The organism is Thalassospira sp. Z349TD_5 (assembly GCF_056173045.1).
This window is the reverse complement of the sequence record NZ_CM149654.1, coordinates 1,172,917-1,228,892: the sequence shown is the minus strand read 5'-3', so window position 1 is coordinate 1,228,892 and position 55,976 is coordinate 1,172,917. Positions and strand designations below refer to the sequence as shown.

Here is a 55,976-nt window from a genome sequence, read left to right as displayed (position 1 = left end):
CTCCATTTCCCAACGATGTTTTTCATCTCATGAACAGGACGATAAAACCTCAACTTATGTTAGGGTCAAAAGGAATTTATTTAACATTCTACAATTTGAACAATCTGCGACGATAAAGCCCGATTACCACGCATATTATTGCACAGCCCTGTAATTTGCGCCGTATCAAAGCAACTTTCCACCTTTTACACGCAAGATACAAAGCTTTCGCACGACAGACGGCCTCGCACTGTGATAATTGTTTTCCTAAATAGTGTCGGACCAAACGGTCACGCCCTGTGGAGCCAACACCACGCGGGTCTGACCACGGAAACGTCGCTTACATCCATCACTTGCGGATTTTCAATCGTCCGCCATCGTATCGGGGAAGTTGCCATGCGTACTGTTTATGTTGACGGCCAGTTTGTGCCAGAAACCGAAGCCAAGATTTCGATCTTTGACCGATCCTTCCTGTTTGCCGATGGCGTGTATGAAGTAACCTCGGTGCTTGACGGCAAGTTGATTGATTTCAAGGGCCATATGACGCGTCTGCAACGCTCGCTTTCGGAACTGAAATTCGAATTCAAGCCTGACATGGATCAGCTTCTTGAAGCCCACCGCGAGCTGGTCAAGCTCAACAACATCACCGAAGGCCTGATTTACCTTCAGGTGTCGCGCGGATCGGCTGGCGATCGTGATTTCGCCATTGACCCGAAAACCCCGGCAACCATCGTGATGTTCACCCAAAGCAAATCGCTGATCAAATCGGCCCTGGCCGAACGCGGTCAGAAAATCGTCACCTTTCCCGACATCCGCTGGCGCCGGTCCGACATCAAAACCGTGCAGCTTTTGTATGCGTCGCTTCTTAAAACCGAAGCCGCAAGCAAGGGGGCCGATGATGCCTGGATGCTGCTTGATGGTTTCATCACCGAAGGATCGTCGAACAACGCCTATATCGTGACGCAGGATAACACCATCGTCACCCGCGAACTTTCAACCGATATCCTGCACGGCATCACCCGCGCATCGGTCCTTAAATGTGCCGAGGAACTGCAGCTTAAAGTCGAAGAACGCCACTTCACCCTGGAAGAAGCCCAGAACGCCAAAGAAGCCTTCTCGACCTCGGCCTCGGCCTTTGTCTGCCCGGTTGCCGAAATCGACGGCAAGAAAATCGGCGACGGTGTCCCCGGCCCGATTGCCAAACGCCTGCGCGAAATTTACATCGACGCCAACCGTGCGACCGCAATCTGATCGCCGCACGCATCATCAATCAAAATGCAAAACGCCGCCCGGCATCATATCGGGCGGCGTTTTACGTAATCAGGGTCTCGGATCAGGCGGCATTGCGTTGATCAATCGCCGTCTTCCGCCCGCCAAGATCAATGATATGATCGGCAATCCGTTCGGCCAGCACATGATCATGGGTCACCAGCATCAGGGCCAGATGATGTTCCCGGACCTGTGTAAGCAGCAAATCAATCACCCGTTTCTGGCTGACCGGATCAAGCCGTGATGTTGCCTCATCGGCAAACAGGACCGCAGGGTTCAGCAAAAGTGCCCGCCCACAGGCAAAGCGTTGCAACTCCCCACCGGAAATCGCATCGGGACGCCGTGCAAGCAATCCACGGTCAAGGCCAAGATCGGTCATCATCTGATCAATCCGTACTTGGGGAATGGCATGAAGCCGCCCCAGATCATCAAAGGCCTGCCCCAATGTCTGATGGGCGATAAAGGCCGATGGCGGGTCCTGATAGATTTTCTGATATCGGGTCTTTACCAGCCCTTCTGGCTTTTCAACCGATCCATGGTCGGCCTCAACCAGTCCCAACAGGATATTGCCAAGCGTGCTTTTGCCACTGCCACTTGGGCCAAGGGCAACCGTGATTTCCCCCGAACGTAACGTCAAATCAAGCCCGGAAAACAGCGCCTTCTCGCCATAGGATTTGCCAAGTCCGCGCGCAACAATCTGTGGCGTCCCCGGCTGCGTTGGCCGTTCATTGGGTGCCATCGCCCAGTTGCGCGGCAAGGACGCCACGAGCGACCGGGTATAGGCATCAACAGGTGCGGTAAGCACCTCATCAACCGGCCCATATTCAATCAATCGACCGGCCCGCATCACCCCGATGGTGCCCGCGGTCTGGGCCGCCAGTTCAAGATCATGGGAGATCACCATCACCGCCCGGCCAAGCCCGACTTCACGGTTAAGCAACTGTGCAACCACATTGCAAAGTGCGCGATCAAGCCCCTTGGTTGGCTCATCAGCCAAAAGCACACTACTGTGTCCGGCATGGGCCATGGCAACGGACACGCGCTGGGCCATCCCGCCGGAAAGCTCAAACGGATAGGCATTCAAGGCCGTATCCAATCCGACTGACGTCAAATCCGACAGGGCCTGACTTTTCGCCGTTTGCCAGCTTTCGCCATGCAACGCCGGATAGATTTCGGCAACCTGGGCTAGCACCGACATGGTCGGGTCAAGGGCGCGTGACGGTTCTTGTGGCAACAGCGAAATCGTCCGCCCCCACAAATCGCGCCGTTCGCGGGCCGACAGCACCAAAAGGTTCTGCCCATCCAGCAAGATCGCCCCGTCGCACTGCAAACTCTCGGGCAAACTGCCAAATACCGCATGCATGACAAGGCTTTTGCCCGACCCTGTTTCACCAATCAGACACAATGGCTTGTGCGTCCCGAACCGAACGGAGACATCATCAACAAGTATCGTGCCCTCCGTCGTTCTGATCGTCAGATTCTCGATCCTGATGTCACGGCTCATCAGCTTTTCCTTCCGGCAAGCAACTGTAAGGATAAAACCAGCAGAAAGATCACCACGGCTGGCATCAGCACCTGAAACGGTGCTTCGCTGTAATAGGGCATCAGTTCGACAATCATGGCACCAAGCTCCGGGGTTGGCGGACGCAGGCCGACATGAATGGCACTAAGGGTACTGACCGCAATAATCGCCGTGCCCATGGCAAAGGAAAACAGGGTCATCATCGGCCCCGCCAGCGCAGGGAAAATGATCCGCCGCAGGATGTAAAACGACCCAAAGCCTAAAAGACGTGCGGCTTCACAGCACGGAAGCTCAAGTACCCGTGCGGTTTCAATCCGGGCAACCCGGAAAAACTCCACCCAAAGATACAACGCAAGTCCAAGATAAAGCGGCCCGAATTTTCCCGGTGCAAACGCCATCAGCAACAACACCAAAAGCAAACCGGGCAGTGCCAGCACAATATCGGAAAGCGCAACCAGACCGCGCTCCATCCAGCCGCCCCGGCTTGCCGCAACAATGCCAAGTGCGATCCCCGGAATTGCCGCCGTCAGGGCCGTGACCAACGCCATGACAAATGACAATTGCGCCCCGTGCACCAGCCGGGCCAGCATGGAACGCCCGAAATGATCCGTCCCCAGCCAGTGGCTGACATCCCCCGGTGCCACCAGTACCGCGCCGTAATCCTGATAAAGTGGATCGGCCGATACAATCAGGGGCCCGACAAAACCAAACAACAGCAAAACCACCAGAATAACCGCACCGGCAATGCGGACCGGTTGCCAGAATACCTGCTGGTTTTGGCCATCAAGTTCGACAGGAAGCTGTGCCAAAGATGCGGTTTTCATGCGCGCCTCCTGCTCATACGTGCGCCAAGCCGCGGGTCCAGACGCAGGCACATCAGATCGACAATGCTGTTTAGCAGCACGAACAAACCGCCCATCGCCAATGCCGTTCCCTGAACCATCGGCACATCACGGGCCACGATGGCATGCACCAGCGCGTGACCGATGCCCGGAAAGGCAAAGATTGATTCAACCACAACCACCCCCTCAACCAGATAAACCATCTGCAAACCGAGATAGGTCACAACCGGCAACGACGCATTGCGCAAACCATGGCGCATCACCACACTGCGATCCGAAAGCCCCTTATACCGCCCGTGGGCGAAATACGGGGCGGATGCGACTTCTGTCATCGCATCACGCATGACACGCGACGACATCGCCGCCAGTCCAAGGGCAAGGGTCAGGGAGGGCAACACCATGTTTTGCCAACTGCCAAACCCGGCCGTCGGGAACCAGCGCAGCGTCACGCCAAACACCACCATGAATAAAATCGCCAGAACAAATGGCGGGACTGCGCGCAAGGCAATCGCCATCAGCAACGTCACCCGGTCAAAGACCGAACCGGGAAACAGTCCCGCAACGGCCCCAATCGCCGGACCGATCAGAAGCGACAACACAAAGGCCGCCACCGCCAGCCAAAGCGTATAGCCAAGCTGAAGCGCGATCTCGTGAAGAACCGGCGCGCCAGAAACAAGCGAATGTCCCAGATCAAACCGCAGCAAATCGCCCATCCATGCGCCAAACCGCCAGATCACCGGTTGATCAAGGCCAAGTTCGGCCCGGACCATCTCCGACAGTGCGTTATCCATCATGTCCGGGCCATACCGGCCTGCGGCAATGCGCAAGGCCGGGTCCCCCGGAAGAAAATACATCAGCGCAAAACTGATCGTTCCGACAATCAGGACAACCGCAACAAGCTGCATCAGCCGTGTTGCAATCAATTGTTTCATTTCGCCCACCGCAGATCAGAAAGGTAGTAGCTCTGCTCGAACGGATCGACAAACAGGTTTTCAAGCTTGGCATTGGCCGAAACGGCAAGTTCGCTCCAGACCACCGGAATGGTTGGCAACTCATACTGCAAAATCGATGTCAGCTTTTCCTGCATTTGCGCACGCGCCTTCGGATCAGCGGTCCGCCCCATATCGGCCAAAAGGTCCGCAGCCTCGGCATTGTCCCAATTCATCGCCCCCCAGTCGGCACCACCGGGACCATAATCAGACATCACCGTTGCCAACGGGTCTGGCACCATCGAAAAACTGCGCGTGACCAAGGCAATCTCAAGACTGCCATCGGCATGACCCGCCGGGATTTCGGTATAGCTGCCCACAGAAATTTCAAGATTGATGCCCACCGCACGCAACTGCGATTGCAGGGCGGTTGCGATCAAGGGCAAGTCAGGCCAGCTGGCATAGGTCCGAAGGGTAACCGAGAACCGTTTGCCATCTTTTTCAAGAATACCGTCGTCCCCTTCGACCCATCCGGCATCGGCCAGAAGGTCACGCGCCTTTTGCGGATCAAAGGCTAATCCTGAAACGCTTTCATTGTTCCACCCGGTGATGGTCGGCGGGAAAATCTGGGTCGCGGCAAGATCGGGATTGCGCATCACAACTGTTGCAATCGCCTTGCGATTAATCGCCAAACTAAGCGCCTGACGTTCGCGGACCTCATCAAAGAACGGCTTGGCGGAATCAACTTTCAACAGACGCGTTCTGGGAACGGTTGCAACACTGACATTAACCTCCGGGCTGTTCGACAGCTGATTGACCGCAACGGGCAACAACGACAACACAAGGTCCGCATCCCCGCTTTGTGCCATCATCGCACGCGTCTCCCCGCGCCCGACTGCAAGGTAACTGACCTTTTCAATCGCCGCCTTGCCGTTCCACCAGTGATCAAACGCCGTCATTTCAATACGTAATGGCGGGGTAACATCATCAACACGATACGCCCCCGTGCCAATGATTGACGTCACCTCGCCCTGCGCATCAAATGCGTCTGGCGCAAGAATGATCGTGCTGTAATGCGCCAAAAAGGCCGGCAACATTGAAAACGGCGCTGACAGGGTAATGACAACTTCGTCACCATCAGCCGTAATATTGGTAATCGGCGCATTGCCCAGAACCCCCGGACGTTCAAACGCACGGTTCAGGTCATCTGCCACGATCGCGGCTGTCATCGCCTCGCCATCATGGAACTGAACCCCGTCGCGCACCGCGATATGCCACACCAGCCCGTCTTCTGAAACATGGCTGTCGCGTGCCAGCATCGGCACCAACTGCCCGTCGCGATTGATCGTAAACAAGGTTTCGGCGGCCTGCATACGGCTGAAAATATAACCCGACTTGGCCGGATCAAGGCCGGAAATCTCAAGCGGGCTGGCAATATCAAGAACGTCATCGTTCCCCGCCGCCATGGCCGGCAGGCTAAAGCCCCCGCAAAGGATAAGCGCGGTAAAACCGACAGATGCGCACAGACGGCGCAACACCGTGTGGTTCATTGTAAACTCCACAAACCATAAATGTAATGTTATAACGTTACACTACAAATATGATCCGGGTCCGAAAGTCAATCGGTTTTGCGACGGGTTCTTAATATTGGCGGCATTAAGGCCGGACAGCCCGGATGGCACATCCCTGTCCCAAGAAAAACAGCCATGTCTGTGGCTTCTTTTCTGGCCTAACCCCGCAGTTTCACCTAAAGCTACATGTAAAAGGCGTCAGCACAATCAAACGCCAAACGCGAAACGCAGGGCACGGAAATGACCACCGATCATCAAAGACAGCATAACCTGACGGGCATCCTTCTGATGTGTGCCGGGGTCGCCGCCCTTTGCATCAATGATGGCTTGGCCAAAAGCCTGATGGATCACTATTCCCCGATCCAGATCATTTTCCTGCGCAATGTTATTGCCCTGCCCTTTGCCGTGATGCTGGCGCTTAAAATGGGCGGGCGGCGTGCCCTTCGATCCCATCGCATCGGCGTACATTTCCTGCGCGGCTTGATCTGGATTACCGCAACGGTTCTGTTCTTTACCAGCATCCACCTCATGGGATTGGCCGAGGCCACCGCCATTGCCTTTGTCGCCCCGCTGTTCATCACCGCAATTGCCGCCCTGTTTATCGCCCCGGTTGGCTGGCGACGCTGGATCGCGGTTGTGATTGGCTTTGTCGGGGTATTGGTGATTGTCCGCCCCGGTGCGGCAAGTTTCGAACTGGTCTCGCTCCTGCCCGTTGCGACGGCCTTTACCTATGCGCTTTTGATGCTCAGTGCCCGCTTTGTCGATACCCGCGAAAGCATGTGGACGCTGCTTTTGTACCTCAGTGCCACCAGCGCCATTCTGACCGGATCCATCGTCACCTTCTTCTGGACGCCAATACGCGCCGAAGACCTCTGGCTGTTTGCCGCCATCGCGTTTTTTGGCACCGGCGGCATGACCATGATTACACAGGCCTTCCGCGTTGCCGAGGCACCCACCGTTGCCCCGTTTGACTACACCGCCCTCGTCTGGGCCACCGGCCTTGGCTGGTTTTTCTGGGGTGAAACACCCGACGCCCTGACCTTTGTCGGGGCCGCCATCATCACCGCAAGCGGCATCTTCATCATCTTCCGCGAAAGCAAGGTTGAGGCGCAAAGCTAACGCCCGCCAAACTATGTACGCGGCATTTCCCAGCGCACGTGCCCGTACATCGAGACACCCGCCTTCGCGGGTGTGACGCAAAGCTGGATGCTTCCGGGCACCGTCATCCCCGCGAAGGTGTTGTGTCCCGTGAGATTAAGAAGTGCTTCCAAAGGAGCCTTGTAACCGAGGGATCTCAATCGTGTTCTGTTATAGTTGTCGATGAAGGTTCTTATGAAGCCGTTGCGTTCGACGTGAGTTGAGAAGCGATTGCGTCCGGCATTTTTTCCGTTTGCGGGGGCATTTGCGAGGGCTTCGCCGAGGCGACGGTTGAAACGCTCGACCTTGCCATTGGTCTGTGGTCGATAGGGACGGGTCAGCTTGTGCTTGATCCCGTGGGCGGCGCAAACTTTGTCGAAAGCGTGCTTTCCGGTTCCTTTGCTGCGCGTTGTCCAGCGGGCATCGCCAAACCGGTCGGTGAATTCCGAACCGTTATCGGTCAGCACGGTGTGAACAGGATAGCCAAAGGCTTCAAGGAACCGCTCGAGGCAGGCCGCAATGGTTTCGGCGCTTCGGTCCTGAACGATCTCAACATGGGCAAAGCTTGTCACCCGTTCGATGGCAACAAAGACATAGGCTGGTCGCCCTGAGATCCGGGTCAGATGCTTGAGATCGACATGGACATAGCCAAACGTCACTGGCTCGAAAGTCTGCGACACCTGTTTAGGGGGGGCAGGCCTGCCAGAGACGTCATGGCGTTTGAGGCAGCGATGTAAAGACGAGCGCGAGATATCGGCCCGCACACAGCGGTGCATGACTTCCAGAATATCGTCAATGGACAAGCCAAGCCGGGAGCGTAGTTCAACGGCGATTTCTTCCTCGCAAGCGTCAAAGCGCGTCTGGATCCGTTTTGGGCGATGCGAGTGGTCCTCAACATCGGCCCGGCCTTTCCATCGTCGGATGGTGGTCGCGCTTACGCCGAGTTCCACGGCCAGTTCGGCAACGGAAGCACGGCTGGCTTGAATATAGGCGCGCGTGCGTGGCGTTGTGGTGGCATTGGCATGCAGCTTCAGATCCATGATACAGCCCTCTTCTTGAGATAGGCCATGCCTCTTTCTACACTATCACTATACAACCAATCATCCGAAATAAAACACGAAGGCGGGGATCTCACCCCACACGCTCCACCCCAAAACAAAAAAACCGCCTTCCATCAGAAAGCGGGCAAACAGACATCACTTGAAAATCAGCCTCAGTAATTCGCCTTGAACGTTGGTTCTTCGCCCCGCTCCGCAGCAGCCGCTTCAATATTTCTGAGCAGCGCACGTTTGCTTTCGGTGCGGTATTGCCCTGAATTACGCACAACATAATCCTGCCCGGAATAGCCAAGTTCGGCCTTTTTCCGTTCAATGGACTCTCCAAGCTCTTTAAGCGTTGTTCTGCGCATTGATATATTCTTCCAGAAAGGCCAGCCCGAAGTCACCAGCCGTTTCATCATTGATCCTTTGATCAAGATAAGACTTATCGACGTTTTCTGCAAGTTTCAGCAATTCTGCAGCTTGCATCAGCATGTCGTGGCGCATGCTTGGTGGAGCATTATACTGCCCCATACGATCAGCAATCAGATCTTCAATCGACAGAAAGCTGACATTTGTTCCTTCTTCAAGGTCCACAATCAGCACACGGTCCTGATCGGCATGGCCTTCCATAAGCTGACGCCCAACCACCTCAACGCCAAAACCAAGTTCAACATGCTGAAAGCCACGTGCAAATGCCCCAAAGCCAACACTTCGCGCAAACCCGACCTGCTCCAAGGCCTTCTCAAAAAACTCCTGCCACGGGGTCACAACATCAATATCGCCAGAAACGATTGCCCCTTGAGTATACAGTTCGACAGCAGCACCACCCACGATAACCGGACGCATGTGCCCCTCACTTTCAACAAGATCGAAAGCACGAGACAATAACTTCAGAACGTTCAACGAAATCATTCCGATACGCCATAGCTCACCAACAAAAATCCCCCATCGCATAGGTAATGTGACGATCCGTCGCCGCCAGCAGCGCATCCAGCTTGCCCTTGTCGGGCAACGTCCCGCGCGGCGCATCCAGTTCCTCGGCATGAATGCCGCCCGTCACCAGTACGACATCCAGCCCGGCATTGTTCGATCCGGTAATGTCGGTCGAAATGCTGTCACCGACCACCAGCAACTTCGCATCCGGGCCCTTATCAAACGCCTGCAGGCAGAAGTCATAAGCACTGGCAAATGGCTTGCCTTCCCAGCGGACATTGCCGCCAAGTTCTTCGTACCGTCCGGCAATTGCGCCGGCGCAAATGATGCGTTCCCCGCCCCGAATCACTTCGCGGTCCGGGTTCGGGCACAGCACGGGCAAATCGCGGGCTTTAAGCGCATGCAAAAGGTCTTCGTATTTCGACACCGGATCATGATCGTCGTTCGGGCCGGTCACCAACACCCAGTCGGCATCCTCAATCGTTTTAACGATCTCGACATCCTGCTGCTCAAACATCGACATATCACGCACCGGACCAACCATAAGCACCTTACGGCCAAGCTCGGCATACCAAGGATCAGACCGCGCAACGAGCTGGGCATAGGCAATCTCGCCCGAGGCCACGGCGGGACCATATAAATCCCGCGCAATGCCCATATCTTCCATGCGCGCCGTCACGACCGAAGACCGGCGCGGCGCGTTGGACAGGAGTGCGACGGGCACACCGGCCTTTTTAAGCGCTTCCATCGCCGGGATGGAGCTTGGATAGGGTGTTACCCCATCATGCACCACCCCCCAAAGATCAAGGATCACGGCATCGTAATTACCGATGACTTCAGAAAGGCCATTGATCATTTTATAAGGCGTGGTCGGCATGTGTGTTTCCGTTTCTATTCAAACGTTTGGTTTGGCACTGTCATTCCCGCAAAGGCCAGGACGTAGCTCTCACAGCAAGGCTTATTCTTTCGCCGGATCCGTCTTGGAAGCCGCCGGTTTGCGCGCCTTCGTCGTGGAGGCCGGTTTGCGTGGCTTCGCCGCTTGCGCAAGCTTGCGCGTTTTAGGAGCTTGCTTCGGCTTTGTTTCGCTGGCCGTTTGCGCTGCGCCGGTTGCATTAGCTGCTTGCGCAGGTTCGCTCGCCGTCTCCGCCTTGGCCGCCTGTACTTTCTTGGCTGCGTGGGCTTCCTTCGCCGCACGGGCCTCATCCACCGGAATACCCTTGCCCGAAATTTCCGGGAAGGCCGCCCCGACCGCGTCACTCACATTGGCAAAGCCATCTTTGCGCAACCGCCGCACAAGGTCTTCCTTGATCTCGGTGACAAGATCCATCCCGTGATAGACCAGCGAGGAATAAAGCTGTACCAGCGACGCACCATTGAGAATCTTCTCATAGGCATCCTTGCCCGATGCAATCCCACCCACCCCGATCAGTGGCACTTTGCCCTCAGTCAAACGGTAAAAATCGGCCAGAACCTTGGTCGATGGCGCCATCAACGGCGGGCCGGAAAGACCACCTTTTTCATCCTGATCATAGGAATTAAGCCCCACCGGACGGTCAATCGTCGTGTTTGAAACAATCATCCCATCCAGCTTGACCTTAAGCACCACGGCGGCAATGTCGGATTTATCCTCATCGGTCAAATCCGGTGCCACCTTAAGCAGGACCGGAACCCCCTTGGCAAAGCTATCGCGCGCCTTGATCACCGCACGTAGCAGCTTTTCAAGCGGCGCACGGCCCTGAAGGGCGCGCAGGCCCGGCGTGTTGGGCGAAGACACATTGACCACCAGATAATCGGCATAGGGGCCAAGGGCTTCGACCCCCTTGGCATAATCAGACGCGGCATCTTCGGAATATTTGTTTTTGCCAAGGTTCGCCCCCAGCACACCGCGACGCGCCCGCTTGCGCAGGCGCGCAGCCACCACATCCGCGCCCTCATTATTAAACCCCATGCGGTTGATCACCGCCCGGTCGGAATAAAGTCGGAAAAGACGCGGCTTGGGATTTCCCGGCTGGGCCAACGGGGTTATCGATCCGATTTCAACAAACCCGAACCCATGTGAAAGCGCGGCATTGGGGACTTCGCCGTTTTTATCAAACCCGGCAGCAAGACCAACCGGATTGGCAAATTTGCGCCCGAACACGTCGGTCTCAAGACTGGGCGTCGCATCGGTTGCATCATCGGCGCGCGGCACCAGATTGTTTTTCAACGCCCAGATCGCCAGACCATGTGCAGTCTCCGCATCGATCCAGCGGACAATCGGCAAAACCAGTGACTTATACCACCCCACGCGACAGCTCCTTGATACTTCAAACACCAGCCCTTTTCTTACGCGCGGTGGTGCGGGAGGGCAAGGAACAATCGCCCCTTGCCCTGTCCGGAAAACATCAGGAAGCAGGAACAAGCATCCGCCGGGCGCTCCTAATCGCTCCGTCACGGGTTTGAACAACTTTCATCGGGAAGTTGAACAACCGGCCCATGATCGTGCCAATCCGCTTGGTCAACAAGGCCCCAAGCACTTCGTCCTGCGTGATATAGACATATCCCTTGCAATAGGTATTAAGCGCGACGCGTTGGTTTTTAATCCAGATATTGGACGTCTTTTCATCTTCGTGCGGTTCGTCATCATGATCGTGACTGGCCGGCGTCCAAACCGCCACAAACGGCACCTTTTGCTCAAGCACCCGATCCAGTCCGTCAAGCACCCCCTGAACACGGTCCGTTTCATCAAGTTCGGGAAAGCGGACAAACACAATCGGCCAATGGCTCAGATCAAAGAAATCCGACCGTGGCAAAGGGCCAGTGAAGCCAGCGGCAGCAGTATTTTCAACAGACATCAATCATTTCTTCCAAGAAGGGTCAGCAAAAGCAAAACCATCACAATCAGGGCAACCGAGCCCGCACCGTAAAACAGCCCCCAGTTCACAAGCGGCACAATCTGCGCCGCCCCAACGGTCATCAAAGTGCTGGCAAACCGGCTGATGCCGTAATAGGCGGCATAGTCGGTTGCCGGTTGCGAACCCGCCGACCAGCCAAGAATTTTGGTGGCAAGGGTGACATAAACCCCGCTGACCCCCGCTCCGATGGCAATCGCCCCAACAATCGCGACCATCTGGTTTTCAAACATAAAGCCAACGGCCATGCCGACAATGGCAGCAAAGGCGATCGCTGCAAAAATCAGCATGCTGCGCAAAAGCCCCAGATACCGCATCAACGGGATGGAAACGAATGACGTCACCAACATCGACAACGGACCAAGAGTGCCAACAATCCAGCCGATTTGCGTAATCGGCACCCCAATATCCACCAACATCAAACGGTTAAGCCCGACAAGCGGAAACATGATGCAACAGGCCACGGTCAGTAAGACCAGCCGCATCCGCAATTCAGGGGTTCGAAGCAACCTGAGCAGGCTGGCACGGCCGCCGCTTTCTTCTGTGTGGCTCAGCCCTGCCGTTCGGTCATCCAACCGCGCAAGTGTCAGAACCGGACAAAGTAAAACGCCAAGGACGGCTGCCAAGACCAAAAAGGTCACGTGCCAGCCCAGATCCCCTGCAAGGGCGACAAAAATACCGCCGCCCAGCATCGACCCGCCCGACAATGCCGCAAGTTTGGTTGCCGACGCGGTTGACCGCCAATCGGGCGCAACCACCCGGACGGCCAACGCATCAAGCGCGATATCCATCGTGGCAATTGCCAGCACAATGCCAAAGCCCATGGCGAAAAGGGCCAAGGGGGCTGTGCCTTGGTTAAAGGCAACAATCACCAACCCCAAAACGGCAACCGCCTGCATGGTGACGATCCAACCGATCCTGCGCGACAAAAACGGCAAGCGCACGCGATCAATCAGAGGTGCCCACAGGAATGTCAGCCCAAAAGGAAGGTATAAAAGATACACCCAGCCTGCCGTAGCAATATCAACCCCTTGCGCCCGCATAACCGTGGGGAGGCCACCATTGACCACCCCCATGACCACACCGAACCCGACATAAAGCGCATTAAGCCCAAACAGGATCAGAGCATGTTCTCGTCGCGTCGAGACATTTCTGTCCAGCACACCTGCAGTGACGTCAGACATCACCGCCTCACCATTCATATTTCAAAGAAACATAAACAGTCCGGCCATTGCCATAGTTACAGAAGTTGTTAGCAAGACAGGTGGCATAGGTTTCATCGGCAAGGTTGGAAACATTCAGCTGGGCCGAGATATTTTCCATACGGCTGTCAATCGCCCCAAGGTCATAGCCCAGCATTGCATCAAACAGGGTGTAGTCCGCCACATCAATACGACGCGCACTTGCACTCGCGGCATTCGGACTGTACCCGCCTACCGTTTCCCCGACATAGCGCACGCCACCACCAATCGTCAGGCCATCCACAAAGCCACGATCAAATTTATGATCAAGCCAAAGGGATGCCGTCATATCGGGAATGGCAACCGGCGCATCGCCAAGATCATTGACGACACTTTTGGTGATTTCAGCATCCGTGAAGGTAAAGTTGGCAATCGCGTTTGTTTGCTCAGTCAGGGCGACCTTGGCTTCAAACTCCACACCTTTGGACTTTACTTCACCCGTTTGATAACGCTGGTTCGGGTTGATCTGGCTAACAACATCTTCCTGTGTGATGTCGAAATAGGCCAAGGTAAACAGGGCATCAAAGCTGGTCGGTTCATATTTCAAACCAACTTCATATTGCTTGGCCGTGGTCGGATCCATTGCATCGCCGTTATTGTCGGTCCCGCTGACCGGCAAATAAGACGTTGCATAGCTGACATAAGGCGCAATGCCATTTTCAAAGTTATAGACCGCACCGGCTTTCCAGCTAAACGCGTCATCATTCTGGGTTTGACGAACGTTTGTCCGATTGTTGTCCGTTACCGTCTCAACACTGTCATAGCGCCCACCAAGCAGGAAATTCCAGTTCCCGATATCAACCTGATCCTGCACATAAAGCCCGGACTGACTGATGGTCTGGTCCTGATCTACGAACGGTGACAGGGAGATCGAGGTGGCAACACCGTAAACCGGGTTAAGATAGTCGATTGTCGGCGCAGTCGCCCCATAGAGACGGTATTGCGAGGAATCCGAGTATTTGTAATCAAATCCGAACAGCGCCGTATGATCGATCTCGCCAGTGGTAAAATCCGCCTGTGCTTGCAAATCCGAACTGACACCACGGGTCTGCTCGTCCGTCGTCAGCGCGTAACGGTTAATGGTGTGATTATCGGCCGCAAGGCTGCTGGTCATGACATCCTTGGTCATGACATCAATGTCGAGATAACGCAGATTGTGGCGAAACGCCCAAGTATCGTTCAGGACATGCTCGAACTCATAACCAACGGAAAACTGTTCACGATCAAAATCCGAAAAGGCCGGATCGCCATCGTTAAAACTACGCGGAATGTCCCCCGCCGGACTGCTCCAAACCGTCCCGACCGTTGGCAGAACGCCGTAATATCCGCCTTCCGGGTCACGTTGATAATGGGTCAATAAGGTCAGGGTTGTGTCATCGGTCGGCTTCCATGTAACCGATGGTGCGACATAGACGCGCTGTTCCTCGGTATTGACCACTTGGGTTTCGCTGTCACGACCCAGTGCAACAAACCGATAAAGCAGCGAATTATCGTCGGTTACCGGCCCGGAAACATCAAGCGCTGCCTGATAGCGGTTATGACTGCCAACAAGAACCTCCACTTCGCCGCGGGCGTCCTCGGTTGGGCGTTTGGTCACGGAATTAACCAGCCCCCCCGGCATGGCCGAACCATAGGTGGTTGAAGACGGCCCCTTTAGAACTTCGATACGCTCAACACCATATGTGTCGCTTTGCGCAATGGCATAGCCCGGCCCGCGTAACATGCTTAACCCATCCTGATACTGGATCGGATCACTTGGCGAGCCAAACCCGCGAATATAAGGAATGTCATACCGTGATGCCGACCCGCGCACTTCTGCTGCAATACCCGACGTATAGCGCAGGGATTGCGAAATGCTTTGCGCTTGCTGGACTTCAACCTGATCGCGTGTAACCACCGAAATCGACTGTGGCGTTTCAAGTAATGGCGTGTTGGTTTTGGTCCCGGTGACACTACGTGTTGCGATATATCCATCGACGACATCGGTTTGTGCCCCGCGCCGCGAACTTGCCTCGACAACAACCGGATCAAGTAGTTCGGCCCCTGCCTGCCCACCGGCAGTCCGTTGGATTTCAACAGTTGACCGCGACACAGTGAAATACAGCCCGCTTCCCGACAACAATTGACGAAGGGCCGTTTCACCTGGCATCTCCCCGATGACCGAAGGTGCCGAAATGTCGCGGGCAATATCGCCATTGACCGTCACCTGAACCCCGGACTGCTGACCAAATGCGACCAACGCATCTGTCAAAGGCTGTGCTGGAATATTGAAACCCTGAACGGCCCGGAATTTTTCGGAAAATGCCCCGGATGCCGACGTTTCCTGTGCCTGAACCGGGACAGTTGAACAAACAGTACTCAATGCTGTCGTAATCGCCAGCGCACCTGCAAAAGCAACCTTTCGGTTGAGCCCCCAAAAACAGGTTCTTTCCCCCATACTCACGTCTCGTTCCACCTTGTTTTGATATGTTGATATCCTGCGCCATCAATAATGCGATTGCATATCAATAGCGCCTCTATAGATGGAACGACACCTGTTGGGAATTTTCTCTAAAAATTTGTGATTTTTCTTTAAGCCACTGTTTTTAAGCGATTAAATCACCGTGAAACAACAACAATCCAGGGTGAGATTTGCCACATATCGGCATTCTGGGCCCGGACAATGCCGTATAAGGCTTCCAAAGGATCGGCCAGATTGTAAACCCCCGTCACCGGCTGATCTGACAAGGCATCATCAAGCACGATAATCTTGCCATCATAATACCGGCGCAGTTGATCAATCACGACGCCAAGTGGCTGATCGCGGGCAATCAGCTGGTTCTGCCGCCACGGCGCAACATGGCTGACCGGCTTGTCGGTCCGGGCCGCACCGCCTGTCCACTTCACATAAACCGACTGGCCCGCGCCAAGGGTTTCTGTCACAGGCGGCAAATCATCATTGATATAGTCAACACGCACGCGCCCATGTTCAACAGAGACATCAACACCATATTCGCCGCGTGAAACGTCAAATGCCGTGCCAAGAACAATGGTTTCGACATCTTGTGTTTTGACACGAAACGGGCGTTCGCGATTGGGGGTCACGTCAAAAAAGGCTTCCCCATCGAGCAACCGCACATTCCGTTCACCGGCCTGATAGGCAACGGTGATCGCACTTTCCGGGGCCAGTGTGACCGCACTGCCATCTTCAAGCATGACGGTGCGAATTTCCCCCGTCCCCGTCGCGTAATCCGATTGCAAATTACGCACAACCGCCGGGCCGCTCAGCACCACCGCAACAAGACACGCCGCCAGCGCCATTCCCGCCCCAGCATAAGTCGTCAACCGTCCCAAGCGACCAATGCGCCGCGATTTGCGCGCAATGGCCCCATTACGGGCATTTGGCGACGACGGGTAAACATCTCTGACGGGATCGACCTGATCGCGCGGATTTCCCTGTGCGTCGCCCCGAACTTCGCCCCGGACCTCGCCAAGAAGCGGCTGCCATTTTTCACCATGGGCCGGCGTTGCCTTGTCCATGGCATCGGATGCCTGCCCCATGGCGTACCATGCCGTTTGATTGACGGGGTTCTGCGCAAGCCATGCCTCGAAATCACGGCGCAGCATCGCATCGTCGGGTTCCTCCCCAAGCAGGAGAAACCAGTCCGTTGCCTCGCGCGATGCGATTTTCTCGCTCTGTTGCGTGTCCGCCGTCATACGCTTCCTTCAGCCCCGCCCCAGACAAACCGGGACGCCCGTGGCGCGTAATTGCCATTCCAAAAGCGGTCCAGTGTTCTGCCCCCTAATGACTAAACGCATTTCACGCGCATTTTTATAAAAGTTTCCCAATCCGGACAAGATCACGGCCATCCGAGCTTCTCCTTGCAATGCTGCAAGACATCGGCCACCAGCCGGTGTGCAAGCGGAAGGGAAATGTCCAAAGCAACAGCAATTTCGCGCAGCTTGGCCCCGCCAAAACGATGCATCTCGAACGCAATTCGACTGCGTTCGGGCAATTCATCCAAGGCCTCCATCACCAGCGCATATTCGTCCTTGTAAAGGGCAACCGTTTCCGGCGACGGCGCACTGTTGGCCGACATATTTGCAGCGGCTTCAAAGTCGTCACTGGTGATGACCTGGCTTTCGCGTTTCAAACGCCGGTTGCCATCAAATGCCAGATTACGAACAATTCGAAAAAGGTAACTGGTGGAATCTTCAAGAAACCGCCCGCTTGATGCTTCATGGAACCGAAGCCACGCCTCCTGGACCACATCTTCAGCCTGCGCACGATTGCCAACGATGCTGCTGGCATAATTCAGCAGTGCGCGGCGGTGCGTCACAAAGATATCCAGACTGTTTGGCGTTTTGCCCAAAGCTGCTTATTCCTGCGTTTCCAGCCCCCTGCTGCTCCATTCCAAAGCACAGGCACCCTACGCATCAACAAATTCAAATGCGGATCATTCGCAAACACATCTAAATGCTTGTTTAAAACAGTGCAACAGTTATTCACGCACCTTCATTTCGGCTACTGCGCAGTGTCGGGGCGAGGATGGCAAAAATGATTGATACAACAACAGCAGGATACAGCCCGTTTAGCCTGTGTTTTCCTTCCGCGCATCAAACGCCGCCCGCGCCGCCTCGACCTCGGGCATTTTATCATTGGTCCAGGCATAAAGTGCCTTAAACGGTTCAATCAGGGTCCGGCCAAGTGGCGTGATTTCATATTCGACCGCGACCGGCGATGTCGCAATCACGTGGCGCGCGATAATACCGTTGCGTTCAAGCTTGCGCAGCGTCTGGGTCAGGGCCTTTTGCGTGATCCCCTCCAGCCCGCGCTTGATCGCATTAAACCGAAGCGGCTCCTTGGCCAGCACCGCCAAAATCATCATCGACCATTTATCGGCAATCTGATCAAACAGCAGGCGCGACGGGCAGTCGGCACTAAATTTCTCAATCGAACATTCTTTCATCATCACATTTCCTCTTTCCGGTCCTCTTCCCGGCGCTTTGCGTCCCACATTCCCCACCCGTCATGGCGCGGGTGGTTTCCTCAAGTATACCTGGTTTCATAAAGGTGCCTCATTGACACCAAGTATATATCATATATCTAGTCTCCAACATAGACTTTCATAGTTTCGGAGGCTCTGCGATGAGCAACACAGACATTCTGTTTCAGCCCTTTGCGCTGAAATCCCTGACTTTGCCCAACCGTATCGTCATGGCGCCGATGACTCGGACCAAGGCCGAAAACGGCATTCCCGGTGCGATCAATGCCCAATATTATCGCAAGCGCGCCGAAGGCGGCGTTGGCCTGATCCTGTCGGAAGGCACGGTTGTGGACCGTCCGGCATCGCGCAATGATCCGGCCATTCCGTTTTTCCACGGCGCTGACGCCATGGCGGGCTGGGCCAATGTTGCCAAGGCCGTGCATGACGCTGGCGGCAAGATGGGCCCGCAAATCTGGCACACCGGCTCCACCCGCTATACCGAATGGGAACCAGATGCCCCGGTCGAAAGCCCGTCTGGCCTTGTTGGCCCGGATGAGCCGCGCGGTAACACCATGTCTGAGTTTGATATTGCCGACACCATCGCCGCCTTTGCCAAGGCCGCCCTTGATGCCAAAAACGCCGGCTTCGATACCTTTGAAATTCATGGTGCACATGGTTACCTGATTGATCAGTTCTTCTGGTCGGGCACGAATTTGCGCACCGATCGCTTTGGCGGCAAAACCATCAAGGAACGTTCCACCTTTGCCCGCGAAGTGGTCTCCGCCATGCGTGCGGCCGTTGGCCCGGACTTCCCGATTATCCTGCGTGTGAGCCAATGGAAACAGCAAGATTTCACCGCCCGCCTTGCCACCACCCCCGATGAAATGACCGATTGGCTTGGCCCATTGGTTGAGGCCGGGGTGGACATCATCCATGCATCGCAACGTCGTTTCTGGGAACCGGAATTCCCCGAACTGGATGGCGAAAAGGGCCTGAACTTTGCCGGTTGGGCCAAAAAACTGACCGGGGCCGCGACCATTTCGGTGGGTTCTGTCGGCCTGTCCTCGGACTTCATCGGCGCGTTTTCGGGCGAATCTTCGGAAAAGGCCGGTCTTGATGCCCTGACCGAGCGCATGGAGAAGGGTGAATTTGACCTGATCGCGGTCGGCCGTGCCCTGATCTCTGATGCGCAGTGGACCAACAAGGTGCAAAAAGGCGCGTTTGACAGCCTCGAAGACTTCAACCCCGCCGCCCTGGCCGAACTGGTGTAACCCGCAACCTTCTGCAACTATTTGCAACATCAACCGAAAACAGCCCGCCCGTCCCCGGCGGGCTGTTTTTTATGAGCCAACGTTAACACTGTTTAGTTTCGCGGGACCGGCTGCGGCTGCACCATACAGGAAAATATGGTACGCTGGCCCCATGCCAAAACTTGATATCAATGCCCTCATATCCGCCCTACAAACCCGCACCCCCGGCCCGTTTCACTTCCCCGAAATCTATGGTTCGGGGTGGGATCAGCTTTACATCGGCGATAAGGTCAAGCTGGGCCATGCCTTCATGGATGCCGTGCGGGCGGGCAAACTGCCCGGTGTGACCGATACGGGCAGCAAAAAGGATGGCGGGCGGCTTTATCACTGGGCCGGATGATGGCATGGATTAAGGCCTAACCCAACACCATCGGCCCCAAAAACACCACCGCCCCAGTGGTCAGGACAAGCCCGCCAATCATCAACGCCCCGTCACGCACCGTAATCGCCAAGCCAAACACCGCAATCGCCATCATCGGAATAATCCCGGCAAAGGGCACCATTTCAAACAACGGCACGGTGAACGACAGCACCAGACAGACAAGGGCCGCCACCCGGATGCCAATCGGCCCGGTCAGATGGGCCAACCGCCCGCCAAACCAGCGGTCCATGCGCTGTGCCGTCGGGGTCAACCGATCCATCGCGTGCTGAACCCGCGCGCCGTTAACACGGCGTTTTGCAATAAAGTCAGGCAGCCACAGGTGATCACGCCCCAACAGGATTTGCAGGGAAAAAAGCGCGATGATAATCGCCAGAAAGGCTGGCACCATCGGAACCCCCGACAATGGCGACACCCCGATCAGGGCCGGCAGGAACAAGGACGGCCCATGACTGCGCCGTCCAAATTCCGAAACCATATCGCCAACCGATACCATGCTGGCATCACGCCCGCGTTGACCAAGGCGCGCGACAATCTCGCGCACCGATGTGATGTCGGGCTTATCCATGCGGGTAGCCCTGCCAAAACTTGGCAGCCACAACTCCAGCCCCAAGCCGCGAACGCCCGACACATCTATAAAAAGGGTAAATACGCATATCCTGACAACGTCGCGCGGGGTGGTTTGGTTCCACCCCTGACGGTATCAGCAATAACGTGGCTTAACGCAATTCTTCGGGCAGCACATGCACCCCGTCATCGCCCAGCCGCACGTCATCAACGCGCGTGACATATTCCACCGACAGCACATCATAAAGATGCGGAAACAGCGTGCCACCGCGTGCGGGTTCCCATTTCAGCTTATCGGCAATCGGGGCGACCGGCACGCGCAGAAGCTTCAAATGATCACGCCCGGCATAATGCAGCGCAAGGGTTGCCGCCAACGTATCGCCCGTCGAAAAATGGATAAAGCCATCGGCAATATCGTGCGGCGCACCGTCATACTGCCCAGCAGACAATGCCTGCGCCCATTCGTCCGATCCAAGGACACGGTAAATCGTGGTGTGTGTTGTATTTGTCATGAGGGGAAAATAGGGGGTCTCACCCCTTTCAGCAAGGCCTTGCACAACCGCAACAGGAAACAAATCACTCCGACATCCGCCAGCCTACAAACTCCAACAATTGGACAACATACCAATGTATAGGAAATTCCGCATTTACGGGTAGGCTGAGTCAACAACATCACCTTCGCCCATGCCGAACAATAAAGGACCGGATATGAACCACGCAATGACCCTTCCTGAAAAACCGACGACCCGCACCCCGGTTGATCTCCCGGAAAACCGCCATCGCTGGGCCTCCAACGACGAAGTTAAAAAGCCGACCGTCATTCTGCGCGGCCCGAATTATCTGATCGATGTACCAGCCCCGGACCGCGCTGCCTCAAAGAAAAGCTCCCTGCCCACCATCGCGGCCTATGGCATCGCCGGCATCACGCTTGCCATCATCCTGATTGCCATTTATCTGCGCTGAGCATGGCTGTCACGACACTGCCTTCACCAAACGCCTGCATGAAACGCAACAACCCGCGATCCAGACCATCAATGGCAAGGCGTCTTTGGTGGTAATGGATGCCCGCCTGCGCGGGCATGACGGTAATCGTTAATGCGCATCACCTTTCCTCCCGTCACCCCCGCGAAGGCGGGGGTCCATACCGCCACGTGCTCCCTATCCCAACCTCTTATCCGCACTCCGCTTAACAACACTCACGCCCAAAACACCAAGCGCAATCCCCAAAATCGGGCTGGTATTGACCAACGCCGCACAAAGGCATCTTCGCAGCCAACTTCGGCGCGGATGGTGCGGTTGATGGTTTCACCCTATACACATCCTTTCACCTCCCCCAAAATCATGCTAAATTCGCATTCAATTAAATGCTTTAAAGGTGCAGCATGGACATTACCAAGGATATTCGCCCACTAACCGAGTTCAAACGCGACACGGTCGCCTTTACCAAACGCCTGCATGAAACACAGCAACCCGCGATCCTCACCGTCAATGGCAAGGCGTCTTTGGTTGTGATGGATGCCAAGGCGTGGCAGGACATGCAAAATCGGCTGGAATACACCGATGCGGTTGCTGGCATTCGCACCGGCCTGACCCAGATTGCCGATCAAAAGGGCGAAGACGCCGACAGCTTTTTTGACAACCTCACCAACCGCCACGGATGAAACATTATCGGGTCATCATATCGCCCAAGGCAGGCCGCGATATCATCGCAGCCTATGACTGGCTTTATGATGAAAATCCGACCTATGCCGCTCAATGGCGTGATGGCCTGCGTCACGCTGTGATGCGTCTGCAAACCCTGCCCTTTGCCCACGCTGTTGCTCCGGAAAGTGCCGAGTTCGATATGGAAATCCGTCACATGCTCTATGGGCGCGGCACACCGTGGCGGGTGTTTTACTGTATCAGCGAAGATCAGGTCTCAATCCTGCACGTCCGGCATGGACGGCAGGATTATTGGCGAACGGAGAACGACTGATCACCTCAAAATATGTTTCGCTCTTATTTGCCCAACGATTTAGCATTGCGAACGCGACAGCTACAGATGCTCAACAACCCCGATAGGGTCACTGCCCAAGATGACGCAGGATAATTTCGAAATACCACCCGGAATCGGACCACACAATGACCGGGAACTCGAACTGATGCTGCTCGGCACCAAGCCGATGGCGATGTTTTCAGATGCTGTTCATGTCAGCAACTATTTTCCAGATGCCGATTTCGCCCCACATGTCCAGGCAGGCACCATCATCCGCGTCAACGAAATCATCCCCGCAAAGCCATTTGACATGCGTTATCTTTTCTTTGCGTTGCCCGGCGAAGAATGGCGGATCGAAGAAGCATTGACTATGCGAAAGAATCTTTGGGCCGGAACCATTGAGGACCATAAAGCGAACGATAAGCGGATGGGGGAACTTTTGGGTTATAAAGCTGGAGACATTCAAACTTTTCTTGAGTATTCACAGCACTACTGACGCATTTTACTGAAGCAATCAGCACAGAAGAACGCGGAGTGAACACCTCCGTGAAGAACACCACACATACGACAACGTGTGAGATTAGCCAGCTTCAGGTACCTACTCAGATTTTTCTCAGTCACCCCTCCCGGCCGAATTTCACCATCGACTTTCAATCCGTGATCAGCTTGGAACCTTTTAATCCCTTCGAACAGCTCTGTTGTTGTGAAGGGCTGATCATTTTCAACAGTCACTCCTGCCGCACTGAGTGTTTTTCGTACAACCACTATGTCATCAATATCTGCAGCCGCGTTTGGAGCCAATATTGTGTTCAGCCTATAAGTTTTTTTCATCCTTACGCCTCATATTTTAGATCTGCACCCTACCCCAACTTCTTATCCGCACTCCGCTTCACCACACTCACACCAAGCACCCCAAGGGCAATTCCCCAAATCGGGCTGGTATTGACCAAGGCGGCGATGATGGCCGGCGCTTGTAGCGGGGTAAGGATAATAGCGGCCGCAATCGCCCCCATGGTCATGATCCAGGTTAGGGCCACCGCATAGCCAAAGCTCGGCCGCCAGCGGCGCACAAAGGCATCTTCGCTAGCAACCTCTGCCCGGATGGTGCGGTTGATGGATGTGAGTGTTTTGGTATCGCGCGCCAGCTCAATTTCGGCCATGCGTTCGGCATGGCGGTTGGCTTCAAGAATTTGCGTTGGGGTAACATCCCCCTTGGTCACGGCGTCTTCGACCTGTTTCAATGTATCGGCCGCCGTTTTGGCAATGGGATTGTCGATATGGTCCAGTCCGGCACCGACCGCTTTGATCAAAAGCGGCAGGCCAATCTGGGCGAGCAATGCGGGGATCATGAACTGGCTCCTTTTTACGAAATACCGCGATAAAACAAATGGTTGCCGATCTCGGCCACCGGCACATGGCCGCGCGCCCAATAGGGATCAACCGCATGGGTGTGATAATGCGTCGCCCCCTCGGTCACATCGGGCAAATCGCCCGTCACCGCACGGTTGGCAATGCGTTTACACAATCGGTACGCACGGTCGCGCGGGTTGACCGCGAGCAACTTTTTGCGGTTGGGATCGGCTTGGTTCCAGCAGGAAAACTGCCCCGGTTTGAGGCACACCGCCTTGATGTCATTACCCCACCAATAGCGCCCGCGCGATTTGGCGAACGCCACCCGGTTGAGGATAACGCATGCCACCGCCTCAATCCCGGCCAGCTCCTCGCCGCGTGCTTCGCCGTACAATGTACGCGCCAGAATTTCGGCATCCGACAGGGTTTCAACATCCGTTCGGGGAGAAAGGGTATCAATCGTCATTGGGAATATCCTTTATGTTCAAGCTTGGCCTCAATCCGCAACAGATGGCCAGTCAGGCGTTTTTCAATGTCTTTGAGGTACGGGATCGAAACGTAATTGCGCGCAACGTCGAGTTTAAATTCCGCCAACCCGTCGCGCAGGTCGCCAACGTCGCCTTCATGGCGGCTGCGCATGCGTTCAATCCGGCTGAGCAATTCCGAACGCATGCGCCAGTGCAGCCAGAACAGGCTGGCCACCGCCGGAATTTCGACCGCCGTGATCCACCAGATCACATCGACAGGTTGGGTCATGGGGGCCTCATACTTTTGGGAAATCAGGATCGGTCAGGATCAGGAAAGTCGCGTTTGGACAAAAAAAAGACCCGCAAACCAATCGGCTTGCGGGTCAGTTCAGGAGGTTATCTGACAAGAAAACATCCTTAAGGGAGGTCCGACATAAACTCTAATCAGGTCAGCGCACTCAGGCCGCCGGGCCTTTGATCTTTTCTTCCAGTTCCTGCCAGGCCTCGCCAGATGCGACAAGGCAACTCGGGCCGGACGGATAGGTGAACAAAATGGTCCAGGTTTGGCCGTCGGGCGCCTTAAGCACCTCGATCACCCCGCCATTGGATGTGACACCCACGGCAATCGGTTCTTCGGAATATTTCGCACTCAGGCTGCTGATGACTTTCGCACGGTCACCGCACACCGGGGACCCGGCATTGGCCGGGGATGCAACCGTAACGGCACCTGCCACCACGGCAATCAAGCTCAGTGTTTTCCACATGGTCAGGCCTCCTTGCAGTCAGGTGCGCCCAAAAGGGGCGTCTTGGTGTCCTGCACTGCTAAATTGATCAACAAATTGATCAAAAAATGAATTGGGGCCGCCTTCCGGCGACAGACCGCTGTCTGCCTTAACTGAAGTCACCTTTAGTATAGTAAATTTTGCCAAATACTATTCTTTGATATAATAAACGTAAGCATCAAATCTGAAAATTCCATGAATATTTCACATTTGTGATACGCATCGGCGCTAACCACTTGGCATTGTGAGAAAAGTTTTTTACTCCCTCACTGCCTGTAAACGGTCCCGTTACGGATTAAACCCGTTTTGGGCATTAAAAACACCGCCATATGCCCGCCAGTCGGCCCGTCTCAGCGGCATTTCCACCCGCGGCAGGCGCACCGGCTCGCTTAAAATACAGCCCGCCACCGCATCCAGCCCATCGTCATGATCCTTGCCATCGGGATGCCATTCACGCATCTGGCGGACAAACGGCGTTGTGCGGACCGGCTCATGCACATGCAGCAACCCCGCCCCCAGCACCGCGCCAAAGGCATCCTCGATCCGGGTCGCCTTATGGGCACTTTCATGATGTTCTACGACGCTCGCCGCCCATCCGATTGATTTAAGTTCGCGGCGCAGGATATTGGGCAAAAACCGGCCAATGCCATTGGTCTCCACCCGCACTGAGGGCAAATGATGCCCGGCCATAAAGTTTGCGACCTGCGCACAGAGCTGACTGGCTTCATCCATGCGCGCGCCATCCGTATCCTCTGGCACCACAGACGCCCGCAGCCACACCAGATCATGCAACCAGTATTCACCCTGATCACAGATATAAACGCAGGCCACCACCGCCCCGTCACCGGTCGCCGCGCCAAAGCTCGGATCAAAATGGCAGGCTGATGCCACCATATGACGATCCCCGATGCGCAGCCGAAGCCGCCCGTTGGCATGTTCAATCTCACGCGCCGCGTCATAGAATTTAAGCTTCGCGGGGTCGAGCATCCCGGCGACGGGGGCGATCATTTCAAGCATCATCTGGCTTTGAAACTTGCGCCGTGATGTGCGCGATTTAATCGCGGCAATCGCGCCCGCATCAAACCGTTCCGGCCAGTTTGACGCCCCATGCTCATTGACGATGGGCAAGGTAAACCGTGAAAAACCATTCAAAAACGGTGCCGCCTCACCCGTTTCCGGGCGGACCTCATCGGCATAGATCGAATAAAAACTGTGCGGCGTGCCGACATAAAGCTGCGTGCCACCCGGCGACAGCACATAGGAAATCTCACTCAATTTTTCGCGCAGTTCGGCGCGTTTATGGGCGGTATCGCTGTTTTTGGGCACCTCGACATCATCGCAAATCACCACATCGGCCCGCGATCCGGTGATATTGCCGCCAATGCCCACCGCCTGCATCGACGGATCACGCAAGACCGCATCGCGTTTGACCGTAAACCGCTCCGTCCCCCAATCGGCACTGCCACCCGGCACCAACCCGGCCAGAAGAGGATGGCGCTCCACAATGCGTTTGACGTTGCGCACCATCTTTTTCGCCAGCTCAAGATCGGCCGCCAGAACCAAAATGCGCACATCCGCATTGCCATACAGCACCCACGCACAAAACAACCCGACCAGCGTGGATTTCCCCGAACTGCGAAACGCCATCATCAACAACTCATGCGGCCCGGTTTTCCAGCAATCCTCGAGCCAGTGCGCCATCGCGCGATGATGGCTTGGCAACGATACCCCCAGCATCCGGTCCCAGATCCAGACGAATTCGGCAAAGCCCGCGATTGGCATGTCCCCTCCTGCAAACGACCCGCACGTGTCCAACTCTCGAGATGCCCGTCCCCACCTGCGCGGGGACAGGCTCTGCGCGGGCATGACGATTTGTTCTGTCCGGTCATTAAAAATTCCGTCATCCCCGCGACGGCGGGGATCTCGTGCCGCATACTCATAGGCCTCACCTGCGCAAATGTGCTACCCTCTCACCATGGATCAGCCATTTGTCTACATCCTCGCCAGCCGCCCAAACGGCACGCTTTACATCGGTGTCACCAGCGATTTACGGCAACGCATTTGGCAACACCGAACCGGCGCGGTTGCAGGTTTCAGCCACACATACAACGTCACCCAACTCGTTTACTATGAAATGCATGACACCATGGCGGACGCCATTTTGCGCGAAAAACGGCTGAAAAAATGGCGCCGCGCCTGGAAAATCCGCCTGATCGAAGAACATAATTCCGATTGGCACGATCTGTTTGATCAGATCAACGCCTGAGGATGTTACCCAACCGCACGCCACCTCTCCATCATTCCGACGCAGGCGGGGACGGGACCCCATATCCCCACACCGCATCAACGGCACCATGGATGCCCGCCTTTGTGTTGTGTCCCGTGAGATTAAGAAGTGCTTCCAAAGGAGCCTTGTAACCGAGGGATCTCAATCGTGTTCTGTTATAGTTGTCGATGAAGGTTCTTATGAAGCCGTTGCGTTCGACGTGAGTTGAGAAGCGATTGCGTCCGGCATTTTTTCCGTTTGCGGGGGCATTTGCGAGGGCTTCGCCGAGGCGACGGTTGAAACGCTCGACCTTGCCATTGGTCTGTGGTCGATAGGGACGGGTCAGCTTGTGCTTGATCCCGTGGGCGGCGCAAACTTTGTCGAAAGCGTGCTTTCCGGTTCCTTTGCTGCGCGTTGTCCAGCGGGCATCGCCAAACCGGTCGGTGAATTCCGAACCGTTATCGGTCAGCACGGTGTGAACAGGATAGCCAAAGGCTTCAAGGAACCGCTCGAGGCAGGCCGCAATGGTTTCGGCGCTTCGGTCCTGAACGATCTCAACATGGGCAAAGCTTGTCACCCGTTCGATGGCAACAAAGACATAGGCTGGTCGCCCTGAGATCCGGGTCAGATGCTTGAGATCGACATGGACATAGCCAAACGTCACTGGCTCGAAAGTCTGCGACACCTGTTTAGGGGGGGCAGGCCTGCCAGAGACGTCATGGCGTTTGAGGCAGCGATGTAAAGACGAGCGCGAGATATCGGCCCGCACACAGCGGTGCATGACTTCCAGAATATCGTCAATGGACAAGCCAAGCCGGGAGCGTAGTTCAACGGCGATTTCTTCCTCGCAAGCGTCAAAGCGCGTCTGGATCCGTTTTGGGCGATGCGAGTGGTCCTCAACATCGGCCCGGCCTTTCCATCGTCGGATGGTGGTCGCGCTTACGCCGAGTTCCACGGCCAGTTCGGCAACGGAAGCACGGCTGGCTTGAATATAGGCGCGCGTGCGTGGCGTTGTGGTGGCATTGGCATGCAGCTTCAGATCCATGATACAGCCCTCTTCTTGAGATAGGCCATGCCTCTTTCTACACTATCACTATACAACCAATCATCCGAAATAAAACACGAAGGCGGGGATGACGTTCGTTCCATGATGATGTTTTAGATACCGTCACCCCCGCGAAGAGCCTGTGCTCGCGAAGGCGCGGTACGGGGGCCTCGCGCGGCAAGCTCATCCCCCGTTTCGCGTGATGCCAGCCGCATCATCTGCAACACCAATCCACGCTGCCCTTCGCGCATCCAAAGGGCCGCCTGTCCGGCATCCGGGCCCAAGGATGTGCAGACAAATTGTGTTTCAAGATCGCGCAAAACCTGTTGCCCGGCATCGCTGGCAAAGCAGGTCTGCCAGTGCGTACCGGCATCGTTTTCTTTTGCGGCAGTGTCAGGGTCAAACCAATCCCAGCCGGTCATGATGTGCCCTCCAGAACCTCAGGCGGCAAGACGGGCCGCAAGACGTGCTCGGGCACGCCAAACTGATCGGCCAGCCAATGGACCATGGCGGGCACATCGACCTCCGCCATCGCATCGGGGCCAAGCCCTGCGATGCGCGATACCCAATCAAGCACCTGTGCGGCCTGAACCCGTTTTGGCAATTGTGCCAAGGGGGCGGCATGGCGCAGGACGACCACTTCGCCATCAATCGGAATGTCGGGCAGCTCACCGCGTTTGGCGAGGATGTAAAGGGCGCGCGCGATCAGTGGATAGAGCAATTCGGCCTGCAACCGGCCATAGGTGGCACCCAGCAACCGCGCATTTTCCGATGCACGCTCGAGCACCTCGGTCGCGGTCATGCCCGGTTGATCAACCTGCGCCAACCGGTCGGCCAGCAAGCAGCGCCGGATACGGTCTCGAAGGTCGCTTAAGACCAGATCAGATACATCAAACCGCCCCGGTGCATCCAATGGCGTTAACCCCGCCGATCCGACCGCCTTTGGAATGATGCTTCCCGGTACCAGTCGAATGGTGGCCGGATTAAGCACCCCGTCATCATCAGCCTGCCAAATACCGGTGACCGCGATGGAGGCGTTTTTAAGCACCAGTTCCACCACCTTGTTGGCGGTTTTAATATCGGGCAGCGCCTTCATCACCGGCGATCTGCCATAAATCTCGCCCGGGGCCTTCATCCAGCGAAAAGCAACATAGGGCGAGACATCAAAATGATCGCGAAACAGCACGTCATCGCAGGCGGTGTGCGCACCATCGCCCCCCCCATCGGCATAAAACACACAAAGGCCATAGCCACTGCGCTGCGGACCATGGGGCATCACCGCTTCAATCACCGTGTGGCGTTTTTGGCCCTGCGCCTCATCTTCCCCTTTGGCCATGGTGGGCAGTTTGGCATCGGGCCAGGTGGCGAGAATGTCGGATCGGGTCAGGTTAAGCGTGCGAAACACCGCATCCATTTTGCCATCAACGCGCTCCTCAAACACCAGATCACGTAACGGCACGGCGGCAAAACGAAACGCCGACGGGCTTTTGAAATCGTCACTTTCAAGCCGCAGGCAGGCCGTGCCCGCCGTCACCAGATCCAAAAAGGCCTGATGCATTTCAACGGCAAAATTGGACCGGTCAAAATGCCCCTGTAAAATCCGAACCGCGCGGCCGAGTTGTTCGGTTAAAACCGCCCGATCCTCGCCGGCAACATTGCCGCCCGGCTCCAGATCAAACCAGCCACCGGCGGGCGGGGTGATTTCGGCCATCAAACTCGCGGCAAGCTGTTCGACCGCATCGGGTGCGGTTGCGTCAAACACCCGGTCCAACCGTTTGCCGCCACTGGTTTGCAGGGCAGCCCCATTGCGTTGTGGCAGGGCAAACTCATAACAGTCCTGCCAATGGGCCAGCCAGGTCCGCCGTTTGGCAACAGCCGCCTGATAACGTTGGCGCAAGACCGAAACCGAAAGGTCATTTTGCGGTGTGCTGCGATGGGGGCTGATCGTCATCGTGGTGTTCGCGCGCCCCTGTCCTGTCAACTGTCCTGCCGCCTGTCCGGATGCCTGCCCCGATGCTCTGGTCGATGCCCCGGTCGATGCCGACATGTCGCCACCTGCGTTCATTCCTGACTTGCGATAGGTTCGCTTTGTCTTTCTCGCCATGCCTTAATCCCCCAACAGATTTTTGCCGCCCGCCGCCCCGTTTACCGCACTGCTGATCCGGTCCGATAGCAATCCCCGATATCCGGTCGCAATCAGCCCGGCCCGGCCATATCGCCGACGTTCCAGTGCTTCTTGACGGGCGGTGCGGGTTGCGTCCTGCGCACTGTCCGCACTCTGCGTTGGCGTTGATGCTTGGCTTGCCGACGGGGCGTGTGTTGCGGTCGGTTTGGGCGTTGAAAACAAACTTCCCATCGGGGCCTCCTGATATGTGCATGAGCATCCGGCACAAGATTCCACACCGTCAAAAACAAAAACGCCCGCAGGGCCAAAAGCCATGCGGGCGCAGGTGTGGTGTTGATTTGTCTGTTATGTCACATTAAAAAGAACAAATCAAGAACATTTTTCAGAAAAATGCGCCTGACCTGATTTTTCCGTGCTTTCACTGCGTTTCACAAGGGTGCGATACAGTTGATGCGGGGTGACAATCCAGATTGCGCCAATGCCCAACAGCCGCTTGATCATTTCAACACAGCTCATCGGGCCCAGCCGGATTTTGCGCGGCAATGATCGCGGATACTCGGCCCAAACGCAATGATGGCCAATCGCCCGGTAATAGGATGCCGGATCAAACAGTGGTGAATAGCACCAGCTTTCACACCGGATGCGATGGCTTTGCGGATCAAGGCAAATCCATTCCCCGGCCCGCGCACCCGACACCAGCACAAAGCAATGGCGAAATCCGGGTTTCAGGAGACGCAACAGCGGCTTTTCCGGGGCATCGCCAAACACAACCAGCACCGAAACCTCTCGACCTGATGCCGATTGATCGACCCAGTCGCGCGCCATCCCGCCAACGGTTTTTACGCTAACGGTGCCCTCAGAACCTATATCCCGCATGGTGATAAATCCCCGCTCATTTCGATCATGACGTCTTCATTGTCAAAGGTTTCGGGCGGGCGCAACTCAACGATGTCACGCGCAATCAGTTCGGGTTCAAGGGCGGCCATGGTCGCACACCACAGATCATGTTTGGGCTGTTCGCGGAGGTCGCGCGGATCGGGTAATCGTTCGACCAGCCCGTAATATTCAATCACCTGCAAATGCCGGTCGGTCAAAGCCCCACCCTGTTTAAGGCGCATCACCGCGTTATAAACATCATCAGGATCGCACGGGCGCACCACCTCACCGGCATCGGCAATCACGCGCGCCCCTTCGATGCGGGCTGTTTGACAGCGCACAAACCAGAACCACGCCTGCTCGGCGCTGGCAAACGGCGTGATGGGCCGCTCTGACAGGGGTTTTGGAAAAAGTCTCTGTTCGGTCACGTCGCCCTCCTGCATGTTGAACTCATCCCCAACACCGGCAACGCGCCGCCCGGTCGGCCATGCCAAACCGGCGGCAAAAGGATGTGACTGACCGTTGGCGCATGACTTTTCCATGCACCTTTGATGGCTGTTGATCAGTGATTTCCCCTTATCGTGACGGTATCATAGGTCGGTGCGATGCGCTGTGCGACGGCTGCTTGTGCAAGGCCGTTTGATGCCCAAACCCGATAAAATCACGGCTACTTCCGGATGCAATTCCGGTGTTGATGCACAAGCTATAATCCCTTTTTGTTCTTTTTGTAAAGGATTAATTTCCTATATCAGAAAGTTGCCTCTACATAAGAGATTATCCCGCTCTAGCAAGCTCAATGTCGATTTTACGTGCGTAATATGAGATGATTTTCCTCTTGATAGAGGGGGAGTCGGGATGCGCGCTTTATTGTTTATCGGGGTACTACTACTGGCAAGTTGCACCAGCCAGATCATGGCGAGCTATATCGGAAAATCGATCCAAGAACCGATCCTTGATTATGGCCCTCCCATCAACATCATCGAACTTGATGATGGCCGACGCGCATATCAGTGGCGGGTCACCGATAGCGGTTATGTTCCGATTTCAGGGGGCGCAACGACAACATATGTCCCATATTCAGATTCTTGTGTTCACACGCTGACTGCGACAAAATCAGGGGACGATTATATCGTCAACGGGCACCGAAAAACGAGTTTCTTCTGCGAATAACGGGTCTACCGCGCCCACTTCTTTGAAGCCTGCTCAGGGCAGGTTTTCTTTCACCACGACTTCCATGGTCAGTTTGGCGACATCGGCGTTTGGGTCACTGCCATTGCGCAGATTGTCGAAAATGCGCAGTGCATTTTGGACAATCGCGCCGGGGCTTTGGGTGATCACCACATCCATGATGTCTTCGAGCAAAAAGCGTCGGGTATCGGGGGTCAGGCCATGGCCGATGAAGATGATGTCGCGGCCCCGGCCACTTTCGCGTAGCGCACGCGCCACCCCGTCCGAGGAACCGCCGACGTTATAAATCCCGACCAAATCCGGATATTCTTCAAGCAGGGACATGGTGTGGTGGTAGTTTTCGCTGCGGTCATCGTGGCCTTCGCGGGCGGCCACCAGCGACAAGCCGGGAAAGGCTTCTTCCATCAGGCTTAAAAAGCCCATTTCGCGTTCTTCATGCGCGCGATAAGTGCGGCTGGCCGCGATCAGTGCCACGCGGCCGTGGTGAGGTTTACCCGCGCGGTTTGGCCCCATGAACCGGCCCAGCATATAGCCCGCCGTTCGACCCACCGCACGGTTATCAAGTCCGACATAGGCGGCATGGGGCACGCCGGAAATATCAGACACCACCGTGATCATATGTTTACCGGCACCCTGCAATTCAGACACCGTTTCACGCACCAGCGGATGATCAATCGCCATAAAGGCAATGCCATCGGCCTTTTGCCCATGCTGGCGGAGGGCCTCGGACAGAAGGTGCGGGTTAAACCCGTCAATGAAAAAGCATCGTGCGCGAATGTTCTGGCCCGTGGTCGCCTCGGCCGCGGTTTTGATCCGGTCGCCCAACAGCCGCAAATACGGATTGGTCCCCGAAGGCAATAAAAACACCACCTGCATCGGTTTGGGCCGGAAGGTTTCGACCATGTCGGTTTCGGGCAAATAGCCAAGTTCACCTGCGGCCTGCAACACGCGCTTTGCGGTGCGTTCACGCACACCGGGGCGCTTGTTTAACACGCGGTCGACCGTGGCGGGTGACACCCCGCACAGCTCGGCAATATCCTTGATGATCGGCCCGGTTGTTTTTGGCATTTTTATCCTTAAAACATCAAAACGCATCATTTAATGATGTTTGATGATGGATAAACTTTCACGTACCTTGAGATTATTCAAGCAAAAATAAAAACAACCCAACGCGGAAAACAGCTAAAAGCAATCATAGACCATCAGGGAGGAAACCATGGTCACTCACACCAAATTCCGGCACATCAAATTCCGGCATATCGTTGCCACCTTCGCCGCCGCCGTATCCTGCAATGCCATGGTGCTTGGCGCACAGGCCCAGGAAATTGAGCTCAATTACGGCCACATGAATTCCCCGACCAGCATTGTCGGGCTTCAGGCCGACTGGCTGGCCGAAGAAGTCGCCAAAAACACCGGTGGCAAGGTCAAGATCGACGTTTATCCGTCGTCCCAGCTTGGCAAGATTCAGGAACTGGCCGAAGGCGTTTCGATGGGGTCCATCGCACTTTCGCACAATACGGCGGGTGCCATCAGCTCGCTGTATGAAGATTTCGGCGTGCTTGATATCCCGTATCTGTACCGCGACTATGATCACCTGATGAATGTTGTCGATATTCATTCCCCGGTGATGGAAAAGCTTAATCAGGGCCTGATCGACAATACCGGCATGCGCGTGCTCTATGCCTTTTACTTTGGCACCCGTCAGCTGACCGCCGACCGTGCGATCAAAACCCCGGCGGATCTGGCCGGTGTTAAAATCCGCGCCATCCCGTCCCCGGTTTATCTGACCGCGGTTGAGGGCCTTGGCGCCGCGCCAGTTCCTGTTGATTGGTCCGAAGTTCCGACCGCCCTTGCCACAGGCATTGTTCAGGGTCAGGAAAATCCGGTCAATGTTGCATTGGTCCATAAACTGTATGATGTGCAGTCACACATGATGCTGACTGGCCATATTTCGGCTGCCGAGATCGTCGTGATCAACGAGGAAATCTGGCAGGGCTTCCCTGATGACGTGAAGGCCGGCATTGAAAAGGCGGCTGAAACCGTGCGTCACAAAGCATCGAAAATGATCCTTGATAGCGAGGCAGGCGATCTTGAGCAGCTTAAGGAAGCTGGCATGACGATCATTGGCCCGGATGACGGGCTTGATGTTGCGGCCTTCCGTGCAGGTGTTGAAAAGCTTGTCCATGAGCGCTTTGACGACAAATACGCCACGTATTTCGAAGAAATCGCTGCTGTAAAATAATCGCACCAAAGGGCGGTTCCGGGGGATATTTTTCCGGGGGAGCCGCCCTTACCGTGACTTTCATTGCCCATCATTTCAGGTTTCGTCATGCCTTACAGGAACTCCCCGATCTATCGGGGGCTGGACCGTATCTGCCGGGTTTTAACCACCTTTTCGATGGTGATGCTGGCCTTGATGACGGTACTGGTCGTCGGTCAGGTGATCTTGCGCAATATGTATGATCTTGGTCTGCCGTGGGCGGACGAGCTATCGCGCATTGCCAATGTCGCGCTGGTGTTTTTCGCGGTTCCGGCCTTGATGCTGCATAACCGGCATATCGCGATTGACCTTCTGTACAGCGCCCTGCATGCGCGTGGGCAAGCGATTTTGCGCTTTGCCAATTATGCGCTGATCACGGGCTTTGCCGGTATCTTCCTGTTTTCGCTTTATAAATTTTTAAGCCGCGCGGGCAAATTCACCACCCCGTCGCTGAGCATGCCAAATTACGCGGTTTATGCGCCGGTGGTGATTGCCATTGTCCTTCTGTTGATCGTCGCACTCTACCGGCTGATCACACGCACCGAAACCGCCCCGGATTACGAAGGCGAAGACGGGAACGCCGAAAGCGGCAATCCGATTGCTGATGCCATTGCCAAGGAAATGTCAGCGGGAATACTGGCTGAAGATACGTCCAAGGATTCCAAGAAATGATGAGTGCAACGCTTCTTATCCTGTTTCTGGCACTCATGATCATCCGCCTGCCGATTGCGGTGTGCCTTGGCCTGTCGTCCGCGACCGTGATGATCCTGTTTAACCTGCCAATGACGGTACTGGCCCAGCGCACGGTCAATGCACTTGATTCCACCCCGCTTTTGGCCGTGCCACTGTTTATCTTTGCCGCCAATCTTTTAAGCCTGTCGGGTGTGACCAATCATTTGTTTGAACTGGTGCGCATGATGGTTGGCTGGATCCGGGGCGGGACCGCACAGGTCAGCGTTCTGGTCAGCCTTATATTCTCCGGCGTGTCGGGTGCGGCCTTGGCCGATATTGGCGCATTGGGCGCGGTTCAGATCAAGATGATGCGCAAACAGGGCTATTCCGCCGAGTTTGCATCGGGCATCACCATGGCGGCGGCAACCATTGGGCCGATTTTCCCGCCCAGCATCCCGATCATTATCTTTGCCTCGGTCGCCAATGTGTCGGCGGTTAAATTGCTGATTGCCGGGATTGTCCCCGCCGTTCTGATCACCCTGCTGTTGATGGCGCAGGTCGCGGTGATGGCCCGGATTTACAAGCTGCCGCGCGATGAAGTGACATTTTCGATTGCCGCCTTTGCGCGCAAGTTCGTCATTTCGCTTCCGGCCCTGGCCGCCCCGGTTCTGTTGATCGGCGGGTTGATATCGGGCTATTTCGGACCGACCGAAGTGGCCGGTGTCACGGTGGCCTATGCGCTTTTGATTGGTAAATTTGTTTATCGCCAGCTTGACCTTAAACGGGTGATTACGGCGGCACGCGATACGGTCGATGCGACAGGCAGTGTCTTGTTCATTGTTTCGACCGCGGCCTTGTTTGCCTGGGTTTTGACCATGGACCGCCTGCCCGCCACCGCCAGCGAGTTCTTGCTGGGACTTTCAAGCGATCCTTTGGTGTTGCTGTTGATTGTCAATGTGTTGTTGCTGGTGGTCGGCATGTTCCTGGAATCAATTGCCGCCATCCTGATCATCGCCCCGATCATAACGCCGGCGATGATGGCAGCGGGCGTTGATCCACTGCAACTGGGTATCGTGTTTGTGCTTAACCTGATGATCGGGCTTCTGACCCCGCCTGTCGGTATGAGCCTTTATATGGTCAGCATCATCGCCAAGATGCCGCTGCACCGGGTGATCCGGGGCGGATTGCCCTTCCTTCTTCCCCTGTTTTTGTCGCTGCTCGCAGTGACCTGCATACCGGCGATCTCCGTCTGGTTGCCCAACCTTCTGGATTAAGTGAGGAAACATGAGCAGATTTCTCGGCGAAATTCGCCAGCTCGGTTACGTTGTGCCCGATATCGAAGCGGCCATGGATTATTGGGCCGAAACGATGGGTGTCGGCCCGTGGTATTATAACCCCAAGGTGCCGATCGAAGATTACCAGTATGACGGCAAATCCTATGACGTTCATAACTCGGTCGCCCTTGCCAATTCCGGCTATGTTCAGGTCGAACTGATCCAGACGCGCAACGATGCGCCGTCAATGTATCGCGACTTCCAGAAGGCGGGAAACACCGGCCTGCAACATGTTGCCTATTGGACCGAAGATTTCGACAACGATCTCGCCCTGATGCAAAGCAAGGGCTTCACGGTTAAAATGAGCGGCAAGGTCGGGGACAATGGCCGGTTTGTCTATTTTGATAAGGAAATGCATCCGGGCACGGTGATTGAGCTGTCCGAAGTGGTCGGTCCCAAAGGCCGCCTGTTCAAATCCATTTATGAGGCGTCGATTGGCTGGAACGGCAAAGATCCGATCCGTCCATTCCCGTCGCTGTCGGAAATCTGAGCCATGGACCTGATTGAAGCCCGATATCTGATCGAAACACCGTTCGAGCCCGAAAAAATCGCCACCATCATTGCCGGTGAGCAAAGCAGCGGCACGTTCGTGCGCGTTGCCGGGGAAACCGACGAGCTGCGCGAACGCTGTTCGGCGCGCGTGCTGTCGATCCGTGAACTGGCCCCGGCCGATCATCCCAGCCTGCAAAGTGCGTATCTGACCGCACGCGGCATTAATGGCCCATACCGCCGCGCCGAAGTTCGCGTGGGTTTTCCGGTCGATAATATCGGGCACAATCTGGCGACACTGGCGGCTACAGTTTCAGGCAATCTGTATGACTTGGGCGAAGTCACCGGGCTTAAGCTGATGGACATCAAACTGCCCAAGGCCTATCGCGATTTGTATGATTATCCGGTTGCCGGGACCAAGGGCACACGGGCGCGCATGAAGGTTCATGACCGGCCGTTCTTTGGCACGATCATTAAACCCAATGTTGGCATGCGCACCCATGACATTGCCGATCTGGTCGAACAGCTGTGCGAGGCCGGGGTTGATTTCATCAAAGATGATGAAGTGTGCGCCAATCCGGCATCCGCCCCGATCAAGGACCGCATCCCGGCGATCATGGAACGGGTACGCCGCTATCGCGACCGCACCGGGCGCGATGTGATGATTGCCTTTAACATTACCGATGAAACCGATGCCATGCGCCGCCATGCTGATTTGATCGCCGAAAACGGCGGGTCGTGTGCCATGGTCAGCATGAACTGGACCGGCTTGTCGGCCTTGCAAACCCTGCGTGGATCGACCGACCTTGTGCTGCACGGGCATCGCAACGGGTTTGGTGCGTTATCGCGCCATCCGCTGATTGGTATGGCGTTTCCGGCCTATCAGACGCTGTATCGTTTGACCGGCATGGACCATATGCATGTGCATGGTATGGGCGGTAAATTCTGTGACGAAGACAGCGAAGTACAGGCATCCGCCCAAATCTGTGCCCAGCCCCTCGCACCGGGCAACGGCGATGAAGACCACGTTTTACCCGTGTTTTCATCCGGGCAATGGGCAGGCACGGTTCCGGCCACCTATGATGCGGTCGGATCGGCTGATTTCATGTTTTTGGCCGGGGGCGGCATTTTAGCCCATCCGTCCGGGCCAAAAGCCGGGATCATGAGCCTGCGTCAGGCATGGGACGCCTGCGAGGCGGGCGTCAGCCTTGAAAAACATGCCACGGGTCATTCCGAACTGGCCGAAGCCCTGACATTCTATGGTGCGCGGGGCTAGACATCTCATGACCAAGATCGTTTTCTGTGCTGATGATTTCACCGGTGCTTCTGATACGCTGGCAACACTGGCCCGTGCGGGACTTTCAACACGCCTGTATTTGAAAGCACCGGCACCATCAGACAGCACAAACGATCTGGATGCCATTGGTGTCGCAACGTCGCTTCGTGCCCTTACGGTCGATGACAGCGTTGCGACCATCGGCCCGCTTGCCGATGCGCTGGCATACACGAAGTGCGGTCTCTATCACTTCAAAGTCTGCTCAACCTTCGACAGTAGCCCCGACATCGGCAACATTGCCGCCGCCGCGGATCGTTATGCGCAATCGGTCGGCACACGCTGGAAGGCGGTTATTGGCGGGCAGCCATCATTGCGACGGTTCTGCCTGATGGGGAATTTGTTCGCCGGGGCGGGCAACGGGCATATTTACCGCATTGATCGTCATCCGGTGATGTCGGTGCACCCGGTAACCCCGATGCAGGAAGCCAATCTGTGCCGCCACCTTGCCGCGCAAGGCTGGCCCAAGATCGGCCTGATTGATTTTACCATCATTCGCAAGGGCCGCGTTGCCCTGATCGATGAAATCCGCCGTCGTTTGGACGTCGGGGAATGTGAAACGCTGTTTGATGTGACCGATGACAGCGATCTTCTGACCATCGGGGACGCCATCCGCGAGATTGCCCAAACAACCCCGACCCTGTGCGTTGGCGCCAGCAGTGTCGCGCAGGCCCTGTTTCCATCCTTTGACCCGACATCGCAAAACGGAGCACAAGCATCACGTCGCGCGGGTCCGGTCTTTGCCTTTGCCGGAAGCCGGTCGTCCCATACCGCCGGGCAAGTCGAAAATGCCAGCACCTATGTCAAACGCAGCATCGCGCCGAAAGACCTGCTTGACCCCGCCGGGGCCAAAGACCTTCTTGGCGATAGCCTGACGACCCTGAACGCGGGCAAAAACCTTTTGGTGTCGCTTTCCGATGATCGCAATCATGACATTGGCAGTCACGCGTTGGCGCGTGCCAGTGCGGCCTTCATTGCCCAGATTTGTCAAAACACCGCCCTTGGATTTTTGGCCATTGCCGGGGGCGATACATCAAGCCTTGCGGTGCAGGAGCTTGGCATCAACAGCCTGTCTTTTGCTGCTGACTTTGATGCTGGCGCCCCGGTCATCCGCGCACATGCTGACACGCCATATCTTGATGGCCTGCCCATGCTGCTTAAAGGCGGGCAGATGGGAAAACCCGACCTGTTTGATAACATCTCGTCCCTGCCGATCGCCTCAAATAACGGTTAAAACAATGCCCCGAACGGCGGGCATTATTTGCTTCATTCACAGGAATTAATTCCTTCCGTTTTGGGCGTACGGCCTGCTAGGATGGGACATGATCCGACATCAACAAATTTGGGCCGCCCTTGATCAGATTGCCACCGACCACGGGTTAACCCCGTCGGGATTGGCACGTCTGGCACAGCTTGACCCGACGACATTCAACAGATCCAAACGCACCACCAATCAGGGCAAATCGCGCTGGCCCTCGACCGAAAGCATTTCCAAGGTTTTATCGGTCACCGATGTTAGTTTTCGGGAATTTTCCGAACTGGTGGATGGCAATGGCGCCGGGCGTATCCCGGTGATCGGCTTTGCCCAGGCTGGCAATCGCGGGTATTTCGATGATGCGGGCTATCCGGTGGGCGGTGCATGGGAAGACATCACCTTTCCCGCCATGCATGATCCGACCGCCTATGGGCTGCGCATCGCAGGTGAGTTGATGGCGCCAGTGTTTCGCGATGGTGATTTAATCATCGTCAGTCCGGCATCAAACATCCGCCCGCAGGACCGGGTTGTGGTCAAAACCACCGAGGGTGAAGTCATGGCCAAGGAACTGGTCCGCCGTGGCGCCCTTGGCGTGGAGCTTAAATCGCTCAACCCGACCTATGAGGACCGGTTTATTGCCGCCCAAGACCTTGACTGGGTGGCGCGCGTTTTATGGTGCAGCCAGTAGGAATTTCGGCACGAAAACGAAAGACATAGTGAACTTTTGGAATATTCATGCCTTCAATACGGTGAATAACAACACATTCCTTATTAAAATCGGGATAGAACATCCCTACATAAAAACAAATATTTCATTCTGAGATGATTTGAGCATCGCACCGACAGGAACAGGAGACCTGATTGCACCTGAACCGCCAACACATTATCCGTTTTCTGGTGCTATTGGCCGCCTATTTCGTCACAGGGTATGCAGGACTTCAACTTCAGTACCATGGCACCAGTCAGTCTATGATCTGGTTGCCCCCCGGCGTTGCACTTGGCATCATGATTACCTGGGGATGGCGGTACTTTCCCGCTGCGTTTCTTGGTTCAATCCTGACCACCATACCCTCAGGCATTCCTGTCCTGCCAGCAGTCCTGATTGCCGTAACCTCGACGGTTTCGATCACCATTCCCGCCGCAATCATTGGCCGTTACTTCAAAGATGGCCTGCTGACCAACTTACGCGGATTGATTGCCTTTTTCCTGATTGGTGTGATTGCAACACCAACAGTTTCTGCCTTTTTGGGGTCTAGCCTTGCTTTCTTGAATGACATGCCAGAAGCAGCCAACTTCACAGAATTGTGGCTGAGTTGGGCCTTGTCGGGCATGGTTGGGATTCTGATTGCCACCCCATTGTTTCTACGTTTGGCGGATTACCCGTGGAAAACACGAACTGCGGCCCATTATCTGGAACTGGCATTCATCGCCAGCGCCACGGTCATCGTCAGTTCAATAATTCAAGCCACCCCCATCGTCTCGCGCCCGGAATATCTGTTTATATTTGTATCATTGCCGTTTGTGATCTGGTCAGTGGTCCGGTTTGGCATGCTGGGCGCGGCCCTGGTCAATGCGTTGATCGCGATTACGATTGTTGTATTCACCTCGCAAGGGGGCGGTAGTTTTATCACCCCGAACACCAGCAACGGTCTGCGGGAAATTCATACCTATATCCTTGCTGTTACGATTTTCTCGCTCTTTCTGGCAGCCGGGCTTGAGAAGATTTCAATCGTCACCACACGCGCACGGGATGGCCGAATTTCGCATGATATTCACCGTCTGCGCAGAACCCTTGCGGTACTGATCGCCGTACTGGGGTTTAGCGTATCGGCCATGGCCGCCTGGTACACATTTAGTCAACTTGACAAGGACGACCGCGCAGAAACCGAACAATATCGCCGCGCGTTTGAAGCGTCACTGCGCGAAGAACTGGGGCGGGCGACCGACTCTCTGGTGGCTGTGCGGACCCTGTTTGACGTTCATGGCAACGTATCGTTCAATACCTTTGATGCCATGATTGCCCCATGGGTAAGCCGGCGGCCCGGCATTTTGGCTCTTGAATGGGCGCCCTTTGTCGAAGGGCGTGCGCGCAATCTGATCGAAGAAAACGCCCACCTGCGTGGCGTCGCAGATTTCGAAATCCGCCACCTTAAGGACGGGAAGCTCACCCGCTCACCCTTGCGTGATGACGGGTATTTTCCAATTTTCTATGTCTTTCCACGATCTGGAAATGAACAGACAATCGGCTTTGATCTTGCCAGTGACCCCGTCCGCAAACGCGCACTTGAAACCACCTTGCGCACCGGCAACATCACCCTGACCAAACCGCTTAACCTGTTTCGGTCTGATTCGGCCGTTGTCACGTCTCTGGCCTTGCTTGGTGTGCAGAACCGGCGTGACAAGGATGGCCCCCCGCTTGGTGTGGCGGTTGGCGTCCTGCGCCTGACCAATATGATTACCCGGGCGGCACGGGTTGCCCGTTTGCCATCAAACTACGAACTGCATCTGGCTGATTTTGATGCCGATGACGGCAAACAGATCATCTATTCAAATCGCAAGGCCGACTACGCTGCTAAACACCTTGCCGATGAACGCGCCATTCCGTTCAATCCGAACATCTCGAACTTCACATTTGGCTATCGTGACTGGACCATCAACCTGCATCAGGAAAATGCACATTCTGCCGGGCTTCTGTACTGGCAACCGTGGGCCATTTTCATTTTTGGGGCGACGACATCCATCCTTCTGATGATCTATTTGCGGTCCCTAACCCGAACAGAACGCCAGATTGTCGATCTGGTTTCGTTGCGCACTCGGGAACTCGAAAACGCGCGCGAAGAAGCTGAAAGTGCAATGAACCAGGCACAGCAGGCAGATAAGGCAAAATCGGAATTCATTGCCCATATGAGCCACGAATTCCGGTCCCCGATGACCTCGATCCTTGGCTATACGCAGTTGGCATCCGACAGTCTCGGCGATGATCCGGCACAGGAAACCCTGCGTGGGTATCTGGCGACGATCCGCGGTGCCGGACGACATGTGTTGTCACTGATTGGTGATATTCTTGACATTTCCAAGATCGAAGCCGGAAAACTCATCCTTGAGGAAGTGCCATTTGATCTGCATCGGGTCTGCGAGGAAGTATCGTCGATGATGATGGTCCCGGCGCGCGCGCAGGAAAATAAACTGCATCTGAATGTTGCCCCCGATATGCCACGCTGGGTGGTTGGCGATCCGGTCCGCCTTAAACAGGTGCTGACCAACTTTGTGTCCAATGCGGTGAAATTCACCAAGTTTGGCAACATCACGATTGATGTCTCTCCCTTGGCGGTCACCGACGATACATTGTCGGTGCGCATTGCGGTGCGCGATGATGGTATTGGCATCGCGCAAAGCAAACTGGATTCTATTTTCGAAGCCTTTGCCCAGGCCGACACGTTGACAACCCGGCGCTATGGCGGGACCGGTCTTGGCCTTGCGATCTGTCAGAAGATCATTCAGGCCATGGGCGGCACGATCACCGTCGAAAGCAAGGAAGGCGATGGCAGCACATTCCGGTTTGACCTGACCCTGCCGCGCAGCTCCGATGTCGCGGTATCGGAAACCACCGATGACATGTCATCAGGCGATGCCCCATCGGATCAACCATTGATGCAAGGCTGGAAGCTTCTTCTGGTCGAAGACATCGAAATCAACCGCATCCTGGCGCAAAAGCTTTTGGAGCTTCAGGGGCACACGATTACCACCGCCTCCGACGGGCAGGTCGCCCTTGATATCCTAAGCCAACAGGATTTCGATGCGGTTTTGATGGATGTCCATATGCCCGTGCTTGATGGTATCGAGGCGACCCGGTTTGTCCGTGAGTTTGAAGACCCGGTCAAGGCCACCATTCCGGTTCTGGCACTCACGGCGGATATTTCCAATGACAATCTCGCCGTTTTCCGTGACGCGGGTTTTGATGCCCATTGCACCAAACCACTCGATATCAGTGCAATCAATGCCGAGCTTTCGCGCCTTGAGCACAGGATGCTTAAAGAACGGCGCGCATTGCAGGAACAGGCAGGCCAATAGCCTGCCTGTTCTGCGCGCTTCCCCGTGACCGACTAGCGTTTGACCCCGGTCATCGCGGCCAGTTCATCGGCAACATTGGCCCCGGCAGCCAGGATCGGCCCGCCGTCTTCCAGAACATTGGGAATACCCAGGAAATCATTGGTCCAGCCGCCGGCTTCGGTCATCAGGATAATCCCCGCCATGCAGTCCCAAGGATTGATGTGCGGCTCGTAATAGCCGATCAACCGCCCCGCAGACGCATAAGCCATCATCAACGCACACGACCCGTTGCGGATAAACATGCCTTCGCGGTCAAGCAATTGCGTCATCACCGGCACGATCACATCGCTTTTGGTGCGATGCGACAGGCCCAGCCCCAACAAACCATCGCTGACCTTGGTGACCTTGCTTGCTTCGACCGGCTCGCCGTTCACATACGCGCCCTCGCCTTTCATCGCGGTAAACAGCTCATCGCCGCACGGATGGTAAATCAGGCCCAAAACCACGTCATTGCCGACCATCAAGGCCACCGAAATGCACCACGTCGGCATCTGGCTGACAAAGCACGCCGTGCCATCAATCGGATCAATCACCCAAAGACAGTCATTTTCACCCTGCTCAATGCCCATTTCCTCACCAAGGAATCCATCCTCGGGAAAGGCATCGGCGATGCGGTCACGAATGATCGCCTCAACATTTTTATCGGCAATGCTGACCATATCAAGGGCGTTGGCCTTGACCTCGATCTCAAGGTCACCGGCTGTTCCATCGTAGTAGTCCATGGCGCGTTTACCCGCCGCACGGATGACATCCCGGGCATGTTCAAGCCGCGATTCAACGTCAATTCTGGATGCTGTTTTGTTCACTTTATCCCTGCCTGTTTGTTCTATTGTTGATCATTCATCGGTGGGAACCACCGCAAGGCCACGCCCTGAAAAGCCGATACGAACTTCGTCCCCAGTGCCAATCGGTGCGTCAATGTGCGGATCGATAACGAACAGGTCACCGATGTCCGATGTCACGGAGTATTGCATTTGATTACCAAGATATGCTGCATGGGTAATGTGACCTTTTAGCGATGATTGCCCGCTTTCCCCATTCACCGCGGAAAGCTCAATCGCGTCAGGACGCACAGCAACATTAACCGGACCAATGCCCAAGCCCCGATGCGGCAAGGTCTGCCGCAGCCCGCCAATCTCGATATGGGCCATGTCGCCCTCAACATCAACCAGTTCAGCCCCGACCAAATTGGCATCCCCGATAAAGTCGGCAATAAAGCCGGACGCAGGTTGTTCATAAAGTTCGCGCGGCGTGCCTTGTTGCGCAATCACCGCGCGGTTCATCACAATAATATGGTCCGATACCGCAAGGGCCTCTTCCTGATCATGGGTAACATAGACCGCCGTCAGGCCAAGTTTTTGCTGAAGCTCGCGGATTTCGGTTCGCACCTGTTGACGAAGCTTGGCATCAAGGTTCGACAGCGGTTCATCAAGCAACAGGACTTCGGGTTCAAGTACCAATGCACGGGCAACCGCAACACGTTGCTGCTGCCCGCCCGAAAGCTCGGACGGCAGCCGCCTGCCATATCCGGCCAACCCGACAAGATCGAGCCCCTCCTCGGCCTTTTCATGGGCTTCTGCCTTGGCAACGCCGGTCACCGTCAAACCATACGCCACATTTTCAAGGACGGTCATATGCGGGAACAGTGCATAGGACTGAAACACCATGCTGACATCACGGTCTGTTGCAGGAAGTTGGGTGACATCCTTGCCACCAATCAGGATTTTGCCCTTTGTTGCATGTTCAAGACCGGCAATCATGCGAAGCGTTGTGGTTTTGCCACAGCCACTTGGCCCCAGCAACGTCACCAGTTCGCCGGGATTGATCGTGAAGGATACATTGTCGATCGCGGTCACCGCCCCCAGACCATAGGTCTTGGTGACATTTTCGAACACGACCGAACCTGCGCGTGTTTTGATTTTCATGAATGCTTCTCTTTCAGATTTTCGCCCGCAGGGCTAACGCGGTCTGGTGTAAGACGGTCTGGTGCAATGCGATCTTCACGGCGCAGTTTGCGTTTGCCGATGGCCCCTTGCACCGCAAGGATGGCCGCCAACATTACAACGATCAGGACACAGCAATAGGCAATTGCCACGCCGTACCGCCCGTTTTCAACAAGACCGATAATATAGGATGTCGCCATATTGTGGTCGGCACTTACCAGGAAGATCACCGCACTCACAGACGTAATTGCGCGCACGAAACTATAGACAAGGGCGGCAACAATCGCGGGGCGCAACAGCGGAAGGATCACACGCCGGAACGTGGTGAAACTGTTTGCCCCCAGTGTGAGTGATGCTTCATCAAGGCTGCGGTCAAGCTGGCTCATTGCGGCAATCCCACCGCGCACCCCCACCGGCATATTGCGGAAGATAAAGCAGATCACAAGGATCACCCCGGTGCCGGTCAATTCAAACGGTGGCACGTTAAATGCCAGAATATAGCTGACACCAATCACGGTTCCGGGAATGGCAAAACTTAACATCGTGCCAAATTCAAAGGCGCTTTTGCCACGAAAGTTCTGACGCACCAGAAGATATGCCGTCGTCAGCCCCACGGCCGCCGTCAATGGCGCAGAAATCGCCGAGATGTTCAACGTCGTCCAGAAACTGTCCCATGCGGCCCCGGTCCAAACGATGCCATGCTCGCTCCAGCCAATGCCAAACGCGTCAACATAGTTGCCCAGGGTCAGCGTATTATCAAAGCCCCAGCGCGTCACAAAGCTGCCATAGAAAATCATGCCATACACAGCGACCGTAAAGATCCCCCACGGCACCGCCGTGCAATAAACCAAACGGCGCAACGCCGGGTTCAGACCAATATGTGCCCCGCTTTCTGCCTTACCCGAAACCGTCGCATAGGATTTCCGGCCCAGCCAGAAACGCTGTGCGGCAAATGCCGACAGGGTAAAGAACAACAGAACCAGTGCGAGGACAGCCGCCCGCCCGGCATCATTTTGCGCCCCGACAATCGCAAAGAATATTTCGGTTGAAAGGACTTCGTAATTGCCCCCCAAAACCATCGGATTGCCGAAATCGGCCATGCTTTCAATAAAGGCCAGCAAAAACGCATTGGCCAGCCCCGGACGCATCAGGGGCAAAGACACCATGACAAAGGTTTTCCAGCGCCCGGCCCGCAACGTCTGGGAGGCTTCCTCCATCGACGGGCTGACACCTTCGACAACACCGATCAGCACCAAAAAAGAAATCGGGGTGAAGGACAGGGTCTGAGCCAGCCAGATACCAGGGAGGCCGTAAAGCCAACGCCCTGCCTCCACCCCGAGGAGATCAGAGACGAACTGCGTCGCAGCGCCCGATCTGCCAAAAAGAAGGATCAGCGCCAAGCCAATAACAAATGGCGGCGTAATAATCGGAAGAACCGTCAGAACACGCAGTGATTTCTTGTATCGAAACCCCGTGCGCGTCACGACCAGCGCAAAGGCAAGCCCCAGCAAAGTGGTCGAAACCGCCGTCAGGATCGCAAGAAATGCGGTATTCCACGCCACCCCGCAGGCCCCGCCCGCAAGGCACCCCAATCCCCAGACGCTGTCGTCAAAGAAATTGCGCACAAAGGCAGCCCCGGAAACAGCCCCGTCAATATCAACAAAGGCACTGCCCAGAATGCGTGCGACCGGGAAGAAGACAAACAAGGCGACAAGCGCAACGACTGTCCCAATTGCGGAGGTCACAAAGACATCGCCGCGCATGGCACCAGCAGCAGCAAGCCCCGTACACAATATGATCAGATAGCTGGCCGCCATCAGAAGGGCCCCATAGCCCAATCCGTACTGACGCATATCAAGCGGACCAAACAGGCTTTCAAGCCAGCCGTAACTCCACCCGGAAATCCCGATGGCAAAGCCCTGCCCCACCATCCAGATCAGCCCGCCAAGGCCACTGACAATCAGGATCTGTGCGTATTTCGGATGCGCGCGTCCTTGCCGCGCAAGCAACAACGGCCCCAACAGGAAAAGCCCGACTGGCAACAACCAGTATTTTTCAAGCAAGGTGGCCTGAAGGATCGCAGGCGCATAATCGACGTAGGTCGGATAGCCATCAAACAGCCATTCCAACGTCCAGAAGCCGTATTCCTGCTGATACCAGGGAAATATGACAAATCCAATCCAGCCGATGGCCAGCCAGATCCAAAGCATTCGGTTCACCAAAATTCTCCCGCGTGCAGAATGTCAAGGTCGGCAGTCCCGCCCACAGATGGGTTGGCGGAACTGCACTGATGTCCGGAAAAAGGAAAAAGGCCGATTATTGCGGCGCGTTTTTCACTTCATCATCCCAACGCGATAGAAGATGACGGCGGACTTCCGCGTCACCGTATTTGGCAAAGTCATAATCAATGAGTTTCAACTCATCCAAGCGCGGTGCCCCATCAGGAATGCGGGCTTCCTTGTTTGACGGGACCTGATAGCTATGCGCGTCCTCGGCAATGGACTGCGTCCGCGCAGACAGGGCAAATTCGGCCCAGATTTTTGCATTTTCAAGGTTGCGTGCACCCTTGATGATGCTCATCGAGCCCACTTCGTACCCGGTACCTTCGCACGGGGACACCACGGTCAAATTGGCACCCTGTTTGATCTGGGCAATCATGTCATGCATGAAGGTGATGCCAATCGTGGTTTCGCCAACCGCAGCCGCCTTGATCGGGGCAGAGCCCGATTTGGTGTACTGATTTACGTTCTTGTGCATCTCTTTGAGAAAGTCGAAAGCTTCTTCTTCGCCAAACAACTGCACCAGTGTGGCAAGCGTCGTGTAGGACGTACCAGACGAGCTTGGATTGGCAATCTGGACTTCGCCCTTATAGGCTGGATCAGCCAGATCCTTCCAGCATTTCGGCGCAGGAAGGCCCTTTTTGGCAAGCAGATCGTTATTATAACCAATGCCGAGCGCACCGGCATAAATACCGACTGTTTTGTTATCGGCATTCTTGGCCTGACGCACGGCCCAGTCTTGCAGATCGCCCAGTTGCGGCGATGTATATTCTTCGGTCAGGCCTTCTGCGGCGGCTTGTAAGTGTGGATCACCCGTACCACCCCACCAGATATCAAGTTTCGGGTTGCTGGCTTCGGCACGCACCTGCGCATAGGCCTCGCCTGAACTTTTGCGCACCATCGAAACGTCGATGTCATGCTCAAGCTCGAAGGCGGTTTCCATCATCTCGCACCATTCGTTATCGGCCGAGCAGATGACACTAAGGCGGCCCGCCGCATTGGCAGGTCCGACAGTGGCAACAACCAGTCCGACAAAGGCAGCACCGGCATAAAGAGTATTTTTAAACGTCATTTGGGTTTCCTCCCGTTTGCATTTCGTTGAATGCACACGTGTGCACAATTAAGGTGCGGATCACGTGCTGCGAGGATTTAATCACAGAACTTCAAAAATAACAAAAAAATTCTATTCTTTGGAATTTACATTCTACGGATTAAACACAAAACATTGTTTTAAAACAATTTAATCATAGAATACGACATCAGAAGACCGAATGAGATTGCCTGTCTTATGGCACAAAATGCGCCCAATCACATGCACACGTGCGCATGAAAAGTCCGGTTCTTCACGAGTCCCAATCTTCATAAGGAGCCGTCAGGGATCAGACAGTCTGGCGGCGGATAAATTCAACGGGCAAAACAAGCCGTTCATCGCCAAGCTCATCCCCCCCGATGCGACGGCGCAACCGCTCGACGGTCATTGCGGCCAGTTGATCTGCCCGCTGGCGCACGGTGGTAAGTTGATAGGCACCCTGACGGGCCGCGGCAATATCATCAAAACCAATGACGGCAAGATCACCCGGAACTTTCAGCCCCAGCTCAAACCGGGCCGCATCCATCAGGCCAAGGGCAATATGGTCCTTGGCACAAAAAATCGCATCCGGCGCGTTTTCCCGGTCTGTCAGATATTTGAGCCCGGCATGAAATCCACCGTCATAATCCGCACTGTCACACACAAGCGACGTAAAACTGATCCCACCGTCCGCAAGACGCGGTGCAATCCGTGAAACAAATGCCTCCCCGCGGACATTGCCGCTATAGGTACCGCCCCGCACATTCAGGAAACCAAGGCGCTTTTTACCGCTTTTTAGCAACATATCTGCGGCCAGTTCGCCCCCGTGCACGTTATCGCAGTTAATAACATCAGCACCCTCCAGACGCCCTGCCCGATTGACAAGAACAACCGGAACATTTCGTTTCAGGTAATGAGTCCCCACTTCCGGGGATGGGCTTCCCGACGTTACAACAACCCCTGCCACCTGATATTGCAGCAGATTAAGCATCGATATCCCCATCTGGTCCGGGTCAGAGACATCAATCACCAAGGGGCGATATCCCGATTGTTGAATCTGGCTGATCAGACAATCAAGAAACTCAATGCGAAACGGATCCGTCAGCCCGGATGTTACCAGCCCGATCAGGTCGCTTTTACGCCGGTTCATTGAACTGGCGATCTTGTTGACGTGATAGCCAAGCTGGGCTGCCGTTTCCTGAACGCGTTTACGGGTCGCCTCGGAAATGCGCTCATCATCGGCCATGCAACGCGACACGGTTGACCGCGACACCCCCGCTTCGCGCGCGACATCAGCAGACGTCACCACTTGATGCGCCTTCTTTTCCGCCCCGTTACCGGGTTTCTGGCGATCACCGCTCATACGGTCAGGTTCCTTATGACACCCCTACTGGACAGAGCACACATACCATAGCCCATCGCAGCCGCCAACGCACACGTGTGCACATTTCGACAACTTTATAAAACTGTCATATCGGATATATAGGTCGCGTTTGCTGTCATTTTTCTTTGACCCGCCTTGGGCAAAAATCCTATTCTGATGCCCACATAACAGACTGCCCCACAGATACGACAACAGCCACAACACCGAAAAACCAAGGTCCGCCTTGGCAATCCCAAAGACCATCAGGAGCACATCATGGGCCACGCCGCCACCGACAGCACCGTCACCACCTGGACCTGGTTCAAGGGTGAATGGCATGAAGGCAACCCCAACATCATGGGCCCGCAAACCCATGGTGTCTGGATGGCCTCGACCGTGTTTGACGGTGCGCGCCGCATGAACGGCAAAATGCCCGATCTTCACCCCCATTGTGCCCGTGTCATCCGATCAGCCAACCTGATGGGCTTAAAGCCCGCCATCACCACGGATGAAATTGTCGCACTGGTCAAGGAAGGGGTGAAAAAATTCGATCCGGAACTGGCCCTTTATATCAAACCGATTGTCTATGGCGGCGAAGGGTTTCTGGCGCCAGTGCCTGAAAGTGCACAGTTTGTTTTGTGCATTTCGGTGACTGAAATGCCAGCAGCCGTGCAAACCGGCTTTAGTGCGCGCAAATCAAGTTTCCGCCGTCCATCGCCCGAAAGTGCCCCGACCGAGGCCAAGGCAGCGTGCCTGTATCCCAATGTCGGGCGCGCTGTGACCGAAGCCAACAATGACGGCTTTGACACCGGTGTCATGCTCGACCCGATTGGAAATGTTGCCGAATTTTCCTACGCCAACCTGTTCTTTTCCAAGGACAATGTGGTCTATACCCCGGCGATCAACGGCACGTTCCTCAACGGCCTGACCCGTCAGCGCGTCATCACCCTTTTGCGCAAAGATGGTGTCGAGGTGGTTGAGAAAACCTGCACTTACAGCGAGCTTGAAACCGCCGACGAAATCTTTGGTACCGGCAATTATTACAAAGTCGCCCCGTGTGTGAAACTTGATGAACGCGCCCTGCAACCCGGCCCAATCACGCGCCGCGCGCAGGAACTTTATACGGCGTTCACGGCGGCCAGCGCCGACTAAAGCGTTTTGTCTTTTATAGGAATCAGAGAGGGTATTCCCCTTTTTGATTTTATGTGATTCACTTCCAGTAGGAGGTGTTTGATGGGCAAACCTTATTCAGTGGATCTTCGCGAACGGATTGTAAGCTACGTGAAACAGGGGCATTCGGCACGGGCGGCGGCGGTTGTCTTTGGGGTGTCCCCGAGCACAGCGGTGCGTTTTGCTGCTGCTTCTCGAGATGGCGGCAAGATCGGGCCAAAACCACAAGGTCGTATGCCTGGTACAGTCGGAAAACTGGCTGCACATATGGCGTTTATGATAGGGCGGCTTCAGAGCGAACCAGATATCACCTTGCAAGAGTTGGCAGATGCGTTGCGAGAGGATAAAGGCGTTTCTGCACACCTCTCCTCGATCCATCGTGCCCTCAAACGAGCCAACTATTCATATAAAAAAAGGCCTGATCGCCATTGAGCGCGAACGTGCCGATATTGTCAGAGACAGGCGATTGTGGATTAACGGACGCCAACCTCGCATGCGACATGAACCGCACCGACTGGTGTTCATTGACGAAACCTCGGTCAAAACCAATCTGACACGGTTGCGCGGCAGATCCCCCGTCGGCGAGAGGCTCTATGGCCCGGCTCCCTTCGGTAAATGGCGGACGCAAACGTTTATCGCAGGCTTGACCAGCGATGCTTTAATTGCGCCCTGGATCATAGAAGGTGCGATGAATGGTCCAGCATTTGATACCTACATTGAAACTCAACTTGCTCCCTTGCTCGAACCGCGAACCATCGTTGTTCTCGATAATCTCAGTACTCATAAAAGCCCGCGTGCCGCTGCAACCCTTAAAGCTCAAGGCTGTTGGTTTCTTTTCCTTCCGCCTTATAGTCCCGACCTCAATCCTATTGAACTGGCCTTCTCAAAGCTGAAATCTCATCTCCGGCGGATAGGCGCCAGAACCTACGGAGACCTCATCTCTGCAATCGGAAATATCTGTGACCTCTATCAACAGATTGAATGCTGGAACTTCTTCAGGGCTGCCGGATATGTGCCATATTAAAAGCAAAACGCTTTAAACCCACAGACTGCGCCCATCGCGTCCATACAAATACAAAACGGGCCGGAAATTCCGACCCGTTTTTTATGCCCAATACAGGCCTGTTGTCTTTTACTGCGTCGGCGCAACCGGCACGCTGCTGCCCGCGACATAGGGGTATTTGGCAAAGATCGAGGCCACAGCCGTGCGCACGGCTTCATTGGGTGCATCACGCGTAGAGCTGGTCACACGCCCAACAGACGTCCCTTCCCAGATCATCTGGTTGGTACGGCGATCCACGAAATCAATGCTGAGCGTGCCCTCGGTATAGGTACTGGTGTATCCCGGCTCCGTATAGCCCGGCCAGCCGACATACATGCCGCCGCGATACCCATAATATCCGCCCATATAGACCGGTGGCGAGGTTTGGGTTTTTTCCTCGGTCTTGAGATGGAAGTTCACAAGGAAATCAGGGTTGTTGATGTCAACACGGTATCCGCGTGCTTCAAGTGCCGTGCTGATGGCATCCTCGATCCGCTGACCTGACAGGGTTGTGTATTTTTCCTCAGCCGATTTTCCTGCCCCTTCGAAAAAGGCAAAGCTTTGATAGCGGCTGAAATCGGCGGCCGGGTCGGCATCGATATAGACCTTTGGCCCACTGGCACAGGCCGCCAGCATTCCGACCAGAATGCCTGCGATGGCGGTTTTCACTATCTGCATGATGTCGGTCCCTTTGCTTCAACCAGAAACTGTCTTTGTTTATATGACGTTCGGGGACAACAATACCATCAACAGAATTTGGTTTCATGATGGCAGGTTATGCCGCTCCCGCGGTCAGCGTCCTTTCGGCGGTTTGGCGAAGGTCCGCAATCTCGTCATCAAGAATGCCCCGATCGTTCATCGCATGCGCCAAAACAATCGCCCCTTGCCAGCGCAGTATGATCCGGCGTGCCGCTTTTTGGGCGGCATCATCCGATATGCCATCTTGTGTAAAGTTATCGGCCAGCCAGTTTATCAGGGATGTGAAAATCGCCTGTCCGGTTTTACGTGTGGCGTCAAACCCGTCATCTGCCGGGATATCAAGCATCAGCTTTGCCACCGGGCAGCCGTGCACAACCCGGCGCGGTGTCATGGCATCCAGATAATCAAAAAATACCGAAACACGCTTTTGTGCCGTGCCGCCGGGCGCGATGGTCGCCAAAAGCGGGGTAAACTCGCCTTCCATGGTTTCCATCGCCGCCTGTGCCAGATCATGCTTTTTGGGAAACCGGTAAAACACGCCCCCGGCAGGCAAGCCGGCTTCTTTAGCAACGGTTTGAATGGTGGCGGCGTGATAGCCATCGCGCCAGATCACATTCATCGCCGCACGGGCAAGTTTTTGGCGTTTTTGTACCGATGTCAGTTTTTCAACCATTGACCTGAAACTACATAAGTAAGTTAACTTACTTAATCATGACATCGTCGCTTTGAATGTCAAGCAGGATGCCCCATAGCACCATCATATAGTTAGGGTCGGCCGCGCAACGACACACGGAACTGTCAGGACCGGCTTTGATACCCAAAAATTATATTTGTCTTAGGGTCTGGGCTGTATCAGATTTCACACAGAAACCTTTGAAAGACGGGCCGGAGCCAATTTGTGAAAAACAACCAATACTCGCTTGCCGATATCGAAGCCGCCGTATCTGCAGGCGTACTCGATCGTGCGGCCTATGTGACCCTTGCGCAGTTTCTGACAAGCCACGCGCCAGAGGCAATTGAAACCGAAAAATTCACCCTGTTTCGCGGGATGAATGACATCTTCCTTGCGCTGGGCATTACCGTTCTCAGCATCGGCTGGTTCATTTTGTGGGGTCTTTATTCCAACGATGCCGTTTTCTGGATCGCGCCACTTGTCGCCATGGCGGGGTTTGTCGTGCTGGCGGAATATGTCGCGGGGAAGCTTAAGGCGACATTGCCCTCAATCGTCATCATGGTGTCGCTGTGCGCGACATTGATGATCTATGCCGTGATGCTCTATATGCGCATGGTCGGAACATCGGCAGAATTTTTCAATCTTGATGACGTTTGGTCGTTCGGCAGCACATCGGTCAATACCGCCCTTCTGGTTGCCATCATCGGCTTTGCCTTTCAGGTCGGTTTTTTCCTGCGCTATCGCCTGCCGGTATCTTTTGCCCTGATTGCGTTTGGCATTGTCGGGGTATTGTGGTCGCTGCTTTTGACCGCGTTCGGGCAAAGCCTGAACCAGTATCTTGATTACATGATCACGCTGACGGGGCTTTTGTTGCTGGCCTTGGGCGTTGTGGTCAACACCAAGGACCCCAAGCGGGTTAATGGCTGGGCCGAATGCGCCTTCTGGCTTTATGTCATCGGCGCACCGATGACCATTCATTCGGTCGCCGCTTTGTTTGATGCCGCTGCCCTTGTGATGATCCCGGTGATTATCATCGCGATGCTGTTTTCGCTGTTTCTCGACCGTCGGTCGCCGATCATCAGCGGCCTGATCTATGTCGGCTATCTGGCCAATTCCGGCTTCAATCAAGCCGCCATCGATCCATCCATCACGGTTGCACTGGTCTGTTTTGTTGTGGGTGGTCTGGTCATGGCGTTTGGCTTTGGCTGGCAAAAGGCCCGCCACATCGTACTAAGCCCATTTGAAGATCAAAACTGGCGGCGTTATTTGCCGCCATCTTAGTTGAACGAGAAGCTGGGCAGTGGTACAAGTTTTGCTGCCCTGCTCAAAACTCCCCCTCCTAAGACAACGGCAGCCCCTTGCACGTAAAACAGCTAGAAGCAATAAATCAATTACGGGTTGATTTATCACTTGCTTAACTTCGCTAAATAGAATTAGGCTTATCTGATACTTCCGCCCCGCACACACATGCAGGAAAATTGTAATGAAGTACGGTTTAAGGATTTTAACACTGTCCGTTGCGGGGGCGATGGCTTTGTCATTGGGGGCTTGCAGCAGCGGCATTCAGGATCAAGTGGTCGGTGGCAGCGCCCTGCTGGGCGAAGCCAAAGTTGGCGCACTGTCAACCACCGCAT

At 55.3% G+C, this 55,976-nt stretch carries 58 protein-coding genes and 1 pseudogene (1 of these 59 running past the window's edge); 22 read left to right on the top strand and 37 right to left on the bottom strand.

Annotation, left to right across the window (positions count from 1 at the left end):
* The first annotated feature begins 375 nt into the window (after window positions 1-375).
* Complete coding sequence (locus AC0VXT_RS05495; protein WP_475547827.1) at window positions 376-1,230, top strand: D-amino-acid transaminase; 855 nt, start codon at window positions 376-378, stop codon at window positions 1,228-1,230.
* 82 nt (window positions 1,231-1,312) lie between these two features.
* On the opposite strand, the gene AC0VXT_RS05490 is transcribed toward AC0VXT_RS05495, so the two are convergent.
* From AC0VXT_RS05490 to AC0VXT_RS05475, 4 genes are read right to left on the bottom strand one after another with little or no spacing between them, the layout of a single operon-like run.
* On the bottom strand, window positions 1,313-2,752 hold the full coding sequence (locus AC0VXT_RS05490) for an ABC transporter ATP-binding protein (RefSeq protein WP_475547826.1): 1,440 nt from the start codon (window positions 2,750-2,752) through the stop codon (window positions 1,313-1,315).
* Entirely contained in the window at window positions 2,752-3,594 is an 843-nt protein-coding gene (locus AC0VXT_RS05485) for an ABC transporter permease (protein WP_475547825.1), read from the bottom strand. The genes AC0VXT_RS05490 and AC0VXT_RS05485 overlap by 1 nt, the downstream gene beginning before the upstream one ends.
* Window positions 3,591-4,544 carry an ABC transporter permease gene (locus AC0VXT_RS05480; RefSeq protein WP_475547824.1) on the bottom strand — a complete coding sequence of 318 codons (954 nt, stop codon included), beginning with the start codon at window positions 4,542-4,544 and terminating at the stop codon, window positions 3,591-3,593. Before AC0VXT_RS05480 ends, AC0VXT_RS05485 begins: the two co-directional genes overlap by 4 nt.
* The gene (locus AC0VXT_RS05475; protein ID WP_475547823.1) at window positions 4,541-6,091 is read right to left on the bottom strand and encodes an ABC transporter substrate-binding protein; all 1,551 of its coding nucleotides are present in this window, start codon (window positions 6,089-6,091) and stop codon (window positions 4,541-4,543) included. The genes AC0VXT_RS05480 and AC0VXT_RS05475 overlap by 4 nt, the downstream gene beginning before the upstream one ends.
* A gap of 261 nt (window positions 6,092-6,352) precedes the next feature.
* Between AC0VXT_RS05475 and AC0VXT_RS05470 the strand changes: the two genes are divergently transcribed.
* A complete protein-coding gene (locus AC0VXT_RS05470) occupies window positions 6,353-7,231 on the top strand; it encodes a DMT family transporter (RefSeq protein ID WP_475547822.1) in 879 nt (292 codons plus the stop codon).
* Window positions 7,232-7,242: 11 nt separating this feature from the next.
* On the opposite strand, the gene AC0VXT_RS05465 is transcribed toward AC0VXT_RS05470, so the two are convergent.
* From AC0VXT_RS05465 to AC0VXT_RS05415, 11 genes and pseudogenes are all read right to left on the bottom strand, one after another.
* Window positions 7,243-8,289, bottom strand: a complete 1,047-nt coding sequence (locus tag AC0VXT_RS05465) for a DDE-type integrase/transposase/recombinase (protein WP_475547821.1) — start codon at window positions 8,287-8,289, stop codon at window positions 7,243-7,245.
* Window positions 8,290-8,462: 173 nt separating this feature from the next.
* Entirely contained in the window at window positions 8,463-8,657 is a 195-nt protein-coding gene (locus tag AC0VXT_RS05460; protein WP_475547820.1) for a hypothetical protein, read from the bottom strand.
* Entirely contained in the window at window positions 8,638-9,135 is a 498-nt protein-coding gene (locus tag AC0VXT_RS05455) for a hypothetical protein (protein WP_475547819.1), read from the bottom strand. The genes AC0VXT_RS05460 and AC0VXT_RS05455 overlap by 20 nt, the downstream gene beginning before the upstream one ends.
* An 82-nt stretch (window positions 9,136-9,217) precedes the next feature.
* The gene (locus AC0VXT_RS05450) at window positions 9,218-10,099 is read right to left on the bottom strand and encodes a TIGR01459 family HAD-type hydrolase (RefSeq protein ID WP_475547818.1); all 882 of its coding nucleotides are present in this window, start codon (window positions 10,097-10,099) and stop codon (window positions 9,218-9,220) included.
* Between the two features lie 363 nt (window positions 10,100-10,462).
* Window positions 10,463-11,509 (bottom strand): annotated as a pseudogene (locus tag AC0VXT_RS05445) (quinone-dependent dihydroorotate dehydrogenase); the annotation flags it as partial.
* 97 nt (window positions 11,510-11,606) lie between these two features.
* Window positions 11,607-12,056: a hypothetical protein gene (locus AC0VXT_RS05440; RefSeq protein ID WP_475547817.1), complete on the bottom strand. Its 450-nt coding sequence runs from the start codon at window positions 12,054-12,056 to the stop codon at window positions 11,607-11,609.
* A complete protein-coding gene (locus tag AC0VXT_RS05435) occupies window positions 12,056-13,297 on the bottom strand; it encodes an MFS transporter (RefSeq protein ID WP_475547816.1) in 1,242 nt (413 codons plus the stop codon). Before AC0VXT_RS05435 ends, AC0VXT_RS05440 begins: the two co-directional genes overlap by 1 nt.
* A 7-nt stretch (window positions 13,298-13,304) precedes the next feature.
* The gene (locus AC0VXT_RS05430; protein ID WP_475547815.1) at window positions 13,305-15,791 is read right to left on the bottom strand and encodes a TonB-dependent siderophore receptor; all 2,487 of its coding nucleotides are present in this window, start codon (window positions 15,789-15,791) and stop codon (window positions 13,305-13,307) included.
* Between the two features lie 161 nt (window positions 15,792-15,952).
* Window positions 15,953-17,050 (bottom strand): FecR family protein, encoded by a 1,098-nt coding sequence (locus tag AC0VXT_RS05425; RefSeq protein WP_475547814.1) that lies wholly within the window; start codon window positions 17,048-17,050, stop codon window positions 15,953-15,955.
* Between the two features lie 143 nt (window positions 17,051-17,193).
* Window positions 17,194-17,673 carry a sigma-70 family RNA polymerase sigma factor gene (locus tag AC0VXT_RS05420; protein WP_475547813.1) on the bottom strand — a complete coding sequence of 160 codons (480 nt, stop codon included), beginning with the start codon at window positions 17,671-17,673 and terminating at the stop codon, window positions 17,194-17,196.
* A gap of 252 nt (window positions 17,674-17,925) precedes the next feature.
* Entirely contained in the window at window positions 17,926-18,306 is a 381-nt protein-coding gene (locus tag AC0VXT_RS05415; RefSeq protein ID WP_475547812.1) for a winged helix-turn-helix transcriptional regulator, read from the bottom strand.
* A gap of 176 nt (window positions 18,307-18,482) precedes the next feature.
* On the opposite strand from AC0VXT_RS05415, the gene AC0VXT_RS05410 reads away from it, so the two are divergent.
* Together AC0VXT_RS05410 and AC0VXT_RS05405 are read left to right on the top strand one after the other, a co-directional pair.
* Window positions 18,483-19,592: an NADH:flavin oxidoreductase gene (locus tag AC0VXT_RS05410; protein ID WP_475547811.1), complete on the top strand. Its 1,110-nt coding sequence runs from the start codon at window positions 18,483-18,485 to the stop codon at window positions 19,590-19,592.
* Window positions 19,593-19,743: 151 nt separating this feature from the next.
* Complete coding sequence (locus tag AC0VXT_RS05405) at window positions 19,744-19,971, top strand: DUF1413 domain-containing protein (RefSeq protein ID WP_475547810.1); 228 nt, start codon at window positions 19,744-19,746, stop codon at window positions 19,969-19,971.
* A gap of 16 nt (window positions 19,972-19,987) precedes the next feature.
* Here AC0VXT_RS05405 and AC0VXT_RS05400 read toward each other — a convergent pair whose 3' ends face one another.
* Window positions 19,988-20,578, bottom strand: a complete 591-nt coding sequence (locus tag AC0VXT_RS05400; protein ID WP_475547809.1) for an exopolysaccharide biosynthesis protein — start codon at window positions 20,576-20,578, stop codon at window positions 19,988-19,990.
* 151 nt (window positions 20,579-20,729) lie between these two features.
* Window positions 20,730-21,089: a DUF952 domain-containing protein gene (locus AC0VXT_RS05395; protein WP_417824389.1), complete on the bottom strand. Its 360-nt coding sequence runs from the start codon at window positions 21,087-21,089 to the stop codon at window positions 20,730-20,732.
* Window positions 21,090-21,285: 196 nt separating this feature from the next.
* Between AC0VXT_RS05395 and AC0VXT_RS05390 the strand changes: the two genes are divergently transcribed.
* The 4 genes from AC0VXT_RS05390 (at window position 21,286) to AC0VXT_RS05375 (ending at window position 23,048) form a co-directional block, all read left to right on the top strand.
* Window positions 21,286-21,540, top strand: coding sequence for a hypothetical protein (locus AC0VXT_RS05390; protein ID WP_475547808.1), 255 nt, complete (start codon window positions 21,286-21,288; stop codon window positions 21,538-21,540).
* A 419-nt stretch (window positions 21,541-21,959) separates the two neighbouring features.
* Window positions 21,960-22,238, top strand: a complete 279-nt coding sequence (locus AC0VXT_RS05385) for a type II toxin-antitoxin system Phd/YefM family antitoxin (RefSeq protein WP_475547807.1) — start codon at window positions 21,960-21,962, stop codon at window positions 22,236-22,238.
* Window positions 22,235-22,552 (top strand): type II toxin-antitoxin system RelE/ParE family toxin, encoded by a 318-nt coding sequence (locus AC0VXT_RS05380; protein WP_475547806.1) that lies wholly within the window; start codon window positions 22,235-22,237, stop codon window positions 22,550-22,552. The genes AC0VXT_RS05385 and AC0VXT_RS05380 overlap by 4 nt, the downstream gene beginning before the upstream one ends.
* A gap of 100 nt (window positions 22,553-22,652) precedes the next feature.
* On the top strand, window positions 22,653-23,048 hold the full coding sequence (locus AC0VXT_RS05375; protein ID WP_475547805.1) for a hypothetical protein: 396 nt from the start codon (window positions 22,653-22,655) through the stop codon (window positions 23,046-23,048).
* Here AC0VXT_RS05375 and AC0VXT_RS05370 read toward each other — a convergent pair.
* The 6 genes from AC0VXT_RS05370 to terL form a co-directional block, all read right to left on the bottom strand.
* Window positions 23,042-23,383 (bottom strand): hypothetical protein, encoded by a 342-nt coding sequence (locus tag AC0VXT_RS05370; protein WP_475547804.1) that lies wholly within the window; start codon window positions 23,381-23,383, stop codon window positions 23,042-23,044. The two genes, AC0VXT_RS05375 and AC0VXT_RS05370, sit on opposite strands and share 7 nt — an antisense overlap.
* A gap of 29 nt (window positions 23,384-23,412) precedes the next feature.
* Window positions 23,413-23,901 carry a 3TM-type holin gene (locus AC0VXT_RS05365; protein WP_475547803.1) on the bottom strand — a complete coding sequence of 163 codons (489 nt, stop codon included), beginning with the start codon at window positions 23,899-23,901 and terminating at the stop codon, window positions 23,413-23,415.
* Between the two features lie 14 nt (window positions 23,902-23,915).
* Window positions 23,916-24,368, bottom strand: a complete 453-nt coding sequence (locus AC0VXT_RS05360; protein ID WP_475547802.1) for a cell wall hydrolase — start codon at window positions 24,366-24,368, stop codon at window positions 23,916-23,918.
* A complete protein-coding gene (locus AC0VXT_RS05355; RefSeq protein ID WP_475547801.1) occupies window positions 24,365-24,658 on the bottom strand; it encodes a hypothetical protein in 294 nt (97 codons plus the stop codon). Before AC0VXT_RS05355 ends, AC0VXT_RS05360 begins: the two co-directional genes overlap by 4 nt.
* Before the next feature lie 169 nt (window positions 24,659-24,827).
* The gene (locus tag AC0VXT_RS05350; protein ID WP_101302330.1) at window positions 24,828-25,133 is read right to left on the bottom strand and encodes a hypothetical protein; all 306 of its coding nucleotides are present in this window, start codon (window positions 25,131-25,133) and stop codon (window positions 24,828-24,830) included.
* Window positions 25,134-25,439: 306 nt separating this feature from the next.
* A complete protein-coding gene (gene terL, locus AC0VXT_RS05345) occupies window positions 25,440-26,933 on the bottom strand; it encodes a phage terminase large subunit (RefSeq protein WP_475547800.1) in 1,494 nt (497 codons plus the stop codon).
* A 175-nt stretch (window positions 26,934-27,108) separates the two neighbouring features.
* On the opposite strand from terL, the gene AC0VXT_RS05340 reads away from it, so the two are divergent.
* The gene (locus tag AC0VXT_RS05340; RefSeq protein ID WP_475547799.1) at window positions 27,109-27,417 is read left to right on the top strand and encodes a GIY-YIG nuclease family protein; all 309 of its coding nucleotides are present in this window, start codon (window positions 27,109-27,111) and stop codon (window positions 27,415-27,417) included.
* Between the two features lie 31 nt (window positions 27,418-27,448).
* Here the strand turns inward: AC0VXT_RS05340 and AC0VXT_RS05335 are convergent, their stop codons facing one another.
* From AC0VXT_RS05335 to AC0VXT_RS05310, 6 genes are all read right to left on the bottom strand, one after another.
* Window positions 27,449-28,462 carry a DDE-type integrase/transposase/recombinase gene (locus AC0VXT_RS05335; protein ID WP_475547798.1) on the bottom strand — a complete coding sequence of 338 codons (1,014 nt, stop codon included), beginning with the start codon at window positions 28,460-28,462 and terminating at the stop codon, window positions 27,449-27,451.
* Between the two features lie 113 nt (window positions 28,463-28,575).
* A complete protein-coding gene (locus tag AC0VXT_RS05330) occupies window positions 28,576-28,884 on the bottom strand; it encodes a Bbp19 family protein (protein ID WP_475547797.1) in 309 nt (102 codons plus the stop codon).
* Window positions 28,881-30,566: a portal protein gene (locus AC0VXT_RS05325; protein ID WP_475547796.1), complete on the bottom strand. Its 1,686-nt coding sequence runs from the start codon at window positions 30,564-30,566 to the stop codon at window positions 28,881-28,883. Before AC0VXT_RS05325 ends, AC0VXT_RS05330 begins: the two co-directional genes overlap by 4 nt.
* Window positions 30,567-30,569: 3 nt before the next feature.
* Window positions 30,570-30,818: a hypothetical protein gene (locus AC0VXT_RS05320; protein WP_475547795.1), complete on the bottom strand. Its 249-nt coding sequence runs from the start codon at window positions 30,816-30,818 to the stop codon at window positions 30,570-30,572.
* A gap of 138 nt (window positions 30,819-30,956) precedes the next feature.
* Window positions 30,957-31,463 (bottom strand): hypothetical protein, encoded by a 507-nt coding sequence (locus tag AC0VXT_RS05315; RefSeq protein ID WP_475547794.1) that lies wholly within the window; start codon window positions 31,461-31,463, stop codon window positions 30,957-30,959.
* Window positions 31,451-32,005, bottom strand: coding sequence for a hypothetical protein (locus AC0VXT_RS05310; protein WP_475547793.1), 555 nt, complete (start codon window positions 32,003-32,005; stop codon window positions 31,451-31,453). The genes AC0VXT_RS05315 and AC0VXT_RS05310 overlap by 13 nt, the downstream gene beginning before the upstream one ends.
* Before the next feature lie 313 nt (window positions 32,006-32,318).
* Here AC0VXT_RS05310 and AC0VXT_RS05305 point away from each other — a divergent pair, with 313 nt between their 5' ends.
* Entirely contained in the window at window positions 32,319-32,633 is a 315-nt protein-coding gene (locus AC0VXT_RS05305; protein WP_475547792.1) for a hypothetical protein, read from the top strand.
* Between the two features lie 33 nt (window positions 32,634-32,666).
* On the opposite strand, the gene AC0VXT_RS05300 is transcribed toward AC0VXT_RS05305, so the two are convergent.
* Window positions 32,667-33,719 (bottom strand): LacI family DNA-binding transcriptional regulator, encoded by a 1,053-nt coding sequence (locus AC0VXT_RS05300; RefSeq protein ID WP_475547791.1) that lies wholly within the window; start codon window positions 33,717-33,719, stop codon window positions 32,667-32,669.
* Between the two features lie 148 nt (window positions 33,720-33,867).
* Here AC0VXT_RS05300 and AC0VXT_RS05295 point away from each other — a divergent pair, with 148 nt between their 5' ends.
* From AC0VXT_RS05295 to AC0VXT_RS05260, 8 genes are all read left to right on the top strand, one after another.
* Entirely contained in the window at window positions 33,868-34,893 is a 1,026-nt protein-coding gene (locus tag AC0VXT_RS05295; RefSeq protein WP_475547790.1) for a TRAP transporter substrate-binding protein, read from the top strand.
* Window positions 34,894-34,980: 87 nt separating this feature from the next.
* Window positions 34,981-35,583, top strand: a complete 603-nt coding sequence (locus AC0VXT_RS05290; RefSeq protein WP_475547789.1) for a TRAP transporter small permease — start codon at window positions 34,981-34,983, stop codon at window positions 35,581-35,583.
* Window positions 35,580-36,857 carry a TRAP transporter large permease gene (locus tag AC0VXT_RS05285; protein ID WP_022732063.1) on the top strand — a complete coding sequence of 426 codons (1,278 nt, stop codon included), beginning with the start codon at window positions 35,580-35,582 and terminating at the stop codon, window positions 36,855-36,857. The genes AC0VXT_RS05290 and AC0VXT_RS05285 overlap by 4 nt, the downstream gene beginning before the upstream one ends.
* Before the next feature lie 10 nt (window positions 36,858-36,867).
* The gene (locus AC0VXT_RS05280; protein WP_101302282.1) at window positions 36,868-37,407 is read left to right on the top strand and encodes a VOC family protein; all 540 of its coding nucleotides are present in this window, start codon (window positions 36,868-36,870) and stop codon (window positions 37,405-37,407) included.
* Between the two features lie 3 nt (window positions 37,408-37,410).
* Window positions 37,411-38,682: a ribulose-bisphosphate carboxylase large subunit family protein gene (locus AC0VXT_RS05275; RefSeq protein ID WP_475547788.1), complete on the top strand. Its 1,272-nt coding sequence runs from the start codon at window positions 37,411-37,413 to the stop codon at window positions 38,680-38,682.
* 7 nt (window positions 38,683-38,689) lie between these two features.
* The gene (locus AC0VXT_RS05270) at window positions 38,690-39,973 is read left to right on the top strand and encodes a four-carbon acid sugar kinase family protein (protein ID WP_475547787.1); all 1,284 of its coding nucleotides are present in this window, start codon (window positions 38,690-38,692) and stop codon (window positions 39,971-39,973) included.
* A gap of 88 nt (window positions 39,974-40,061) precedes the next feature.
* Window positions 40,062-40,682, top strand: a complete 621-nt coding sequence (locus AC0VXT_RS05265; protein ID WP_475547786.1) for a S24 family peptidase — start codon at window positions 40,062-40,064, stop codon at window positions 40,680-40,682.
* A 173-nt stretch (window positions 40,683-40,855) separates the two neighbouring features.
* The gene (locus AC0VXT_RS05260; protein ID WP_475547785.1) at window positions 40,856-44,065 is read left to right on the top strand and encodes an MASE1 domain-containing protein; all 3,210 of its coding nucleotides are present in this window, start codon (window positions 40,856-40,858) and stop codon (window positions 44,063-44,065) included.
* A 32-nt stretch (window positions 44,066-44,097) separates the two neighbouring features.
* Here AC0VXT_RS05260 and AC0VXT_RS05255 read toward each other — a convergent pair whose 3' ends face one another.
* From AC0VXT_RS05255 to AC0VXT_RS05235, 5 genes are all read right to left on the bottom strand, one after another.
* Window positions 44,098-44,910 carry an inositol monophosphatase family protein gene (locus AC0VXT_RS05255; protein WP_475547784.1) on the bottom strand — a complete coding sequence of 271 codons (813 nt, stop codon included), beginning with the start codon at window positions 44,908-44,910 and terminating at the stop codon, window positions 44,098-44,100.
* Window positions 44,911-44,940: 30 nt separating this feature from the next.
* A complete protein-coding gene (locus AC0VXT_RS05250; protein ID WP_475547783.1) occupies window positions 44,941-46,029 on the bottom strand; it encodes an ABC transporter ATP-binding protein in 1,089 nt (362 codons plus the stop codon).
* Window positions 46,026-48,257: an ABC transporter permease gene (locus AC0VXT_RS05245; RefSeq protein WP_475548565.1), complete on the bottom strand. Its 2,232-nt coding sequence runs from the start codon at window positions 48,255-48,257 to the stop codon at window positions 46,026-46,028. The genes AC0VXT_RS05250 and AC0VXT_RS05245 overlap by 4 nt, the downstream gene beginning before the upstream one ends.
* A gap of 106 nt (window positions 48,258-48,363) precedes the next feature.
* Window positions 48,364-49,398, bottom strand: coding sequence for an ABC transporter substrate-binding protein (locus AC0VXT_RS05240; protein ID WP_475547782.1), 1,035 nt, complete (start codon window positions 49,396-49,398; stop codon window positions 48,364-48,366).
* Between the two features lie 307 nt (window positions 49,399-49,705).
* A complete protein-coding gene (locus tag AC0VXT_RS05235; protein ID WP_475547781.1) occupies window positions 49,706-50,758 on the bottom strand; it encodes a LacI family DNA-binding transcriptional regulator in 1,053 nt (350 codons plus the stop codon).
* A 276-nt stretch (window positions 50,759-51,034) separates the two neighbouring features.
* Between AC0VXT_RS05235 and AC0VXT_RS05230 the strand changes: the two genes are divergently transcribed.
* Both AC0VXT_RS05230 and AC0VXT_RS05225 read left to right on the top strand, forming a co-directional pair.
* On the top strand, window positions 51,035-51,910 hold the full coding sequence (locus AC0VXT_RS05230) for a branched-chain amino acid aminotransferase (RefSeq protein ID WP_475547780.1): 876 nt from the start codon (window positions 51,035-51,037) through the stop codon (window positions 51,908-51,910).
* 81 nt (window positions 51,911-51,991) lie between these two features.
* A protein-coding gene (locus tag AC0VXT_RS05225; protein ID WP_475547779.1) for an IS630 family transposase occupies window positions 51,992-52,952 on the top strand; the annotation gives its coding sequence in 2 pieces (ribosomal slippage) (window positions 51,992-52,336 and window positions 52,338-52,952; 960 coding nt in all).
* A 108-nt stretch (window positions 52,953-53,060) separates the two neighbouring features.
* Here AC0VXT_RS05225 and AC0VXT_RS05220 read toward each other — a convergent pair.
* On the bottom strand, window positions 53,061-53,648 hold the full coding sequence (locus AC0VXT_RS05220; RefSeq protein ID WP_101302262.1) for a DUF4136 domain-containing protein: 588 nt from the start codon (window positions 53,646-53,648) through the stop codon (window positions 53,061-53,063).
* Window positions 53,649-53,745: 97 nt separating this feature from the next.
* The gene (locus AC0VXT_RS05215) at window positions 53,746-54,342 is read right to left on the bottom strand and encodes a TetR/AcrR family transcriptional regulator (RefSeq protein WP_475547778.1); all 597 of its coding nucleotides are present in this window, start codon (window positions 54,340-54,342) and stop codon (window positions 53,746-53,748) included.
* Window positions 54,343-54,567: 225 nt separating this feature from the next.
* Between AC0VXT_RS05215 and AC0VXT_RS05210 the strand changes: the two genes are divergently transcribed.
* Window positions 54,568-55,623 carry a hypothetical protein gene (locus tag AC0VXT_RS05210; protein WP_475547777.1) on the top strand — a complete coding sequence of 352 codons (1,056 nt, stop codon included), beginning with the start codon at window positions 54,568-54,570 and terminating at the stop codon, window positions 55,621-55,623.
* Window positions 55,624-55,825: 202 nt separating this feature from the next.
* A protein-coding gene (locus tag AC0VXT_RS05205; RefSeq protein ID WP_276653749.1) for a hypothetical protein crosses the window boundary here: on the top strand, window positions 55,826-55,976 show its start. The gene runs 476 nt beyond the window's last position; only the first 151 of its 627 coding nucleotides appear in the window; the start codon lies at window positions 55,826-55,828; its stop codon lies off the right edge, out of view.

Excerpts from the sequence above, each read along its gene's own strand:
- AC0VXT_RS05495 (WP_475547827.1), top strand. The coding sequence starts at position 376 with ATGCGTACTGTTTATGTTGACGGCCAGTTTGTGCCAGAAACCGAAGCC.
- AC0VXT_RS05490 (WP_475547826.1), bottom strand. The coding sequence starts at position 2,752 with ATGAGCCGTGACATCAGGATCGAGAATCTGACGATCAGAACGACGGAG.
- AC0VXT_RS05485 (WP_475547825.1), bottom strand. The coding sequence starts at position 3,594 with ATGAAAACCGCATCTTTGGCACAGCTTCCTGTCGAACTTGATGGCCAA.
- AC0VXT_RS05480 (WP_475547824.1), bottom strand. The coding sequence starts at position 4,544 with ATGAAACAATTGATTGCAACACGGCTGATGCAGCTTGTTGCGGTTGTC.
- AC0VXT_RS05475 (WP_475547823.1), bottom strand. The coding sequence starts at position 6,091 with ATGAACCACACGGTGTTGCGCCGTCTGTGCGCATCTGTCGGTTTTACC.
- AC0VXT_RS05470 (WP_475547822.1), top strand. The coding sequence starts at position 6,353 with ATGACCACCGATCATCAAAGACAGCATAACCTGACGGGCATCCTTCTG.
- AC0VXT_RS05465 (WP_475547821.1), bottom strand. The coding sequence starts at position 8,289 with ATGGATCTGAAGCTGCATGCCAATGCCACCACAACGCCACGCACGCGC.
- AC0VXT_RS05460 (WP_475547820.1), bottom strand. The coding sequence starts at position 8,657 with ATGCGCAGAACAACGCTTAAAGAGCTTGGAGAGTCCATTGAACGGAAA.
- AC0VXT_RS05455 (WP_475547819.1), bottom strand. The coding sequence starts at position 9,135 with ATGCGTCCGGTTATCGTGGGTGGTGCTGCTGTCGAACTGTATACTCAA.
- AC0VXT_RS05450 (WP_475547818.1), bottom strand. The coding sequence starts at position 10,099 with ATGCCGACCACGCCTTATAAAATGATCAATGGCCTTTCTGAAGTCATC.
- AC0VXT_RS05440 (WP_475547817.1), bottom strand. The coding sequence starts at position 12,056 with ATGTCTGTTGAAAATACTGCTGCCGCTGGCTTCACTGGCCCTTTGCCA.
- AC0VXT_RS05435 (WP_475547816.1), bottom strand. The coding sequence starts at position 13,297 with ATGTCTGACGTCACTGCAGGTGTGCTGGACAGAAATGTCTCGACGCGA.
- AC0VXT_RS05430 (WP_475547815.1), bottom strand. The coding sequence starts at position 15,791 with ATGGGGGAAAGAACCTGTTTTTGGGGGCTCAACCGAAAGGTTGCTTTT.
- AC0VXT_RS05425 (WP_475547814.1), bottom strand. The coding sequence starts at position 17,050 with ATGACGGCGGACACGCAACAGAGCGAGAAAATCGCATCGCGCGAGGCA.
- AC0VXT_RS05415 (WP_475547812.1), bottom strand. The coding sequence starts at position 18,306 with ATGATGAAAGAATGTTCGATTGAGAAATTTAGTGCCGACTGCCCGTCG.
- AC0VXT_RS05410 (WP_475547811.1), top strand. The coding sequence starts at position 18,483 with ATGAGCAACACAGACATTCTGTTTCAGCCCTTTGCGCTGAAATCCCTG.
- AC0VXT_RS05405 (WP_475547810.1), top strand. The coding sequence starts at position 19,744 with ATGCCAAAACTTGATATCAATGCCCTCATATCCGCCCTACAAACCCGC.
- AC0VXT_RS05400 (WP_475547809.1), bottom strand. The coding sequence starts at position 20,578 with ATGGATAAGCCCGACATCACATCGGTGCGCGAGATTGTCGCGCGCCTT.
- AC0VXT_RS05395 (WP_417824389.1), bottom strand. The coding sequence starts at position 21,089 with ATGACAAATACAACACACACCACGATTTACCGTGTCCTTGGATCGGAC.
- AC0VXT_RS05390 (WP_475547808.1), top strand. The coding sequence starts at position 21,286 with ATGAACCACGCAATGACCCTTCCTGAAAAACCGACGACCCGCACCCCG.
- AC0VXT_RS05385 (WP_475547807.1), top strand. The coding sequence starts at position 21,960 with ATGGACATTACCAAGGATATTCGCCCACTAACCGAGTTCAAACGCGAC.
- AC0VXT_RS05380 (WP_475547806.1), top strand. The coding sequence starts at position 22,235 with ATGAAACATTATCGGGTCATCATATCGCCCAAGGCAGGCCGCGATATC.
- AC0VXT_RS05375 (WP_475547805.1), top strand. The coding sequence starts at position 22,653 with ATGACGCAGGATAATTTCGAAATACCACCCGGAATCGGACCACACAAT.
- AC0VXT_RS05370 (WP_475547804.1), bottom strand. The coding sequence starts at position 23,383 with ATGAAAAAAACTTATAGGCTGAACACAATATTGGCTCCAAACGCGGCT.
- AC0VXT_RS05365 (WP_475547803.1), bottom strand. The coding sequence starts at position 23,901 with ATGATCCCCGCATTGCTCGCCCAGATTGGCCTGCCGCTTTTGATCAAA.
- AC0VXT_RS05360 (WP_475547802.1), bottom strand. The coding sequence starts at position 24,368 with ATGACGATTGATACCCTTTCTCCCCGAACGGATGTTGAAACCCTGTCG.
- AC0VXT_RS05355 (WP_475547801.1), bottom strand. The coding sequence starts at position 24,658 with ATGACCCAACCTGTCGATGTGATCTGGTGGATCACGGCGGTCGAAATT.
- AC0VXT_RS05350 (WP_101302330.1), bottom strand. The coding sequence starts at position 25,133 with ATGTGGAAAACACTGAGCTTGATTGCCGTGGTGGCAGGTGCCGTTACG.
- terL (WP_475547800.1), bottom strand. The coding sequence starts at position 26,933 with ATGCCAATCGCGGGCTTTGCCGAATTCGTCTGGATCTGGGACCGGATG.
- AC0VXT_RS05340 (WP_475547799.1), top strand. The coding sequence starts at position 27,109 with ATGTGCTACCCTCTCACCATGGATCAGCCATTTGTCTACATCCTCGCC.
- AC0VXT_RS05335 (WP_475547798.1), bottom strand. The coding sequence starts at position 28,462 with ATGGATCTGAAGCTGCATGCCAATGCCACCACAACGCCACGCACGCGC.
- AC0VXT_RS05330 (WP_475547797.1), bottom strand. The coding sequence starts at position 28,884 with ATGACCGGCTGGGATTGGTTTGACCCTGACACTGCCGCAAAAGAAAAC.
- AC0VXT_RS05325 (WP_475547796.1), bottom strand. The coding sequence starts at position 30,566 with ATGGCGAGAAAGACAAAGCGAACCTATCGCAAGTCAGGAATGAACGCA.
- AC0VXT_RS05320 (WP_475547795.1), bottom strand. The coding sequence starts at position 30,818 with ATGGGAAGTTTGTTTTCAACGCCCAAACCGACCGCAACACACGCCCCG.
- AC0VXT_RS05315 (WP_475547794.1), bottom strand. The coding sequence starts at position 31,463 with ATGCGGGATATAGGTTCTGAGGGCACCGTTAGCGTAAAAACCGTTGGC.
- AC0VXT_RS05310 (WP_475547793.1), bottom strand. The coding sequence starts at position 32,005 with ATGGAAAAGTCATGCGCCAACGGTCAGTCACATCCTTTTGCCGCCGGT.
- AC0VXT_RS05305 (WP_475547792.1), top strand. The coding sequence starts at position 32,319 with ATGCGCGCTTTATTGTTTATCGGGGTACTACTACTGGCAAGTTGCACC.
- AC0VXT_RS05300 (WP_475547791.1), bottom strand. The coding sequence starts at position 33,719 with ATGCCAAAAACAACCGGGCCGATCATCAAGGATATTGCCGAGCTGTGC.
- AC0VXT_RS05295 (WP_475547790.1), top strand. The coding sequence starts at position 33,868 with ATGGTCACTCACACCAAATTCCGGCACATCAAATTCCGGCATATCGTT.
- AC0VXT_RS05290 (WP_475547789.1), top strand. The coding sequence starts at position 34,981 with ATGCCTTACAGGAACTCCCCGATCTATCGGGGGCTGGACCGTATCTGC.
- AC0VXT_RS05285 (WP_022732063.1), top strand. The coding sequence starts at position 35,580 with ATGATGAGTGCAACGCTTCTTATCCTGTTTCTGGCACTCATGATCATC.
- AC0VXT_RS05280 (WP_101302282.1), top strand. The coding sequence starts at position 36,868 with ATGAGCAGATTTCTCGGCGAAATTCGCCAGCTCGGTTACGTTGTGCCC.
- AC0VXT_RS05275 (WP_475547788.1), top strand. The coding sequence starts at position 37,411 with ATGGACCTGATTGAAGCCCGATATCTGATCGAAACACCGTTCGAGCCC.
- AC0VXT_RS05270 (WP_475547787.1), top strand. The coding sequence starts at position 38,690 with ATGACCAAGATCGTTTTCTGTGCTGATGATTTCACCGGTGCTTCTGAT.
- AC0VXT_RS05265 (WP_475547786.1), top strand. The coding sequence starts at position 40,062 with ATGATCCGACATCAACAAATTTGGGCCGCCCTTGATCAGATTGCCACC.
- AC0VXT_RS05250 (WP_475547783.1), bottom strand. The coding sequence starts at position 46,029 with ATGAAAATCAAAACACGCGCAGGTTCGGTCGTGTTCGAAAATGTCACC.
- AC0VXT_RS05245 (WP_475548565.1), bottom strand. The coding sequence starts at position 48,257 with ATGCTTTGGATCTGGCTGGCCATCGGCTGGATTGGATTTGTCATATTT.
- AC0VXT_RS05240 (WP_475547782.1), bottom strand. The coding sequence starts at position 49,398 with ATGACGTTTAAAAATACTCTTTATGCCGGTGCTGCCTTTGTCGGACTG.
- AC0VXT_RS05235 (WP_475547781.1), bottom strand. The coding sequence starts at position 50,758 with ATGAGCGGTGATCGCCAGAAACCCGGTAACGGGGCGGAAAAGAAGGCG.
- AC0VXT_RS05230 (WP_475547780.1), top strand. The coding sequence starts at position 51,035 with ATGGGCCACGCCGCCACCGACAGCACCGTCACCACCTGGACCTGGTTC.
- AC0VXT_RS05220 (WP_101302262.1), bottom strand. The coding sequence starts at position 53,648 with ATGCAGATAGTGAAAACCGCCATCGCAGGCATTCTGGTCGGAATGCTG.
- AC0VXT_RS05215 (WP_475547778.1), bottom strand. The coding sequence starts at position 54,342 with ATGGTTGAAAAACTGACATCGGTACAAAAACGCCAAAAACTTGCCCGT.